A 57,671-nucleotide genomic window follows, 5' to 3' on the forward strand; every position below is an offset into this window, starting at 1 on the left:
TTGGATCGTTTGCTATAAACGTAAATTGGGTTCTGAGATTGAGATCATATTTTAATTGCATGGGAATTTGATTAGAAGCCTCCATTTCCTCACATCCTTAATTTTTTTCATGGTAAAATATGTAAATGAAGAGGAATGGATTGGGTTTAAAAGATCACAGGAGAACAATGCGCTGAGAACTTGTGAACGTGGTCACTTTTAAAAAATTATAAGGAGTGCAGCCTAATATGCTTGCACTTCTTTTCTCATCACTATTTATGTAACTCGTAATACGTCCTCTGAACGCAAGATTTACTTCACCTCAGAAATATTTAATAAAATAAGACCTTTGATAAATAAACGACAAGCGTAACCGTAAGACTGCTGAAAAGCGTTGATAACAAGACGGTTTGAGCTGCGTAGGACGGATGGTTTCCATGTTCCAAAGCAAACAGGGCGCTGTTTCTTGAAGATGGAAATGAACTTGCGATGAACAGCGCTTGTGCCGTTGTACCATCAAGTTTCAGTGATAAAATGAGGGCCAAGGCGATCATTGGTGATATAATCAGGCGCCCGATAAGACTCAGCAGGAGTGGAAGAGAGAACTGATTAATCCTTAAATATGCACTCTGAGCACCAAGCGTAATGAGGGCAACCGCAATAAAAGCACTGGAAATATTATCAATGGGAGTCCAAAGAAAAGAGGGTAATTTTATTGCTGTCATTTGAAACGCGAGTCCGAGCAGCAGGGCAAAGAAAATGGGGTTCTTAAGGAACGATTTTATAGCCGTGGAACGTTTTGTATGAACCGAGGCAGAGTTCATTAAACCATAAGTATATGTAATAAAGTTCTGAAAAATAGTAACGATGACCTGAATGGAGGCCCCTAACGGGTTGTGCTGAAACACAAGCTGGCTGACCGGAAGTCCAAAGTTGCCAGAGTTGTTGAGCACCACACTGTTTTTAAAAGTCGCAGAAAGACTGCGGTCAAAACGGGATATTTTTGCAACGGTGCTGCTTAGGAGAATGAGACATCCATTTTGCAGCAGCAGAAAACCGATGATTGTAAGCAGTGCCTCTCCCCGGATTTCACTTTGATAGATATTCACAAAACTGACGGCTGGCATGAGCAGATAGTTATTTATCTTAGATAAGGTATTCAAATCGAGTTTATATTTGCGGTGAATAAACGCTCCGATGCCGATTAGAATAAAGACGGGGAGAATGACATTTACGATAATCATCAAAAATATTTTCATAAGATGTTCCTTTCTTCCTGAATTAGTAAGGTTCATAGATTTGGATAAACAGTTGATAGGAGTTGACGTATGTTACGGTGAATGCGATGTCATATTCACCGCAGCTTTCATCAAGTATATTTTCAACTCCCCAGAGAGGAAGGCTGAAATAATTCGCAGTTTTTGGCTCGCTGACTATCATCTTTTTATTGACAGCTCGAACGATCCCGTTTTTTATAGTGTTCATAAAGCCGAAGCCTATATTGCCCTCATGTTCATTCTGCAGGATCGCATCAAAATTTTTGCCTTCATTATCCTTAAAGCGTGCATAAAGCTGTTTTGATTGAATCTCCATTCACGTTTCTCTCCCTTCCATATTTCCATCATAGAGAGAAAGCACGGATGATTAAAATATCAATAACGAATCGACAGCGATATAAAAATGGAATGATAATCAGCCTCGAAATGGTGATCTGCAAAAAAAACCACAGGCTCAGAGCCTGTGGTTTTCAAAGATCATGGATAAAATCCAAACCTTGAACAAAACGGACAAATTCGGAAATTAGTTTCATCTCCATTGATTTCTCATGATAGAACATCCATGTTTCTCGAACAATCGGTTCTTGCTTTTCGTCCATAAGAGTAATTTTGAAAAGGTCTGTATTCTGATCCACTAGAACACTGGGAAGTATTCCATAACCTAAACCGTTCATGACCATCTCCTTGGCCGTTTCCCCCTTGTCCACCTCCATACCGACTATCCCCGGGCGGGAAAAGGTCCTGCTCCACCAATTATCGATGATTGTCTTTAAGGCTGGGTCTGTTCCATAATCAATCCTCGGAGTGGATGGTAAATCACTCAGCTTAATCTCCTCCCTGGATGTGATGCAGAGATTTTCTTCAAAAAGCCGTAGCTTTGCATCAGACCACTGATAATTTCCTCGCACAATACCAATATGTACATCATGATTATAGACAAGATTAAACACTTCTCTACTCCAGCCGGTCGTAACTTTAAAGTCTACCTGAGGAAATTTCTCACGGAAAAGCATTAACAGTTTGGGAAGTTTGTGCAAGGTTATATAATTGGAAACAGCGAGCCTCAGTGTCCCTGCAACTTCTTCACTCATATTGATGACGGTCTCCCTGATATTCTGGAACCGGCTGAGCACTTCATCCGCACACGTGGCGAGATATTCACCCTGGGGTGTAAATTGAACTCCCCTTTTTCCGCGTTCGATAATGACCAGCTTGAACTCCTTCTCGATGTGCTGAATTCTTTTCGTAAGGGCTGGCTGTGAAATATACAATTGCAGCGCCGTCTTCGTAATATTCTTTTTTTCATATAGAACCTTTAGTATAAGCCAATCCCGTTCATCCATCTCGACTTCCTCCATCGTTGCCATTTCAGATTGATATAATTAAAATTTACCACAGATCGAAGACATGTTCGCAGCAAAAAAGCTGTCCGCAATTGAGCAGACAGCCATATGTTAGGGGTTATTTGTCAATCAGCTGTTTAACTTCAGTATTCCTCTTCTATAAAAACCCGGCTGCTTGCATGCCGGGTTTTTCACTTTGTTTTTATTTGTCACCGACTTTCAATTTCTTGAAAGGTCAACCACGGGTGCAATTCTGACAGCACACACTTTGAACCCAGGCATCTTGCAAACCGGATCCAGTGCGTGATATGTAACTTTATTGATATTCTGCTCGTCCCCCCAATGAAAGGGGACGAATACCGTATCCTCACGTATGGACTCGTCATAAAGTCCCCGGGCTTGTATACTTCCCCGCGCAGATTCAACCTTAACCAACGAATGGTTTTGAACATGAAAGGCTCTGGCTGTACTCGGGTGAATCCTGATGAACGACTCGATCTCCCTCGCAGCGAGGGCAGGGCTTCTTCTGGTCTGTGCTCCCGTTAAATAATGGCTCATTACACGCCCTGTCGTTAAATACAGGGGGAATTGCCTGTTCGGTTGTTCCTTTGGTTTATGGTTGGCTACCGTTAAAAATTTCGCTTTCCCATCCTCGTGTGCAAAGGATTCGGTAAACAGCCTTCCTTCTCCTGGATGGCCAGGAGCGGGACATGGCCAAAATACTCTTTCTTTTTCCAGTCTTTTGTAAGTGATGCCGTAGTAATCGGCCTTTCCTCCCTTACTGGCCACTCTAAGTTCATTAAAGATCTCCTCTGCTGATTGAAAAGGAAAATATGTCTTCTTACCCAGCTGGACGGCTACATCACAAAGAATTTGCCAGTCATGTCTGACTTCGCCTGGACAGCTCCGCGCAGCTTTTCTTAACGTCACACGTCCTTCCATGTTGGTCATCGTTCCTTCGTCCTCCAGGTAGGACGAGCTCGGCAGCACTAAATCAGCGTGCTTTGCGGTTTCAGATAAAAACATATCAACCACGACTAAAAACTTTAGCTTTTTTAACGCGGATTCTGCCAGATTCGCATTTGGTGTTGAAACGAGCGGATTGGAGCCCATTATAAATAAAGCCTTGATTTCTTCGGCATCCATTTTCTCGATCATCTCATAGGCGGAAACACCTTTACCGGGCAGTTCTTCTTCGGTAATCCCCCAAACCTTGGAGATATATTTTCGATGTTCTGGATGCTCGATACTCCTGTATCCCGGAAGCTGATCTGCCTTCTGCCCGTGTTCCCTGCCTCCCTGCCCATTCCCCTGACCGGTTACAGCCCCGTATCCTGATCCCAGCTTACCGATGTTACCCGTCACTAAGATCAAATTTAAGAAGTTCCGTACTGTCGCATGACCATGTGTTTGCTGTTCGACACCTCTTGCTGTAAACACCATACCTGTGGAGCCTGTTGCAAAATGAACGGCTGCCCGCTCCATTTGTTCACGCTGGATCCCTGTTGACGCGGCAATTTCATTTAGATCAAGAGACTCGATATGCTCTTTTAACTCTTCAAAACCGTTCGTCCTCTCCTCAATAAACGAAAGATCATAGAGATTTTGGTCGAGTATGACTTTCAGCATGCCGTTGACGAGTGCTGCGTCCATGCCTGGTTTTACTTTAAGGTGCATATCCGCCAGTTTCGTTGTCAGTGTCTCTCTGGGATCCAGCGCGATAATAAAGGCTCCGTTCTCTTTTGCTTTTTGAAAATAGGGAAGCAAGGTTGGCTGGCATTCAGCAATATTGGTTCCCGCCAGGATGATACATCGTGAATAGGGGATCTCCTGCACCAAATTTGTTATGCCCCTGTCCAAACCAAATGCTTCATTCATCGCAGAGGCAGCTGCCGACATACAATAGCGCCCATTGTAATCGATGTGTTTTGTCTTTAAGGCAACCCTTGCAAACTTTCCTAATAAATAGGCTTCTTCGTTCGTTAGCGAGCCTCCCCCGTATACACCTACTGCATCATTGCCGTTCTGTTCCTGAATGCTCGTGAACTGCTCTTTAATAAAGTGTAATGCGTCATCCCATGATATTTGTTCGAAGTGACGACCCACTCTTTTCATCGGATGCAGAATACGCTCTCTATGAAGCGCATGCTGATGGGCGTTTCTTCCTTTTATACACAATCTGGCCTCTGACACCGTCTCTTTCAAGGGCAGTACTTTATATTTCTTTCGACCGCCTTCCCGTTGTTCCAGCAGCTGCATCGTGCATTGAACACTGCAGAACGGGCACTGGGTATCCATGGCTTTTTCATAGGCTGCTTCCTGCTGCTGGTGACGAAAATGCTGGAGAAAATTATTGGACATATGGCCTCACCTTCTTCGTTCTCTCTTCTCCCTATAAGCACAGATAGACTTTCTCATCCTGCACTTCTACTTTATACGTTTTGACGCAGCCGGTATCCGGGCCTTGGGCCTCTCCACTCGTCGTGCAGATCTTCCAATCATGCATCGGACAAAATACATAATCACCGCTGACTATTCCCTGGGAAAGAACACCACCCTTATGAGGGCAGCGGTTTTCAACTGCTTTGATCTTTCCGTTAGAAAGTCTGAAGAGTGCAATGTCATGCTCTGCGATTTTTAGCGTCACCCCTAGTTTTTCCGGCAAATTATGGAGCTGTGCGACTTCGATCCTGTTCATTTTGTCCTGCCTCCCTTTTCATTGTTCTGGTTAAACTTTCAAACTCTCAAACAATTTTTCTCGTGTTTCTTTGCTTCCAATAATTTCCTTCCAAGGATCCTGAGTATAAACGAGTGCTTCCTCGATCCGCTCGACTAACTGGCTGCGGCTTTCTTCGTCAAAAAGGACTTCACGTACATGCTCCAAGCCTACTCGTTCAATCCATTTCGATGTTCTCTCAAGATAGTTGGCTGTCTCTCTGTAGTACTGTAAAAACGCTGCAGCCATTGTGATTACTTCTTCTTTTGTCTGGACCGTACATAGCAGATCGCCGGCTCTCAAATGTGTGCCCCCGTTACCGCCGACATACAGTTCCCATCCACCGTCCACACCAACGATACCCAGATCTTTAATTCCGGATTCGGCACAGTTCCGCGGACATGCTGATACGCTCATCTTAACTTTATGCGGAGTATTCAGCCGTTCGAATTTCTTCTCAAGGTCGATCCCCATCTGGGTGGAATCCTGCGTGCCAAACCGGCAGAACTGTTCACCTACACACGTTTTTACGGTTCGCAAGGATTTAGCATAGGCATACCCTGATGGCATATCGAGATCGGCCCAGACATTAGGAAGATCTTCTTTTTTTATGCCCAATAGATCAATCCGCTGCCCCCCCGTTAACTTGATCATCGGAACATTATACGCTTCCGCTACGTTTGCAATTTTCCGCAGATCTTCTGCCGTTGTGACTCCGCCGTACATTCTCGGCACTACGGAATAAGTTCCATCCTTCTGGATGTTGGCATGGAGCCGTTCATTAACAAACCTGGATGCTGATTCATCCTCATATTGTGCGGGATTGATCATACCCAAATAATAATTTAATGCCGGTCTGCATTTCGAACATCCCTCTTTTTCTTTCCAATCAAGGACATGCATCACTTCCTTCACGAATTTCAAATCCTTTGTTCTGATTTCTTCAATGACTTCTTCCCGGCTTAATGTTGTACAGCTGCAGATCGCTTCCTTTTGCTCACTGTAATCGAAGTCATCACCAAGTGTATATTCCAGAAGTTCAGCAACGACGGGCTTGCAGCCGCCGCACGACCGCGAGGCATTTGTACAATCTCTTACCTGATCCACTGTTTTAAGATCCTGAGTAACGATGGCCTCACAAATCTCACCTTTGGTAACACCATTGCACCCGCAAACGACTTCACTCGCGGGCATGGAAACTACAGCGCTCTCTGCGGTATCCTCTGAAGGAGTGGCCAGAACTGCAATTTTTGGAAGGCCTGAAACATCAACCTTCTCAAGGATCATTTTTAGGAGGCGCGGACCGTCCTGAATATCCCCAAAAAGCACAGCTCCAATCACTTTGTTGTTCTGAAAAACAATTTTTTTATATATTCCTTCCACATCATCATGAATTTTAATAGCTTTCGTATGTTCACTTTCCATGAATTGCCCTGCTGAGAAGACATCAACACCCGACACTTTTAATTGTGTTGAGATGACGGACCCTTCATACTTCCTGTTCTTAAGCCCGGTTATTCGTTCTGCTAGTATCTTTCCTTGTTCATAGAGCGGAGCTACCAATCCATACACCATTTCACGATGCTCGGCGCATTCTCCCACTGCATAAACGTTTGGGATCTCGGTCTGCAAATAATCATCTACAACAATTCCGCGATTAACAGGAATGCCGCTGTCCTTTGCCAGCTGGACGTTAGGCTTTATTCCTACAGCCATTACGACTAAATCGGCATCCACAGTTGAACCATCCTTAAACCGTAATCCCTCTGCCCGTTTTCCTCCGAATATCTCTTCTGTTTGCTTTTCGAGCAGAAAATTCATCCCCTGGCTTTCCAGCTCTTTTTTCAGAAGATCTGATGCGACGAGGTCCAGCTGTCTGTCCATCAACTGGCCTGTAAGATGGACAACATCGACCTTCATTCCAAGGTTAATCAGGCCCCGTGCTGCTTCTAACCCCAGTAACCCGCCACCGATCACCACTGCTTTTTTATAATTTTGTGCAGCAGCAATCATGGTTTCACAATCTTTAATGTCCCGGAAAGCAGTAACTCCCTCTTTAACCGCACCAGGAATCGGCAGCATAAAAGGCTGTGATCCGGTTGCGAGGATCAATTGGTCGTAAAAGACCTCCTTGCCGAGGTCGGTAAAGAGGAGCTGTTGATCAGGATCAATCTTAATCACGGTTTCCCCTGTATATAGCTTGATATTATTTTCTGCATACCATGACATTTCATTTAACGTAATATCTTGAATCGACGTATCACCCTGAAGCACTGTGGATAAAAGAATCCGGTTGTAATTGGGATGAGGTTCACTGCCAAACACTGTAATATCAAAGGCTTCAGCGTCAATTTTCAAGATCTCCTCTATACACCTGACGCCGGCCATACCATTTCCAACTAGGACAAGCTTCTTTCTTTCCATAAGAACCTCCTAAGCAGTATTTGATGCTTTCTTGTTAACACCATACCAAAAGCAGACGAAGAAGACTTCACGTATGTCAGAAAACCTCACATTGTTTTTTATAAATTTGTCTGTTACCTTTTCTTCCATTAAAACTGCAAATCAATTTTAACCGGCGTAGACTAAGAGAAACCTTAGATTGGAGTGATATGAATGAAGTTAAAGGACTTAAGAAATAACGGACATGCCCCCTCGTTGATTGGATCCTTCCTGTATTTTGATGTGAGCTTCATGATTTGGGTACTGCTTGGAGCATTAGGGGTTTATATCACGAAGGACTTTGGTCTCTCCCCTTCTCAAAAAGGGCTTATCGTTGCGATACCCATACTCAGCGGATCATTATTCAGACTATTATTCGGCGTTTTAACCGATCGAATCGGACCAAGGAAAACAGCGATAGGGGGGATGATTGTCACTATGCTGCCGCTCTTGTGGGGTTGGCTGTCAGGTACTCATCTCGCTGAACTCTATGGAATCGGATTATTATTAGGGGTAGCGGGAGCAAGTTTTTCCGCCGCGCTGCCTCTGGCAAGCCGCTGGTATCCGCCCCATCTGCAGGGTGCTGCGATGGGAATTGCAGGTGCAGGCAACAGCGGAACCTTATTGGCTACCCTTTTTGGCCCGCGGCTCGCAGAACAGTTTGGGTGGAACGGTGTGATGGGGCTCGCACTAATCCCGCTCCTGGCCACGTTCACCCTTTATATATTGATCACCAAGGATGCCCCTTCACAGCCTCCTGCAAAGCCAGTAAAGGACTATTTAACTGTCTTAAAGATAAGAGATACCTGGTATTTTTGCCTTCTTTACTGTGTGACCTTCGGGGGATTTGTAGGATTGACCAGCTTCCTAAGTATCTTTTTCGTGGATCAGTACCACTTGTCCAGTATCGCTGCAGGAAACTTTGTTACCTTCTGTGTTGCTGCCGGCAGTTTTGTTCGTCCGATCGGAGGAATGATTGCAGATAAAATCGGCGGGGTACGGTTATTAAGCTATTTATTGATCGGTGTAACGCTATGCATGCTGGGAGTTAGCCAGCTGCCGTCCTTATTCCTTGTGACCGTTCTATTGTTTGCAGGAATGTCGTGTCTAGGTATGGGGAACGGCGCTGTCTTCCAGCTTGTTCCTCAGCGATTTAAAGAAGAAATCGGGGTCATCACCGGTATTGTAGGAGCGGCCGGAGGAGTTGGCGGTTTTTTCGTTCCGATTATTTTAGGTACACTAAAAGAGTTTTCTGGAAGCTACGCGGCCGGTTTTAACGTATACTCTTTGATTGGGATCCTCGCCTTTTTCATGTTAATGACTGCTCAGAACTCCTGGAAGAAAACATGGGCGATGAACAAAAGCTCTATTAAAATATAAATCCATAATAAAAAGATGGCGGAAAGGTGGGCTCCTCTATTGGCCTGCCTGCCGTCATCTTCTTTTTTTGCCTATAAACCGGAGCCTGCCACACTCGCCGGAAGCTGTTTGTTATCTGGATTGAACCAATTTATCTTGTCGTTAAACGTAACTACATCTCCAACTAGAAGAATACCAGGAAAATGCACCTTCTCATCCCCTGCGATCTTTTGCGTGGAGTTCAATAGACTTCTGCAGCAATATTGATCAGCTGTTGTTGCTTCCTGTATGTAGGCAACGGGAGTGTCGGCAGCCCAGCCTGCCTGCAACAGCTTGTCCTGAACCGTCGAAAGCCAGTTCCGGTCCATCTGGATGACTAGAGTATTGAAGCTTGCCGCAATCGAACGTAAGGAATCCGGATGATCATCAAGCTTCGATGCCGAGAGGAAGACAAAAGAGCATGCATACTCCCTGTGGGTGACGGGTACTCCGATATAGGCAGCAGCTCCAAGACCCTCTGAAATACCAGGAACTACTTCAAAAACAATTCCTTTTTCCGCAAGGTCATATGCCGTTTCTTCACAACCGCTGAACAAAAAGGGATCCCCCTTCGTTAAATAAACGACCGTCTTACTATCCTCTGTATGCCGAAAGAGTTCCATTCTTATTCCACCAGTTTCCATCCCATCTTTATCATAAGGGATACAGACCCCTCGTTTTGCATTCGAATGGATGTATGTAATCATCTCGCTATTTATCAGCTGATCGTAATAGATGAAATCTGCCGTTTTAATGCACTTTAATCCCTTCATTGTCAGTAGCTCCGGATCCCCCGGTCCAGCCCCTATTAAATAAACCTTCCCCATCATGATCCCTCCCGCTTTATATTTTCATCCACGAATTATCTCATTTTTTGAAGGTGCTTAACATTCTTTCGGAAGATAATCTCACAAACTATTATACTCTTGGAAAATGGTATATATGGAAGAAGACCGAGTACCTGATCAATCACAAAGAGAAAATTTAGAGCGCTGGATTAAATAAGGCTCTAATGATAAAGGCAGCCCTCCTTATCTACAGGAATTGGTTGCCCTTTTAACATGGCTAAATGCTATCTTGTTTCTCCAGCATGCTAAGAAGCTGCTTCCCAGCCTTGGAAATATACCTATCCTTAAGCCAGACCGCTGCAGGGTTTGGTCAGTGGAAACGATTTCTTAATGGCATGGTTTTAAACTTCCCCGATTTCTGATTTAGGAATGATCGTAATTCCCATGCCGGCGGATACAAGCGTAAGAATCGTAGAGATGTCGGGACAGTCCAGAATGACATTAGGGTGATGTCCATTTTTTTCAAATTGTTCCAGGATCATGTCATACATCCCCTGGCCGGAAATACGCCTTGTCAGCAATAAATCATGCTGTGCGATTTCTTTCAGCGTTACAAGCTCCAGTTGAAACAAATGCTCCCATTTTCTTGGCACCACGCAGACCATTCTTGCCGACTATTCGCTAAAAAAGGACCAGCATGCATTGTTATATCAGATGGTCTTTAACACTTATTGTTATATTTTATTGCTCTTACTCATAAAGAATAAGAAAAAATAGAAGGGGTTATCGAATGAGAACAAATTACAGAAGATGGTCAGAACATCCTTACTTTGGAGAGCAAACCCCGCCTCAACAGAATCCTGAACCAGCATATTTTCCAATGTTTTTTATTTTAAGGCAAACCAACAATGGGTTCCTGGATCCCTTTCAACAGCGTATCCTTTGGCAAATTAAAAATCCTAATGAAATTGATTGGGGATTTGAGTTAACGATTGTAGAACGAACTTTATTATCCATAACGCCTGAGCAAAGACAACTCGCACAATACTGGGGTATGGTCGAAGCCACGCAGAACATGACGCCTATGATTTACAATTACGCCCAAAAATACCAGCTGGGTTCCCCGTTTATTGCCAGAGTACTCGCATATTTTCACGCTGCGGTTAATGATGCCTTTGTCATGTCGTGGTATTTTAAGTATCTTTGGGATGTGGCACGTCCCAATCAATATGGCACAAACCTATCTCCATTGCTGTCTACACCTCGGTTCCCATCGTACCCTTCTGCTCACGCCACTGTTGCAGGATGTGCAGAAACGGTCTTAAGTTATTTCTTTCCGCAGGAAGCATCCGGAATAAAAAACACAATGGGGGAATGCGCTTTATCCCGTTTGTACGCCGGCGTTCATTTTAACGTAGATAATGATGAAGGGTTGAAATTAGGAAGGCAAATCGGGGGCATGGCTGTAAGTTTATTAAGGGCACAAAATCAATGATCAATTAGTGCTGAAGATTAATCCAATCATGGTCGGTGAAGGTATTTCTCTATTCGGCAGTGTAAAGCCATGTTTTCAATTAAAGTTAGTGGACACGAAAAAGTATGCAAAAGGAGTTGTAAAACCCACTTACAATATTATTTATAGATAAGATTTTTCTTGTGAACGTATGTTAATAAGAAAAGCCGCCTAAATGGCAGCTCGATCTTAGTGTTTTCGCTTTTTTACGTCAAACCGTTTGATTGAGGAAGTAATATAAGGCTGGCTTCGACAAAAACGTCAAAAACAGCGCAACACTCTGGTACAACCGCGGTACAATCTTGTCGGCTCGATGATGAATACTGCTTTACTTATTCAATGAAATACATCTTGCCATTCACTTCAAGGGAAACGGACGATTGTTTCATCTCTTCTTTTAAAGTTTTTGCATAAGCTACTACTTCGTTAATTTTCTTCTTGTTCAACTTTTTAGCAAAGCTATACACAATGGTGACTTTTTCTTTAATTAGCTGATCGTTATCACCTATCCAGGCCCCTGTTCCCTCAATAGCTGTTGCCCCTCCAAACATCTTAGAGAATGTTTCCAGAGACCGATTCACGAACGGGGTATTATCGATGGGCTGATCTACATCATAGGTAGATGGGACATAAATTTTCACAACATCATCAAGGTGGAATTGTCCCTTCAATGCGTTCGTTTCTTGAGCTTTTAATGTTCCTTGTTGGCCTGTGTCATATACCGTATGGCCCAAGAACCCAACTAATACCAAAGACAGAACCCAATACAAAATCTTTTTCCCTTTCAAACCTGCCACTCCTTTTACTTGGATTATTAAACTATTTAGACGATGTTGAGTGCTGCTTCTGCTCTATTTAAACTGTAAAAGGATTGAAAGATTTTGGAAATAGATAGGGAGTCGTTACTTTTTTAATAGATTTCGCTGTATTTCAAGACTTTCATCTTGAGCCATAAAGACCGATACAGCCAAAAAGCACGCCGGCAGCGTGCTTTTAAAAACATGTTCCTCTTCTTTAATTACAAGATTAACTGTCTACACAGACAGCTGGTCATTTTCAGCGTTCAGCTCGGCCTCGATTTGGGAGACCTTCGAAGATTCACCCATTCGCCAGTAGGTGATAAAGCTTATTGCGATACAAGCAGCTACATAGAAATAGAAAAGCGACTCGGCTCCGATGCTCTTCAGCCATAATGCGATGAACTCCGCCGTCCCGCCGAACACTGCGACTGTGAGTGCATAAGGGAAACCCACGCCTAGGGCTCGGATTTCAGTCGGGAAAAGCTCGGCTTTCACGATCGCATTGATGGATGTGTAACCGGTGACAATGATCAGTCCTGCCATCATGAGCAAGAAAGCAATAATAGGACTCTTCATCTGCTCCATAATCATGAACAGCGGCACTGTCAGCAATGTTCCAAGAATACCGAAACTAATCAATAGAGGGCGCCGTCCGATACGGTCAGACAGCATGCCGGCGAGCGGTTGAAGCACGACGAATACTAGCAGAGCAATAAAGTTGATCCAGCTGACGACCTCCTTTTGGAGGCCCACAGTATTCACCATGAATTTCTGTAAATATGTCGTGTAGGTATAGAACGCGACCGTTCCGCCAAGCGTGAGTCCCACCACTGTCAGCACCGCTTTGGGGTGTTTCATTAGAACCCTGATGGTCCCTGCGTTTTCTCGGTTTTCAGAGTCCATTTTTTCGAACTGCTCCGATTCGTCCATCGTGCGTCGCAGCCACAGTACAGCCAAGGCTCCCATTGCTCCAATGACGAATGGGATACGCCAGCCCCAGGACATCATATCGGATTCGCTGAGCACTTGCTGCAGGATAATCTGCACACCAAGAGCCACTAGCTGTCCGGCAACAAGTGTCACGTACTGGAAGCTTGAGTAGAATCCGCGGCGGCCAGTGCTGGCCATCTCTGACAGATAAGTTGCCGAGGTTCCATACTCTCCACCTAATGACAACCCTTGAAGCAGGCGGGCGAGAACCAGAATAATAGGTGCTATTATACCAATGGTGCTATAACCTGGAGTACAGGCTATGATCAGAGACCCACCGGCCATGATAGTAATGGAAAGCGTCAGTGCGGCACGCCGGCCATGACGATCGGCGTAGCGGCCCATCAGCAGGCTTCCAATCGGCCGCATCAGAAATCCTACGGCGAAGATCGCCGCCGTGTTAAGCAATTGGCTGGTCGGGTCTCCCTTCGGGAAGAACTCTGCAGAAAAATACACAGCGAAAGCAGAATAGACATACCAGTCGTACCATTCGATCAGATTTCCAACCGAACCTTTGAAGATGTTACCCGTAATGCGTCGCGTCTTTGCGCGATCAATGGATTGAGACATGGTTAAATCCTCCTCATGATGTACTAGTGTTAGACGCTCCTTTTTTGGCTTCGTCATCACTTTCAGGCTTTGAAACTACTGGAAACCGCTTTCTTTTTTAAACTATACCACTTATCACTCGACAGCAACAGACAAAAAATTGTAAGAAAAGTAATAGGGCTTCATTTTAAGCTTGGTCATATAATACAGTTCAAGTTGATGGATTTTTGCGGTCTCAGCAAGAACTCTCACGTTGATACAAACTCATAAACTAGCAAGCACCGCTCCCAAAATGGTAACGATTCCGCCTAAAAGTGTGACGAAGGATATTTGTTCTTGCAGCAAAAGAACACCCAGCAAAACAGTCCAGACCGGGAGTAAGTTAATATAGGGCGCTGCTCGCCCTGCTCCTACAATTTTCACTCCGGCATTCCAAGAAAAATAAGCAATAACTGAAGCAAATGTACTCACGTAGAAAATACAAATCCATGCATTAGTTGTCATATGGATCATATTAGGATGGACCGTTCCCATACAGCTTATGGCACTAAAAATCGTCCCATAAAAAGCGGCTCCCGCAGTCATTGTAAGAGGGTCTATCGTTCTGCCATATTTCTTGCCCAGAACAGTATACATTCCCCAAGCGAAGCATGATAACAGAATTTCAATTTCTCCAACAATTGAACCGGGAGAAGAGTCTGCATGTTTTCCCTGAACCAAAAGAATCACGCCGATAATTGAGACCGCCGCTCCAATCCATGCCTTTGATTTGATTTTTTCTTTAAGAAATATGGGAGTGAATAGCAGGATGGTAATCGGAATACCTGCTGAGATCATCCCGGCTTGTGATGCGCTAATCGATTTAAGACCTAAATAGTTTAATGTAGAAAAGGCGAATATGCCAAGAAACCCTTGTATTACAAATTCTCTCCATTTAGAAATGATCGGTAGTGGTTTTTTGTTAAGCATCAGTAATCCCCACAGGAGCCCCGTTGAAATGGCCCAACGGATAGTGTTTAATAAAGTTGCTGGCATGGCCGGTGCTAAATACCGGCCGCATATGTAATTACCTGCCCAAAGAAGGGTTGCCGCCACCAATAGTAAAATCCCTTTTTTCATGATGTTGATCCTCTCTTGTCTCTGATTCTTGGCTAAACCATTTACGCAGTTGGTTAATATGAGCCTGATGATATCTGTTATGGTCTGCGATATGCCAAATACCCCATTGGATTGTGGCTTTGTAGCCATTTTCATATTCAACGGTTTGATGTAACTGTTTGTCTGTTAACTGATAACACATTGATTTAATCATCTGTACAACATGATCATAATCCGTCATGAGCACATCCAGAGAAATCCCTTTCAGCTGCGGCTATTGGTCGTTTTTATCTAAACTAGGGCCAAATTTCTCTTCAAGTTCCCTCGGCACCGCCTCACCCTTGATTCTAAATATCCATTTGAGGTCCACGTATGCTAAGTGCCTTACTAACTGCGCGTACTGTTATATTTTTGGTTCGGACCTTTATAATCTAATTCCTCATGTGACATAGCTTCAACAATTGTTTTTAACCGTTTGTAATTTCCGTCTACCATTGAGTAGAGCATTCCAACTACAGGTTCCATTCCCGGCTCTCCAATTAAATCTGAAATCATCCAATCACTCCCCAGTACTTGTTAAGGTCTCAAGTCAATTATACTCCAGAAATGGGCAGTTTTTTGCGTTTCGTATCGTCAAAAGAGAAAACCGACAGAAAGACCCAAATAAAAAAGCAGACGGATGGTCTGCTTTTGATGCACTGCCTATACTTTAAACGATTGAACTGGACATGTTTATCGGATACAGCTTTCCATCCACAGCGAACGAAACCCTGCCCGTTTCTTCAGATACCACGAGTACCAGTGCATCACTGATCTCGGTCAATCCTATTGCTGCTCGATGACGGGTTCCCAGTTTTTTTGAACTTGAATGGATTTTGGATAAGGGAAGTACGTTTGCAGCCGAAATAATAAGGTCACCTCGAATTAACACCGCTCCATCATGAAGAGGATTTCCTGGATAAAAAATGGACTCTAATAACGGAAACGTTAATGTTGCTCCGATCGAATTGCCCGCACTGATCATCGTCTCCAAGGGCTGTTCCCGTTCGATGGCGATCAGCGCTCCATGTTTTTGACTGGAAAGATGCTGGATACAAGTTGAAATTTCAAGGTATTTTTCTGTATAGGGAGACAAATAACAGTTTAAATAAAATGATGCTGCTGCGGTTTGTGTTTGTTCGATTTGTCCTTTTAATTGTTCGAGATTGCCTAAAAGACAATAACTCTCCCTCTCCAAAGAGATTATAAATTGATTAATCTCAAGGTTAATATGCTGGAGGATATCGACAATCTGTTGTTTTAGTGATGAAACATCACAATCTTTCCTCATGGTTTAACTCCATTCCGCTCACTCCACCAAAAGAGTGCAGTTTTCCTTGCTTCCCCTATTCTGTGCTTCTTGATTTTATTTTATGAGAGTAAAAAATCCGTTTGAACTTAAAAAACACTCCGAACTAGCCCCCCATCAATCCGGTAGGCAGCTCCATTTATGGCTGATGAGAGCGGACTGCTTAAAAAAGCCGCCAGGTGGGCAATTTCTTCGGGGCGAATAAGCCTCTGAATAATGGAAGTGGGCCGATTCTCCATCATGAATTTTCTTTCGGCCTCTTCCAAAGTCAAATTTTGATCAGGATAAAGGCTTTGTAACATGGCCTCGACCCCTTCCGTTAAAGTGGAACCAGGCATAATCGTATTGACCGTTACCTTCGTTCCGTATGTAAGTTCTGCCAAGCTTCTGGATAGGGAAAGCTGCATCGTCTTGGTAGCACTATAATGAGCCATTTCCTGAGACGGCATAATGGCTGCCTCACTAGCTATAAAGATCACTCTTCCCTCTTTTTTTTCAATCATTTGTTTCAGATACCTGCGCGTTAGCCGGACACCGCTCATGATATTGACTTCAAAAAACTTAAACCAGTCTTCGTCCTGTATATTAAAGTATTCCTTCGGTTCAAAAATGCCCAGGTTGTTGATCAATATGTCAATATCATTGAATTCCTTCATCATTTTTTCGCATCCTTCCTCTTTTCCGAGATCGGCTGCGGCTGAATATAATACAGCGTCGGGATGCAACTCTTTAATTTCCGCTATCGTTTCTTGCACCTTTTCCTCACGGCGTCCGTTGATGATAACATGGGCTCCTTCCTCTGCCAGAGACATCGCAATGGCCTTGCCAATTCCGGATGTAGAACCTGTGACAAGTGCAATTTTTCCCATCAGATCTAAATGCATGAACAATCCTCCTTAAAGTACGCATCAATTTTTGTAAATGAAAAGTTTATAATAAAAAGCTGCTGGGAGTTAGCATTCCTCTTCCCGTTGACTTATTAACGTAACGGTAGAGACAAAAGACCAGCTGTCATTGATCAGCTGGTCAAGGAATCCTTCCTGAAAGTTTACGATGCATAATCCTGTTGCCATGCTCAAGATGCTCTGAGTTTACCCCTGATGATGTTTCGTTTAGGTACTCCTGAATGTCCATATTTGCGTATCCCGGAATGGAAATTCGTTTATACTGCATCGGTTCACTGTTAAGTGGAACTGTACAGTCAAATCCCGTTTTCGATCCGAACCCGTCATTTGTGGACGGATCGAGTTTTGAGCCTTGCGCCCCCTCTACTACCACTAAATCCTTGTCCACCTGGAAACGAGTAGCGATTGCCCATTCTACTTCCTCCATGTTAAATATATCTACATCTTCATCGACGACAACCACGTGCTTTATATCAAAACTGTTTGCGAAGGCAGCGAGGATGGCATTCTTAGCTTCACCTTTGTTTCGCTTTTTTATGGATACGACCGCATGATAACGGCATGTCCCGCCTGGACTCATGTGAACCGCAACGGCAGAAGGCACAGTCTGGCGGACACTTTGAATGAGGCTAGCCTCACGTGGAATGCCCCCGAGCAGGAGATGCTCGTATCCAGCCGGGATAATCGTATAAAAGATCGGGTCTTTTCGGTGTGACACGGCGGTTAGCTGAACAATTTCCTTGTCACTCCGCGGGCCGTAATATTTAGGGAACTCCCCAAACGGTCCTTCCGGCTGATTTTACCTTCTAAAACGATCTCCGCATAGGCAGGCACATCAATGTCCACCGTTTCACAACGAACGGTCTCAAGCGGTTCTGATCGCAGAGCACTGGCGATTTCCAGCTCATCTATCCCGAATGGGGTGCTCGCCTGTGAAGCAAGAAGTGTCACAGGATCCACTCCTACAACTATGGCACATTCGAGCGCCCTTCCTTCCTCCTCTGCCTGTTTGTACAAATGAAAGGTGTGCCTCGGCAGCAAAAGTACTCCCAGTTTATCCTTTCCAGAAATCTGCAGGCGATGAATGGATACATTTTGTTTTCGGGTCACAGGATCACGGGTAATGAACAGGCCTGCGGTAATGTAATTTCCAGAATCCATCTCATGGTGGACGGGAATGGGAAAGGTCTTAAGCAAATCGATGTTCTCGGTGATGATATTTTCCTTTACCGGGGCATCTTGGTTGCTCACTTTTCTGCATGCTTTTGGTGAAGTCACCGCTTCAGTGAATTTTGGAATGATTCCATATTGGTCTGTTTCCAATGCTTCAGCAAAGTCATCTCTTGTAGAACATATCCCCGAAACGACAGGCATCCCATAGTTCTCAACATTTGAAAAATATACCGCTTTTTTACCGTCCAGTTTCTTTGCGACAGCAGCGATCTCATACTCCAGACTCACTTTTTTATCGATGGCCACCAGCCTCCCTGTCGATTCAAGGTGAGCTAGCCATGTACGAAATGTTCTTGCCTTCATTACACCTTTCCCCCTTATCTCTATTGCACCTTGTATTGGTGGCCGTTATTTTCTTTTGAACCTTCCTCATGAACCACAGTTTTGTTTTTTCGCCAAAAATGATCGATTCCCATTACGATAAGAGGTGCAAAAGCAGCGATATAAATGTTATCGATACCGAACGGGTTTCCTGCAAGAAACCAAAATGTTGTTGTAATTACAGCGAATATCATTCCAAGGGCAGCCCCTATTCCGCTGCTGAAACGGGGAAAATAAAACATCAAAACCACGATAACGGCGATGGTTGTACGGAGTGCCCTGGCAAAAAAGATCGTGTTTAGTATTTCCGGGGTAAAAATGGCGAAAGGAATAGGTAAAAGACCCATCACAATGGTCGCCACTCTTGAAAACCTGAGTGATTTTTTGTCTGATCCTTCTTTATTAAAGAGCGGACTATAAAAGTCTTTTAACAATAGGGCAGCTGCTCCAATAGTTGAGGCTGCCACTGTTCCAAAAACCGCGGCGATTAATCCGGAGATCACAAGACCCGCAAGGAAAGGGTTCATAAGGGTAGTCAACATCGGAAAAGCCTCGGAAGAAACGATATTCGGAAACAATATAGAGGCTGTCATCCCAATGAGAGCGGCCATGATTCCTACAGGAATTACGAACAGCCCAGCGTAAATACTTGCTTTTTTTGCGTTGGCATCATCATTGGTCGAGCAAACCGCCTGAATGATGTATTGAGTAGAAAAAATAGAGCCAATGTTGGCGATGGTCCATGCAATAATGGTTGGCCATGAAATGCCTGTCCAGTCAAACATCGCTGGCTTTAGCTGCAGCGACAGACCTGAAAAACCGCCTGCTGCAGTTAAACCGAACGAGACTGCCAGAATTAATCCCAAATATTTAAAAAACGCATGAATAAGGTTGGTATAAGCAACCGCAAACATTCCGCCCAAGGTAACGTAAACAACTGTGACTGCACCAACCACAATTGCTGCCATCGCATGGGGGACGTGCATAATCCCAGATAAGGTCGCCGCCCCTCCCGCGTACATTGATACGTTAACCACGCTTAGGGCATAAATCATAATGACTGAGGTAATCGTTCTCGCACCATTTCCGTAAGTTTTTGATATAGCCCCAGAAATGGTATACTCTCCACGCTCATGGAACTTTTTTGCCAGTGTGTAGGCAAACAAAGCGAAAGCAAACGCGAGTGTGATTAAGTTCCAGGAAGCCGAGATTCCTTGAGAAAAAGCGGTTTGCGCGGTACCGATCGTAGAGCCTGTGCCTATGAATTCAGACATCATCAAGACCCCGATAATAAAAGGGCCGAAAGCTTTTCCTCCTGTCATGTATTTGTCCGAGCTTTTTGAGAATTTCTTCGTATATAGTCCAAGAAAAGCAGTGGCTAGCACATACAAAATGACCATTCCTATGATTATGGCACTGGCTGTCACCAAGCGATTCCCTCCTTATTTAACTCATGGATGGCACTCCGAATATGTCCTTCAGGCGCCTTTCAAAAAGCTTCGTCACCCGCTGCCGGCCGTTCACCTCCACCGGGGTTGGAACCTCGCGTCCGTTAACCACTACCGGCTGATCGTAACGAATCAAAATGTAGGGAAGATATTCACTATAAATCTCTCGTATTCTATTGGCGTGCTTTTCATTTCTTGCGAGCAGCTTTAACATGCGAAGCCCAAAGCCGACGTGGCGGCCTTCATCCTCTTTTATACGTTTGAAGCCTTCTTTCAACCCGGGCAGGAGGCCTTTACTTCCATAAACCTCCTCAAATACATCGTACCCCGCCATGGCTTGTACACCTTCAATGATTCCCTGGTAGTGAGTCAATCCTTCAACGAGGGCAGCTTCGCGTTCCTCTATACTGCCTTCCAGTGCATTGAGCATCATTTTGCCCCGCTCATCCAGCTTTTGCTGAACGAGATTTTGCACTCCATGTATACGTTTGATGCCGAGTACCTCTTCAAAGTACCGAAGGAAAAATTCGGTATGCTTGAATTCCTCCAACAACTGAGTACTGAGGAAGGCTTGTTGCTGGGTGGATGCCCCAAGCATGATCCAGGGACAAAATTTTAAGGCAACATTCTCTTCTGCATCAAGAAATCCGGTGCAAAAGTGAATGAGATAATCTTTCAGGTCTTGATCAAGTGCTTCAAAATCATCTCTGTCATGGGTTAAATCGATCTCAGCAGGATCCCACGTTCCAAACCGTATCGCTTTCCGGTATAAATTCCAGGCTACCTCGTCTGTACTTTTTTCCAAACTAAGAATCAAATCATCGCTCATTAAAAACCGCCTCCGTTTTATTTGTGAATTCTAGTAAACTCGTTTTAACAGATCCAGAACGTCAGCCTCTGCTGGCTGACGGGGATTAAACCTCATCATCCCGCTTTGAAAAGAGTCCCTTGCAATTGCAGCGAGCCTGTCCTCAGGGACGTTTAATTCCTTCAACCGGGTAGGCAGTCCAATTTCCCGCACCAGGAAAGCCACTGCTTTAGCCGCCTGACCGGCCAACTGTGTTTCGTCTTCTCCCTCAACCCCCAACAACTGCGCAATCTTAGCCGCTTTAAGTGGGCACACCTGAGCATTGAACTCAACGACGCGGGGGAGGAGCAAGCCGATGGCTATTCCGTGAGGAACATGGCAATGACCGGAAAGAGCACTTCCAATGGCGTGGGCAAGCCCAAGGAAGCCGTTGTTAAACGCCATCCCTGCCAGTAAGCTTCCGTGCGACATTCCAATTCGTGCTTCCTTATCTTTTCCGTCCACAACGGCCTGTCTAAGGTGTGAACCGACAGTGGTAATCGCTTCAGTGGCCAGTGCATCGGATGCAGGGCACGACCGTAAGGAAAAGTAGGTTTCGATTCCATGGGCCAGAGCATCAATTCCGGAGGCTGCAGTCATATTTTGTGGTAACCCCATGGTCAGTTCAGGATCAACAATAGTAAGAGTCGGAGCCATATGCTGGCTGGTGACGGTCACTTTTACATTGTTCTTCCAGTCTGAGTAAACACCGAAGATAGTCACCTCACTCCCTGTCCCGGATGTGGTTGGTATCGTAAGCAGCGGAATAGCTGAGGAGCTTACGATCTTATCGACTCCTGCATAATCGCGGATGCTGCCGCCCTGGCTTGCTACAATCCTAATCCCTTTTGCAGTGTCTATGACACTTCCGCCTCCTACTGCAACGAGACAATCATAGTGCCCCGATAGAAAATACTCGGCTCCACGATCAATCGTTTCAAGACTCGGATCAGGCTCTACCTCTAGATAGAGCTCGCTGACAATCTTTGAATCTTGCAGCGATGAAATGATTCCGCTCAATAATCCGGCGGATTCCACCCCTTTATCACTGACGATAAAAACCCTGTTCACACCAAGAGTTACGAGGTTCTCCGCAAGGCGGGAGGATTTTCCATACCCGAACTCTATCCGCGTAGGCAAATGAAAGGAGAAGTCCTGCCTTGTCTGTTTTACTAGAGAACTCATGTTCATAGAGGAGCCCCCTCACAAGGGTCCATTTCAATATGCACATGCTTCGTCTCGCAATATTCCATCAGGCCATCCACTCCCCTTGTCCTTCCTAAACCGCTCTGCTTGTAACCCCCAAATTCTGTTTCAGGAAAGTTTTTGTTGTACGTATTGATCCAGACGGTTCCCGCTTTGATCCCTTTGGACATCCGTACCGCTCGGTTGAGATCCGATGTCCATACACCGGCGGACAAGCCAAAATCACTGTCATTCGCAATGTGAAGCGCTTCTTTTTCCGTTGAGAATGTCTGAACAGCGAGAACAGGCCCGAAAATTTCTTCTTTGACCACGCGGCTGCCGGCCATGAGCCCATCAATGATGGTAGGAGTGAAATAAAAGCCCTGATCATATGTTTCGCCTGTCTTTCGGTAGCCGCCAGTAATGATTCTTCCTTCTTTCCGGCCGATTTCACAATACTCTTCAACAAGGTCCAATTGGCTTTGTGAGACCAACGGCCCCATATCAGCCGTTTCCAGAAGCCCGTTTTCCACCCGCAGCTGCTCGGCGTATTCTTTTAGACGTTTGACCACTTCGTCTTTAATGGATTCATGAATGACCACCCTGGAACCGGCCATGCAGATTTGGCCTGCGGAAATAAAAATGGAACGGCCGATGACCGGAACAGCTTTATCAAGATTTGCATCCTCAAAGACGACGTTCGGAGATTTCCCGCCAAGTTCGAGTGCTACTTTTTTGACATTTCCTGCTCCCATTTCAATGATGGACTTGCCAGTAGAGGTGTCCCCCGTAAAGCTGATCATGTCGATCTTGTCACTGGCTGCCATGGCTGCTCCAATGGACTTTCCTGGACCGGTCACGATGCTGACGATCCCTTTTGGAAAATGAGGAATTTCAGCAATGAGCTTAAAGATCTCTACGGATATTGAAGGAGTAAGGCTTGCTGGCTTGACGAGGACTCCATTACCGGCAGCAAGAGCAGGTGCGAGTTCACGAATCATGAGCAACGCGGGCCAGTTCCAAGGTGATATGATTCCCACCACGCCTACCGGCTCTTTTACAACCACACCAAAATTATCGGGTTCAAGCTGCATGGAACGGCCAAAGACAGAACGTGCGGCTCCTGCAAAATACTTCAGTGTATCAATACAGCCTGACAGCTCGATCCGCGACTCGCGAATGGTCTTTCCCTGATCCATCGTGAGGATGAGAGCCAGGTGCTCCAGCTTTTCTGTCATTTTTTCGGCCAACGAATGCAACGCTTCATAACGGCGCTTAGGATTCATTGACCAATCACTTGTCAGGAAGGAATGCTGTACAGACTCTATAATCTGGGATACATCTTGAATAGTCGATTTTTGCGAATAGCTGACCAGTTCTCCGGTCGCCGGATTAAACGATTCTATCAGCTCCTTAGAAGTCGATTCTGACCACTCTCCGCCTGCAAAATTATAATAAGTGGGTATCTTTTTATGAATGATGGTTGACATCAATTAAAGCTCCCTTCGTTTCCAAAGTCTTGGTTTCTGCTAGTGGAGTCTGCCTCTCGTTTCTGGAATGATAACGCTTCCGATGATGTAAACCAGATAGATCACAATCGCAAAATACATTAAAGTATGGGGAATGTTTTCAACGGAGCCACTCGCCAGGGTAACAAAGGTAGGCATCATTCCACCGACAGCGAAGCCCATATTCCATGAAAGGCCAGTGCCTGTCGACCGGATGGAAGTCGGAAAGCGCTCGTTCAAAAAAATCAAGACGGGTGCATATGCCGCATTTCCTAATACCACAAGGCATACGACATAAAAGTAGATGGAAGAAACCGACGCTGCATTAGCCAGCGATAGATAAAAATAAGGCAATCCGATCACATTCAATACACCGATGACAAGGAATACCTTTTTTCTGCCAAAGATTTCACTCAGATGGCCGGCAATCAGTGCAGATATGATGGTAGCTATGCTGGCCGCAATAAGCACACCGGACAACGTTGTAGCGGATACTTTATTCACAACATTCAGGAAAGTTGGTATAAACCCGGCAGTGAGATAATATCCCGAACCGCCACCGATGACGATCATTAAATTCACCAGAAGTACACGGGAGTATGTCGTAAACAGCGATTTAACCGGTTTTTGTTCGTCGATATTTTGTTTTGAGTCTTTTTTCGTTTTCATTTCGGCCCATAACGGAGATTCCTCCAGCGTCCGAAACACAAAAAGGCCGGCAACGGCTCCTAAAATACCTGTAAAGAACATCACTCTCCAGCCCCAGCTATCAAAGGCTTCACCGGGAAACAGAGCTGAAACGATTGTAAAAGCAATGGAAGCAAACAATGCACCAAGTCCAGCGCCTCCACCGCCGATAAGGCCAGACATTAATCCTCTCCATTTAGGAGCCGCCGATTCTGTTCCAATGGTATGGGTGGAGGCGACCACCCCTCCCACAAAGACCCCCTGGACGAGCCGCAGCAATAAAAACAGGAGGGCTGCAAAAAAACCGATTTGCGGTACTGTAGGGAGTAAACCAAAAATTGCTGTACTAATACCAACACCGATGATCGCCACCGTCATGGCATTCTTTCTGCCATGCTTGTCGGCATACGATCCGAATATGGCGGATCCAAGCGGCCGCATGAGAAGCGTGACGGCGAAAGAAGCGTAAACGGCTGCCAGGGACAGTGTTGGATTAGCTGTAGGAAAAAATAGCTTTCCAATCGTTGGTGTAACATACAGAAGAATAAAAAGATCATATAAATCAAAGGACCAGCCCAATAAGGAAGCTGCTGTTGCAGAAACCATTTGCCTGTTTTTCACTTTAGGCTGTTCTGACTTCTGAACAACCTCAGAAGGTATTGCACTTGACATGTTTTTTCCTCCAATACTAAAGTTTTTTAACATGACTTAGCTTGGATGAGCCTTTTTAAGACTGAATTTTCAGTCTATTAAAAGTATAGAAAGTACATGAAAAAGCATAGTAATCCCGTGGGACACGGGATTACTTGCACCTTGTTCACTTACTTTCCGGTAAAATTCGGTTTTCTTTTCTCTACAAATGCATCCACACCTTCTTTAAAGTCATCGGTGCATCTGAGCATGCCATACGCTCTTCCCTCGATTTCTAACCCGGTGCTTAACGGGCCTTCCTCAGCCGCATTCAATACTTCCTTACAAACACGCTGAGCAAGTGGTGAAAACCGTACGAGCTCAGCCGCCAGTTGATCCACTTCATTGTCAAGCTCCTCTTTCGCCACAACCTTAGTAATCAATCCCCATTGGTACGCCTCTTCAGCAGGTATCCTTCTTGCCCTCATGATCATATCCTTTGCTCTTGTAAGGCCTACAGCCCGTGCCACACGCTGCGTCCCTCCGCTTCCGGGAATCATGCCCAAATTCATTTCCGGCAACCCGAGGAGGGTGTCGTCAGCAGCGATTCTGAAATCACACGCCATGGCAATCTCAAAGCCTACCCCAAATGTATATCCTTGAAGCTGTGCGATGACGGGCTTCGGGGAACGCTCTGGTGCGGCAACGTTCACTCTTAAACGGGACAATTCTTCAGGATGAGTTTCCATGAACTGAGGAATACTTCCGCCAGCACTAAAACACTTGTCGCCTTCACCCTTTACAATGATGACACGTACGCCTTCGTCATCGTTCAATTCTTCAAAGATCTCAGCAAATTGTTTCCTGGCGAGCATACTGATATAATTCATTTTTTCCGGGCGGTCGAATAAAATGGTCGCTGTGTGTGTTTCCCTGTTCTTTTCTACACGGATGTGATCATATTGAGTAGTGGTTGTCATTTTGTTTTCCCCTTTCGATTTCAAGAAATTAAACTACTTTTTCTGTTTTGAACAATTCAAATTCCCCATCCCGCAATTTCCGCCTCAACACTTTTCCGACAGGACTTTTCGGAATTTCCTTAACAAATACATACTTTCGCGGCCTTTTGTAGTTGGAGAGCTGCGGATGGTTTTTGCAGAACTCGTCCAGCTCTTGAATCGAGACAGTATGGCTGGCGGGAACGACGAACGCTGATACAATCTGTCCCCATCTATCGTCTTCTTCTCCGACGATGGCGACTTCGATTACATTCTCATGCTCGGAGATGACGTCTTCGACTTCCAGAGGGTGGATGTTTTCGCCGCCTGAGATGATCATGTCGTCCACTCTGCCGACGACATGCAGATCGCCGTCTTCATCCAGCACACCAAGATCTCCTGTAAAATACCAGCCGTCACGAATCGCTTTTTGGGTCGCATCTGGCCGGTTCCAATATCCCTTGAACGCTTCAACTGATTGTAAATTGACAATGATCTCACCGATTTCATCTTTTCCTACGATCTCTTCGCAGGTTGAAAGTCCGTCCGGGTCTGCTCTTACCAGCCTGATGTTTTGATGAAACCCTGGTTTGCCTGCACAACATGGTTTTTCGAAGACATTTGAATTGATGGTAAAGGTGTACACCTCAGTACTTCCGTAGTGATTTACGAACACCTCAGGCTTCAGCTGCTCAATACATTTTTCTGTAAGGGAAGAAGTCATCGAAGCCCCGGCATATCCAATTTTTTTAAGGGCCGAAAGATCATAATCACTAAATTTCGGATGTTTTAATATGTCATGGTACAAAGTTGGCACAAGATACAAACAGGTAACAGCTTCCTTCGTGAGCAATTCCAGCGCATCCTTCGCGTCAAAATCAGGAAGTATGACAAGCTTCCCATTTAAGAAGGTTATCGAAAGCAGCGACCTCATTCCCATGGTGTGGTAGAGAGGCATCGTTCCGAGCGTGCTTTCCCCTTCTGTATAATGATTTTGTATAATATGGGCAAGCGCTGCAGAGTACTCATTTTTATGGCTTCTTGGAACACCCTTTGGTTTTCCGGTAGTTCCCGAAGTATAGAGCATTAGGGCGATATCTTCATCCGATATGACTGGTCTGTCATACGTCCCAGGACTCCGTTCTATCAGCTCGGAAAAATAAATATCAGCCCCTTGTACACCCTCGAGCCCAATATAGACTGGCCTTTCATTAAACCTTGCTTTTAACACCGCCTCCTGGCTGGCATCCTCATACACGATTGCGGTCGCTTCCGCATCGTTAAAGCAATACTCTACTTCCTTTGCTGAAAGCCTGAAGTTTATCGGTGTATAAATGGCACCCATTTTCTGCAGCGCCCAATAGAGAATCACATTTTCGCTACGGTTTTTTAACAAAACCATCACACGATCCTGTTGTTTTATTCCGATGCGCTGAAGGGAGGCTGCCAGCCTATCAACCTGGCTGTTCAGCCTCGCATAGGATAAACGCTGATCTTGCTGAACGACAGCATCCTTGTTCGGGAAGCGCTCAACTGCAAATTCCAGCAACGTTCCGAGGTTCATGGATTCAACTCCTTTGCAAGACTTCTTTATTGTTGTCTTGAACCGTTTTCTCTACAGCCTTCACTATCCCTTCATAGCCTGTGCACCGGCACAAATGTCCTGAAAGGGTTTCTTTGATTTCTTTAACCGATGGCTGCGGGTTCTTTTCCAAAAAATCAGTGATGGACATTAAGATGCCAGCGGTGCAAAAACCACATTGCAGACCATGGCATTCTATGAAATTTTTTTGAAGCGCTGTCAGCTCTCCGCTGCAGGCAAGACCCTCGACGGTTGTTATTTCGCAGTTATCCGCCTGTACCGCAAAAATCAAGCAGGACCTTACCGCCAAACCGTCCATGTTGATCGTACAGGCCCCGCAAACACCATGCTCGCAGCCTACATGAGTCCCCGTCAGTCCACACGTTTCACGTATAAAATCACTCAACAGCATCCTTGGTTCTACCCACTCTGAATACGACTTGCCGTTGATCGTTACATTTACTTCAGTTAAGGACATGCTGCTCACCCCTTTGCTCTCTCGTATGCTTGATACAAAACTCGGGCCGTTAAGACCTTCGCTAATTGTGTACGGTACGTGGCCGACGCATGCAGGTCCGATTCGGGCTCTACACTACTGCCCACGAGCTCGGCTATTTTTTGTACGGCTTGGTCCGTTATCTTTTCGCCCGCAAGAAGTTCCTTTGCATCCTCGATCAATAACGGTATAGCCTCGACCCCGCCAAGCGCCAGCCGGATATCCGAAATTTTGTCATGCGCGTCAAGTTCAAGCTGACAGGCGGCAGCTACGAGTGCAAAGTCACCATGGCGCCTCGCGACTTCCTGAAAAGAAGAGCCCACTCGTCCCTTCCATATGGGCAGATGAATTTCAGTAAGCATTTCATTTGGCATCATGTCTGTCGTTAGAAACGTAAGGAAGAAGTCCTCCGCTTTTACAGTTCTCGTTTCTTCCTCTGAAGAAATGTGAAGTGTGCCATTGAGCGCCATCAAAACGAGGGGAAGTTCTGCACTCGGATCTGCATGGACGATGCTGCCACCTATCGTTCCCCGGTTTCTCGTTTGAAGGTGTCCAATATGTGCGACCGCTTCCGTTACCAATCCGCATTGGCTTTTCACGAGTTCAGAGGTTTCCACCGTATTTTGCCGTGTCATCGTCCCGATTTTTAATGTTTGATCATCGCTATCGATAAAATTCAAATCATGCAAGCTGTTAATGTCAATTAAACACTGAGGGGTGGCCAGTCTCATGTTCATGATGGGAACGAGACTCTGTCCTCCCGCTATGATCTTGCCGTCAAAACCGCTGGATTCCAGCAAAGAAAGGGCTTCTGAAACATCTTTAGGTCGATAGTAATCAAATTTTGCCGGTTTCATAATCAGCACGGCCCCTTTCGTTAAGCGCTTTGTTCAATTCGTTTTAATTCCTTGCCCAGTTTTTTGAAAAAATCCTGTATGACCATCTTCGCTACTCCACCCAGCATCCGCTGCCCTACCATCGCTACCTTTCCTCCTACTTCAGCCTCATAGGAGTAGTTTAATAGAGTGGAACTTTCACCATCCGGGGTCAGGTCCACAACCCCAACTGCTTCAACCGTTCCAGGAGATCCTTCCCCCTTCACAGCTAGCTTATAGTGGTTTGGCTCCTGCAAATCAAGAATTTCGATCATAGAAGAATAGTTCCCTTTTATTGCCGCGATTCCAATAGACAGCTCGGCCTGATACTTGTTGTCCTCCACCAGTACGAGTTTTTTGCAGCCCATAATACATTTTTCAAGAACACTGGGATCGAGAAGTACTTCATACGCTCTCTCCACTCCTGCATCTAAAACAAGCTTTCCTTTGCCTTCCATCAGATGGTCACCTCTTTATGATTATTTTCTTTCGCTTCATTCAGCAAAGTCCATATTCGGTTGGGACTCAGCGGCAGGGTATCAATCGCCACATTATACGGAGAAAGGGCATCACTGACTGCATTGGCGACTGCAACTGGAGCACTCATTGTGTTACCTTCTCCAAGTCCTTTAGCTCCGAGTGGAGTCATAGGTGATGGCGTTTCAATATGCTTGATCGTGACGTTTGGAATTTCAGGAGCCGTCGGACACAAATAGTCCATAAATGAACCAGTAAGCAGCTGTCCTTTATTGTCATACACGAGCTCTTCAAAGAGCGCTCCTCCCAAGCCGTGTGCGAGTCCGCCAAATATCTGTCCATCCACGATAAGAGGATTGAGCAGTTTCCCGGCATCATGGATCGTGATATAGTCCAGAATGTTTATCTCCCCTGTTTCAGGGTCAATTTCAACCGTTACTAAATCGGCCACAAAACCATAGGTTACTGATGAGTTGATGAGGTCATTCTCATCAGGGGGCTCAGCCGCTTTGATAGAATAGTAGTAAGTTTCATAGATTCCAGGCTCCATTCCCTCCGGAAGGGATAAGGGATTCCAGTGTGCGGACCCTGCCGCCCTCTTCAGCGCATATTTTTTTGCAGGGTCGCTCTTTACATAAAAAGCACCATTCCTTAGCTCAAGCTCACTCTCATCCACATTCAGCTGGTGAGAAGCAATCTTCATCAACTTTTCCTTTACCTTGTTCGCTGCATAAAACACAGCACTTGATCCTAATGAGGCAAAGCGGCTGGAATAGCTGCCGGATGCAATGGACCATGCGCTTGTGGAAGTATCCAGCTCTGCGACAACCTTGATTTTGTCCGATGGTATGCTTAAAACCTCCGAAACAATCTGTGCTGCCACGGTCTCATGCCCCTGGCCTGAGGGAGTCGTACTGATCCTAACGTTAACGCTTCCCATCGGATCCATGGAAACGGTCGCTGCTTCTGAACATCCTGATTTCGGCAGTGATTTCGCACGTTCTTCAGGAGTTAAAGCAACGGTGATATACCCCATATTGGAACCAGACGGCTCTACGATACAGGCAAGTCCGACACCGAATATTTTTCCGTCCTTTCTTGCTTCCTCTTGTTTTTTGCGGAACTCCTCATATTTTCCGGTCTCCAGCGCAAGCTCGAACCCCTTGATATAATCGCCGCTGTCATATAGACCTCCCGAAGCCGTCTTGTAAGGAAACTGATCCTTTTGAATAAGATTCCTGCGTATCACATCAGCTGGATCTAAATTCAGCTCGAACGCAATCTTCTGCATGATCCGCTCCAGCGGAAAATACAGCTCCTGGCCCCCATAGCCTCTGATTAAACCGGTTGGAAGCTTGTTGGTCATGATCGCGTACGCATCAATATGAAGATTTGGAATATCATAGGCACCTGTTGAATTGGCATGCGTACGATACAAACAGGCCGGTTCCGGAGCCCGGATGTAGGCACCGACATTGTCAATCATTTTCATTCGTAAACCGGTAACTTTTCCATCCTTTTTCACCGCTGCTTCAATGTAGGTGACCCTGTCCGTTCCACTGGAGCTTGCCGACAAATGCTCCTGCCGATCTTCAATCCACTTTACCGGACAACCGGCAATTCGGCTCGCTACGGACAGTAGAACCATATACGGAAATGTTCCAGCTTTTATTCCATAGCTTCCGCCGATATCTTTTGGAACAATGATTCTCAGCTTGTTGCTTGGAATTTTCAGCGCTTGAGCCATAATGGCCTGAATAACAAAAGGTCCGTGAAAGTTAGCGTGAACTGTATATTGTTTTTCACTTGATTCATAATGAGCGATAATACCGTAGGTCTCCACAGGCGTCGCCGTATATTTCGGAAAAAGATATTTATGTTTAATGATGGCATCCGCTTCTTCAAACGCCTGATCCACTTCACCGTAATTAAACGTACGGTGATTGGCTATGTTGGAGCCGACATTTTCATGAAGGACTGGTGCATCCTTCTCCAGAGATCCTTCAATGTCAACAACAGGAGGAAGGGTTTCGTATTTTACTTTAATAAGTTCCATTGCATCCTCTGCAATATAGCGGCTTTTCGCAATCACGACCGCCACAGGCTCACCAACATACCTGACTTTATCGATAGCAATGGGATAGTATTGCACCGGAGCGCTGACACCTACACTAAATGGCTCGAGATACTCTTTCACTTGTTCACCGGTAATCACCGCTTTTACTCCTGCCATTTTCTCAGCCTCAGCCGTATCAATCGACACAATTTTTGCATGCGGACTCGAACTCCTTAAAATGGCGGCCTGAAACGTCTGAGAGGGTGTACCGATGTCATCGATATATTTGCCCTGTCCGGTTAAAAGTCTCATGTCCTCTACCCTCGTGACCGCTTTCCCAATAACCTTGTCCATTTAAGAGACCTCCCTTCTCAAAAGCTTTTTAAAGTCTGCCATTGTATCAATATCAAAAGGATAGTTTCTTCCCATTTCAACGATCTTTACTTCATCCGTATACTTTTTCACTAAATCCCGTCCGCCTTTGTCACCTTTGATTTCTAGCAGCCTGTTAAACATTTTCCGGTGAAACAGGACAGGGTGTCCTCTTTTGCCAAAATAAGAGGATTGATACACAGAATGACTGTGGTCAGCATGGGATTCTTCCAACAGCAGGTTGATCTCCCGGGAGGAAATCAGGGGCTGATCTCCTAACAGAAAAATGGCCGCTTCCGCCTCAGCAGGCAAAACATAAAGGCCTGATTTTACAGAAGCTGATAACCCTTGGTTTGATTGATAATTCAAAAAAATTTTATTCACTCCTGCCATCGTCGCCTCGGCGAGTAGACCATCCACATCTGGGTTAATCACGACTGCAACACCATCGACGTCGGAGTCTACTGCCGCTTCTATCACATGCTGTATCAGTGTTTTCCCTTGATGGCGCAGCATCATTTTAGGCGTACCCATCCGCTCAGAGCTGCCGGCTCCCAGTATGATTGCCCACGTTTCCCTCTTTTCAGCTAAAATGCCAGTTCACCTACTTTCGTTTGCAGGTACTTTGTAAAACTTGTCTTTTTCATAACCTGAAGGGATTGTCCGCTCCCCTTCCCTCGATGTACCATTACCATTTCAGCAAGGATACTGAGTGCGATTTCTTCAGGTGTTTTTGCTCCAATGTCAAGCCCTATTGGACTATAAAGCCTGGAGAGCCGGTCCTCATGAAACTTCTTGCCAAGCCTGTCCATCAGCTCGTACGTTCGTTTGTTTGGTCCAAGGACTCCAATATACGCAGCATCTGTTTCAAGGATGTGCTCAAGCAACAGAAGGTCCTGATCAAAATGATGAGTCATGGTCACCACAAAAGAATGGTTTCCTATTTCTGGATCTTGCCATTTTCCTTTTGGAACGCATAGCAGTTGATCCGCCTGGGGAAAATTCTGTGTGTTCACAAAAGACGGACGGTGATCAATGATGGTGATGTGCCAATTCAATTGCTTTGCACCGTTCACGAGTGGTACTGCATCTGGCCCTGCTCCGAATAACGTCAACCTCGGGGAAGGTGTGATTTTTTCTGTAAAAACGAGGACCTTTTCATTCTCATAAGCAACTGTGTCAAGCCCTGATTTCACGTGATCCATATTAGGTGCTACCACCCATTTTTTCCCTTTTAAAGAGGGCGTTTCTGCTTCGATGATTGTCCTCAAGATGGTTTCATGGTTAAGGGCGCTTTCATAGAGTTCTAGAGTGCGTTCTGTGTTTTCTCTAAGCTTTACGGGGTCAAACGGTTCCAAAAGAATATCGATCGATCCGTTGCAGCCAAGGCCAAGCCCCCAAAGATCATCGCCTTTGTCTCGAAAATCATAGGCCAGCGTTTTGCAGGAAGAGTGATCCAGAACTTCCCGGGCGTGTTCCGCCAAATCGCCTTCCACACATCCTCCGCTCAATAAGCCTGTCAGCTTTCCGTCTTCTGCCCAAAAACATTTGGTGCCTTCCTTTTGATAGGTCGACCCTTCAGTACGAATAATCGTACCGAGAACTCCCCGAATGCCATTTTCAGCACATCGATTCATTTCGCGATAGATAGGAAGCATTTAAGCACCTCCTGCTGATATAGTGAAGCCCGGTTCTGCTTCTAAATGAAATTGCTCACGGTATTCGCTCGGTGTAATTCCCAGCTGCTTTTTAAATGTGGTGGCAAAGTATCCTGAATTAGCAAACCCAGAATTATTGGCGATGACTTCGATAGGCAGTGAAGACATTCGCAATAGTGCTTTTGCCTTTTGTACTCTGACAAAAGACAGGTATTCAACAAAGGTCATTCCAGTATCTTCTTTAAACATTTTGCTGAAATAAGAGGGGCTCAAATAAACTTTGTCCGCGAGACCCTTTAGGGTCAGCGGCTCACTGTAATAGAGTTGCATATATTGGATAGCGCTCCCGATCGGATTTTTTAGGTCTGCTGTGAAATAATCTTCACCTGTTTTCATCACACGGTTCACACTTTTTCCAAGGACCGGGATCAGAACTCTGTCCAGCGTTTCAATCAATTCATTTTTAGAAAGCGGTTTCAATAGATACCCTAAAAATCCAGCATTAATAGATGACTGAACAAGTTCAAACATCTTTAACTGGGTAATCACGATGATGGGGAGATCAGGATACAGTTGAAGGGCTGTTTTGCCAAAGGCCATACCATCCATGTCGGGCAAAGAAAGATCAATCATCAGTGCACTTGGCTTACTTTGTTTCAGAAGCAGCATCCCCCGGTTAGCCGTGCTCGATTCATAGATAGATAGGAAGCTGTATTTGCTTTCTGTTATTAACGAGCAGACTTCCTTGCGGCTTTGTTTATCATTATCGACAATGAGTAACTCAGACACTTGTGCCCCCCCTCACATATTTAGGTTAACGCGATAGAGTAAAAAGCAGTTTTAAAATCTGACAATCATTTTTATAAAATTTAATTTTCTGATCATTCTCATACTAATGGACATGGTAAACGCCTGGTTCTAATTTCTTGCTTTGGATCTTTTAAAATCTTCTTTAGTATGAAATATACAATAAATGTTTATTTCTCGGCTGCACTTGAAAAAAAGTATCCCAGGTCTTTTCCAGGATACTTTGAACGAATTTCCAGTATGATGAACTGGACCTGTTCTTATATGTTTTTCATCGTTTTACTGGACTTGGCTTCGGCAGAATTCTTTAAGTTCTGCCAATTCATCATCTTCTAATTCAAAATCTAAAGGATTGTTTGTGATTTCTTCGTATACGTGGTATTGGACAATTCGGGACTCTTGAGGCAGCTCAGCATAAATCAGTTTAATATATACGCCATTTTCCATATACAATTCATCATCTTCTTCTACTTCAATATGTATGATAAATTCGTATCGGTTCCCCTCGAGGATATTGGTAGGATCCTGCAGCTTTTCAAGTGTATGTCTAATCACATTCATAACAACATGTACCTCCTTATGGTGTATACCTTATTATACCCTTGGAAAGCCAAAGAACAACAAACGAAGAATTTTGTGTTCCTCTTACTCTCGTATTTGTCCCTTTCCTTTAATGATATATTTACTTGAGCTTAAGGCGGGTAACCCCATAGGCCCCCGTGCGTGAAGCTTTTGTGTACTGATGCCGATCTCAGCGCCAAATCCGAATTCGAAACCATCCGTGAATCTGGTTGAGGCGTTATGATAAAGAGCAGCAGCATCAACCAATTGAAAAAAGGATCTTACATTCTCTTCGGATTCTGTGATAATGGCTTCGGAATGCTTGGAACCGTATTGGTTGATATGCTCAATGGCTTCCGTTGTGCCTCGAACGGTTTTTATCGCTAAAATATAATTTAAGTATTCGGTTTGCCAGTCTTCCTCAGTCGCAAGGAACAGAGATGGAAAGAGCTCGTGAATGTTCTGGTCCACTCGCAGCTCGACCCCTCTCTCAATGAGGATTTCCACCAGCTCCTTGATGTGTTCTTTTGCCCAGGCTTCTTCCACAAGTACCGTTTCTATTGAATTGCAAACCGAAGGGCGCTGTGTTTTGGCGTTGAGAACAATGTCGATCGCCATTTGTGGATCTGCACTTTCATCGATAAACACGTGGCAGTTCCCTGCACCTGTTTCTAGAACAGGGACAGAAGCATGCTCCACGACCGCTTGGATTAATGCCTTGCCGCCCCGGGGAATCAAAACATCAAGATACTCATTCAGTTTAAACAACTGTGCCGCTGTGTCGCGGCTCGTATCTTCGATTAATTGAACAGAATCCGTTGGGAGGTCACTTTTCTCCAGTGCCTTGTGGATAACAGAGACTAACGCTTTGTTTGAATGGATAGCGGATGAACTCCCTCTAAGCAGGACTGCGTTTCCCGTCTTTAAGCAAAGACTGGAGGCATCGACTGTTACATTGGGCCTTGCTTCATAAATCATCCCGATGACTCCTAGAGGTACAGTTACCTTTTCAATCATGAGTCCATTGGGACGTTTCAATGTTTCCAGCACGTTTCCTGTTGGATCCGGTAAAAAGGTTAGTTGTTCGAGTGCTTCAGCCATGTCTTTAATCCTTTGTTCATTAAGTATCAGACGGTCAACTAAGGAATCGTGTAAACCGGCAGCCTGGGCATGCTCGATATCTCTTTTATTTTCCTGCAAGATATAAGGTGTGTCTTGGATCAACTGGTCCGCAATAAACTGTAACGCCTGATTTTTTTGTGAAATACTCTTCGTGATGAGATCAGTGACCGCTCTTTTTGCTTTTTTCGCTTTGGTTATTAATTCACTCATACCATTCTCTCCTTTATCATGGACAACCATCTGTTGCGATGAACAACTTCAGGATGCATATTATTTGTCTTTTCCATTGCTTCCTGACTCGTTAATCCCTTAACCATTTGTAAGTCTTCAGAAGAGTATTGAACTTGGCCTTTACCAATGACCTCCTGAGCGGAATTGATGATCTCTACAACATCGCCGGAAGAAAAAACGCCTTTGATATCCAGGATTCCTGCAGGAAGCAAACTTTTTCCTTCATGCTGGATGGCCGTAGCTGCTCCTTCGTCAATTTCTATCACTCCGCTGATGGGAGAATGAAAAGCCATCCATTGTTTTTGTGTTTTTAATGCGGTTGCAGGGGAGTTACCGATATACGTGCCGTCCCCATTCCCATCTAAAATATCAAGCAGTTTTTCCTTGTTTGATCCTGTACCCACAAAGATGTTTACCCCTAAAGACAGAGCGGTTCTTGCAGCCAGGAGTTTTGATTTCATGCCTCCTGTACCAAATTTAGATGCTGATGCCATGTTCGTCATCCGGATATGGTCATCTGTGATCTCGGATAGAAAATCATATCGATGCGCTGTTGGAACGGTTCGCGGATCTTGATCATACAGTCCATTGATATCCGTTAATATCATCAAAAAATCTGCATGTACGAGGCCGCTCACAAGGGCAGAGAGCATATCATTGTCTCCAAAGGTCAATTCATCGATTGCGACGGAATCGTTCTCGTTGATGATTGGCAATACGGACCGTTTCAACAGTTCGGATAACGTGGCATAGGCGTTGCTGTACTGCGCTTTTTTATAAAAATCACTTCGGGTTAAGAGCAGTTGGGCCACTATGATCCCATGCTTTTTAAATCCTTCACTGTAGGCTTGAATCAGCAAACCCTGTCCCACAGCGGCGGCGGCTTGTTTGCCTGCGGTTGTCACCGGACGAGTGGGATAGCCTAAATCGGTAAACCCGGCTGACACCGCTCCAGAGGAAATCAAAATCACTTCATGACCCCTTTTTCTTAATTCTGCGATTGCGGTGACATGTTCGGTAAGTTTACTCTTGCTCAGCCCTCCGTTCTTGTTTGTGAGTGAACTGCTTCCTATTTTAACTACAATCCTTTTCTTGCTCATGCATCCACCGCTCCTTCCGATTCATTAAAAAAGACCCTTCCCATCCTTCGAAAAGGACGGAAAGAGTCTGTTATCCGCGGTACCACCTTTATTAGCATCATTATAAACAATGAAGCTCTCTTAACTCCCATAACGCGGGAAACGGTTAGGTTATTCGCCTAACAGCTCAAGGGGTAGGTTCAATCATTTTAGTACGGTGGAATCTTTCAGCCTGATGAATTCCACTCTCTTTCGCCTAGTTACAGATTTACTGGCCCCTATTAACGCACTCATTAATTTTTAAGAATTATTATGCAGTATTATATTCAAAAATGTCAAGAAAATTCAGCTTTTTTATCATCAATCATCCTCATTTTGATGAAGATAATCACTTTCGTACCTGATGAACTCCTGCTCTTGAAAAGCAGCTACCATACCATGGTAACTAATATCTAATCCAACCGTTTCCTCTTCTTCAGTTGAACGAACAGGTATCCATAATTGAATGAATTTCAGGCCGACCCATGTTAGAACAAAACCCCAAGCGCACAAGACAAGAAGTCCTAAAAGCTGAACGCCTAATAAATGCCAGCTCCCAGTCGTGATCAGTCCTTTATCAGCAGCAAATAATCCTACTGCCAGGGTTCCCCATATGCCAGAAACGGCATGGACGGGAAACGCGCCTACGGGATCATCGATTCTTTTTACCTCTAACCAGTAAGTGGCGAACAGCATCAATAACCCGGATACCGCTCCAATAAGGATAGCGAAGGGATCACTGACAAAAGCGCACCCTGCTGTGATGCCGACCAAACCGGCTAATGATCCATTAATGACCGAAGGCGCATCAGAGCGCTTATAACGAAATAGTGTATAAAGCATGGTCGCGGCACCGCCTGAGGCTGCAGACAGCATTGTTACAATGGCGATATGGCCAATTCTTGCGTCAGTGGCACTTAATGTACTTCCTGCATTAAAACCAAACCACCCAAACCAAAGTAAGAAGGCACCTACAGATGCTAAAGGAAGATTACTCGGCAGGGAGACGGTACTTACTCCTTGAGGAGTGAATTTCCCTTTTCGAGGACCGATAAATATAGCTGCTGCCAAAGCAGAAAATCCACCCAATGCATGAATTACTGCGGAACCGGCAAAATCCTGCATTCCGAGTTTTCCTAGCCATCCTCCGCCCCATACCCAATGTCCTGCAACAGGGTAAATAAAAATGGTCATGATGACGGCATAAAGGATATAGGCACGAAAATTAATTCGCTCAGCTACAGCGCCAGATACGATCGAAATGACGGCAATAACAAAGGCAGCTTGGAATAGCCAAAAGGTATCTATAGAAATTAAAAATTTCAAATGTGATAGGTCGCCTTGTATCAAGAAACCATTCGTACCGATCAATCCCAAGAAATCTTTTCCATACATTAAGCCAAACCCGATGAGATAAAAGCAAAGGGTACCGATTGTTATATCTGCAAATACCTTCATAATGATATTCACATTATTCTTATGTCTTACAAAACCCGCTTCTAATAAAGCAAAACCGCCCTCCATGAGAATAATCATAGCTGCAGTTAAAACAACCCATATGGTATCGACTCCAGTATTAAGTGTGTGAATGGTCATGTGGCATTCCCCATTTTCCTGTACATATTGATTTCTCTGATCATCTCACCAGATAAGGTAATTTCATTTCTTGATGTTTCTTCGTTAAGGATGTGAATGGAATGATCCAGCTCAAAAATGCTTTGTTTTATCTTGTCTATTTGATGAAGCGGCTCTTTTACATGTGCAATGTATTCAACGGCTTGATGATGGCTTGGTGAACGGCCAGTAAATAATTTTCGAAATGGGGATAGTGATTGATAGAACGTTTCTTCGGCGTTTTTCTTTTGGATGTATTTATTTATCTTATTTTTAATACGCTCGATTTCTTGTTGTTTTTTCGTTCTAATGAATTGCAGCATCTTTAACAGTTCTGCAGGTGAAATATGAATGCTAATATTTTGATGGACTTCATCGCGAACTAACATGTAAATACCCCTTACAATTCAATGTTATATTTTCTGACATTATATCGATAAGTTTTCTATACGTCAATCCTAGAACGGAAAAATTCATTAGATGATTCTTAAAATTATTATTATTTTTAATACGGTACGTGAAATTTTCGCTTCAGCCTGTGCCCTTGAAAAAAGAGCATTCGATTTTACTCGAAAGCTCCAGCTTACCCTATTAATCTCCAACTCCAAGTACATCGGTGTTTGCTGGTTCGTAACCCATCTGTCTGGCCATCGACATGATCTGGCCTTTATGATGAAACTCATGGGTTACCACATGGAGCAGCAGCTGTGCCGCTGTAATGGAAATCGTGTCTCCGTTTTCCCGCCAAGGGATTCTGCGTATGATGGGATCGTTCATTTGCTTCTCTTGCCTTTTCAAAACTTCATCAACATAGGCATCAGCCAGTACAAATCTCTGTTTGATCTCTTTCAAACTCACCTTGGAAATGTTTTCTTTTCGTGTCAGCGGTGTTTTTGTAAGCAATAAAACATAGGACCCGATCCAGGCATGATAGCAGTCTGCCGCATGAATCAGGGTGTCACGTATGCTTTGGAACCCGAACCCATCTATATTTCTTGTGAGATCGTCTGGGTGAAGCTCTTTACAAAAGTTCAAGACGATTTCTCTCGTCTCTTTAACCCATTCATATTCAATTTTATTCATATTTCTATCCTCCTTCATTAACATTAAAAAAGAGCTGCGGAAACAGCTCTTTTTTAATATTCTAATTCGCATCTCCATTTACCTTTTCTGCCTGCCAATAGTAGCTGCTGAATACATCTGCAAAAGCATCGGCAGTTCTGTATAGTTCGCGGAAATCGTTATCAATTCCACCCATTTCAATCAGCATGGCGTTGTTCGAGAGATCCTGATTATAGATGCCGTTGCCTTGGGATTTATTTTTAATAATGACCCCCCTGCTGAGATGAGGATATTGTTTGTTCACCAGCCTGTTCAGTTCTTCTGCGATCTGCAGGTTCTTCTCAAAAGACGGATGTTCTCTTCCCACGATAAAACATAACCGCGCATAGGGCTGGTTCTTAATAGTGATCGTGGTCATTTTCCTCGGCTGGGAGTCGCGATGGATGTCGATCAGGTAGGAGAGATTCCGGTCTTGTGAGATGGCATGCTGGACCGTTTCTCTGGAAAGTGCATACGCTCGATTCGTGCTCCACTTTCGGGCGTTCAGCCTTTCCCCTACGTTTGTCGTGTCATGGTCTACACCAATTCCTCTGCTCTCCAGATCCTGTTTTAACCGGTCGCCTACCGCAATGATATTGGTCTTCGGATTGGAACTAGTGAATTTTCCTCCTTGCAGAATCGGCCGGAATGATTCATAGCTGTGTGAATGGTAGATATAAACGACTTCGCCTTTCGTTTTTAGTTTCGGCGGTGGAATATTCTCCTGTGGCTTATCGATATCGACATTCTTTTTATTCGGTTCGTTCGGTTTTAAAATCTCTTGAAGCGGCAATGTTGGTTCGATCGGAAGGGTAGAATAGGTTGTCCCTTTTCCGGCGATATAAATTTCCGAATCATAGATCGCAAAGCCCGGCAGTTCTGTTCCGATCAGACTTCGAGGGTCCCCTGGCCTCAGGTTGGTCATGAGCTGCAGCATAATGGAAGAAGCAGCGGGGGGCTTGCTTTCTTTTGGCAGGACTTGAGTATAATAAGGGTTTTCTGAACCAATGGCATAAACTAGCGCCTCAGTCGTAAAGTTATTGAACCACTTCTTGACCAGTGAGGATGAAACATCGAATTTAATCTCTGAAGATGAGATAAATCCTGCAACAAAGAAAAGCAGGATGCTCAGGAGAGAAACTTTGATCCCCGTTGAGAACAATCTATTATTGCTGTCTCTCATCCCATTCCTCCTCCTCTTTAAGATCAACCGCAATATAAGCTAAACAAACCATGATGAGTCCGGTTATCAAGAAGCCGACTGTATATAGCGAGGGCAGATAAAGATAACTGAACCCTGTCGTGGAGATCATGATAAGAAGCCAGAAGTACACCGCTTGAAGTCTCATAGAATTCACCTTCTTCCGTCCGTTTCTAGTAAACAATATTCAATCTGAGAGATTTTATTCTAAAAAAGATGGAAGAAAGTACAAAAAACAGCTCTTTTGACAGAGCTGTTTTTGTAAAGTCTGTTTTCGTAGACCAAATGCCAATTGTGTTTTTGAGGTTTGGTTTCTCACAAAAATTACTCATGGGCGGCAATTTAAAGTGTTGCAGGTAAGAAACCCGAGCTTAGCTGTGGCAGGAGGTGATCCTTGCGACAGAAAAGAATCAAGCGATATTGAAATCTGTTTGCTCATACAAAAGAGAGTGGAAAGGCAGCCAGATTAAAGCAGGACAAAAAATTTCCAAAAGAATTAAAGGTTAACTTTGATATATTTTTACAACGTTACCTTGTCTCGCAAGGAAAAGCATTCCAGGAATGGCCAGAGTTAACGTTTACGAAACAAAAGAAGACGAAACGGAATAAAAAGAAGTGTGTGCAACTAAGGCTTCTCTACCTTTATCACAGGTGGTTTTGGAGGCGGTAACAATTTAGGTATAGGTGCTGGCTTATCGTTCTTTACTTCCTTCTTTGCCACGTTAGAACCTTGTTTTTCTTCAGCATTCTTGTTTACCATAGAATTTCCACAGCCAGCCAATAACACTGTTAAAACACTAGGACAATGAATCCCTTACGCACAATAGAACCTCCCTTCTCCTACGAGACATCTTTTCCTTTTGTCGTTAATGATTTAATCATTGCTTTAATCCAATCAATAAATGAGTACGATAATTATAAATCTTTTATATTTTGTTTTAAGCAATGTCTTTTTGAAATTAATTCTGTTCAAAAAAAAGAACTCAATTATGAGTTCTTTAAGCATCTTCTTTTAATTAATATCTGTAGCCATTTATGTTCTGTTACGTACGAAATGAGGTTCGATGAGATCCGTATCCGGCGGGGTATAGCCAAGTTGTCTGCCTATTTTTACGATCTGTCCTTTATGGTGAAACTCATGGGTGATGGTGTGCGTAAATAGCCATAAAGGGGTTGTTTCCATGCTGCCGACCTTCAAGGAAACTTCAATGGGGTGATCCCACTTGCCATGAAATTCATTCAGAAATTCATGAACTATGGCGTCGGTTTTCCTAAAAACCTCGCGCATTTCCTGTACATCGTTAACGGACTCCGGTTGTAAGTGATGAATTGGCTTTCCGAGAGCACGAATCCCCAACCATGTCCAATAACAATCCGCTACATGAGCATGCAGACTGCGAATTGAATCACCGCCAAAGGAATCAAGATCTTTAACATAATCTGCAGGTAATAACGCTTCACAGTAATTAAATAATGATTCCCTCGTTCGTTGTATGCAATCATACTGGCTTACGAATACATCCATGCTTACTCTCCTCCCTTTTTCTGCCTCCTTTATTTTTTTCGATACTTTATTCTCTAAATGCAGATGAAATCCTTTGAAATTTAATTATTGCGATGCCGATCAAGGATGAAATCTCTTTCAGCTGAAAGAGCTGCTGAGCGGCTATGGTGTCAACGATGGGAACCCCGGATAAATCAATAAACAACTGGGTGATTTTCATCCATACATTTTTCCGGACAGAAATATCACTTCTTTGACTGGTTCTTTTTAACTGCAACTTTTTACAGGAATAAAACTATTTTCACATTGACCGGGGTCGGATCGAATGTGATAATGATAATCGTTATCATTTAAAGTGAAGGAGGAACTTCATGTTCATTCAATGGTTAAGAGAAAATCGTATAGCCTCTTTTTTGCTTACCGTGATTCGATTGTATCTGGGAGTTAAGTGGATTCAGGCAGGATGGGAAAAAATCAGCAGCGGCCATTTTGATGCCAGTGGTTTTATGATGGGAGCTATTAAACAGGTCTCTGGTGCCCATCCAGCTGTTCAGCCTTGGTGGGGTGATTTTTTACGAGAATTCGCTTTGCCGAATGCCGGGATCTTTAATGTCCTGATACCATGGGGCGAATTTTTGGTAGGACTTGGGCTGTTGTTAGGCATGTTTACGAGCTTGGCTGTATTCATGGGCCTAACGATGAACTTTGCATATCTCTTCTCAGGCACCACCTCTGTCAACCCGCAGATGGTCTTAGTCGGTATGATTGTTCTCGCTTCAGGCGCCAATGCCGGGAGAATCGGTCTTGATCACTGGGTAAGGACTTATCTGGAAATCAAATTCAGGAAGAAGGAAGCTTCTGCTGCTCCATTATCCCACAGTGCGTAATAGAATAAAAAATACATGATAAAAAGCAGACCATCGAATTCGAAGGTCTGCATTCTCTGTTTATTCACTGAGATCTACGTTATGGTATACCTGCTGTACGTCTTCCAAGTCTTCAATCGCATCGATCATCTTTTCAAATTGAGCCTTTGCATCCTCAGGAAGTGACAGATCGTTTTGTGCAAGCATTGTTAGTTCAGCAACTGTAAAATCAGTGATGCCGGCGTTCTTGAACGCCTCTTGGACGGCGTGAAATTGGTCAGGCTCCGCATACACGATAACAGAACCATCTTCTTCAATGATATCGCGAGCGTCTACATCCGCTTCCATAAGAATTTCCAGTACTTCGTCCTCTGTTTTGTCCTCGATGCCGAATACTGCTGTGGCATCAAACATGTATGCTACTGAACCGGACACACCCATGTTTCCGCCGTTTTTAGTAAAAGCTGCACGGACATCTGCAGCGGTGCGGTTCACGTTATTGGTCAATGCATCTACTATCACCATTGATCCGTTCGGTCCGAATCCTTCGTAACGGAGTTCATCGTACGTTTCGTCCGATCCGCCCTTTGCTTTCTCTATTGCCCGGTCGATGATGGTTTTTGGAACACTGTATGTTTTCGCCCGTTCAAGAACGACCTTCAATGCCTGGTTCGATTCAGGATCGGGTTCCCCCTGCTTTGCAGCCACGTAAATCTCGCGTCCGAATTTAGCGTAGATCCGGCTCGTGTTGGCATCTTTTGACGCTTTTTTCTCTTTAATATTGTTCCACTTACGTCCCATTATGTTTCCACTCTCTTTCAACATCATTTTCATTTCTTATTATACATAAAAAGGACTTATTTCTCTATTCTGCGATTCGGTTATAATAGATGAGGACGATGAAGTAAAGGATGCTGAAAAAATGCAAAGATATATTATTATTGGAGCGGGGATCCTCGGCGCTTCTGCTGCTTATCTTTTAAGTAAAAGGGGTGCCGATGTCATTCTTGCCGACCGGAAAGATCAAGGGCAAGCCACCGATGCAGCAGCAGGCATTATTTGTCCCTGGCTGTCACAGCGCAGGAATAAAGCATGGTATGCCCTGGCGAAAAATGGCGCAGCTTTTTATCCGAGTTTAATCGAGCAATTAGAAGCTGATGGCGAAACTGAAACAGGTTATGCCCGGGTAGGTGCCCTCAGCCTGCATCATGAACCTGAAAAGCTGAAAAAAATGGAAGAGCGGGCATTAAAGCGAAAAAAAGAAGCCCCCGAAATGGGAGAAATTAAAATCCTCAGCCCTGAGGAAACACGCGCCCGGTTTCCTGCTCTAAAAGATGATGTTGGAGCCGTTCATGTAAGCGGCGCCGCACGTGTCGATGGTCGTGCTCTTCGTGATGCTTTACTAAGAGGAGCCAAAAAAAACGGAGCGGTCTTGCTGCAAGAAGATGCCTCCCTCTTATTCAGCGAAAAAAAGGTGACGGGGATAAAAGCAGGCAGTGAAACCTTTGATGCCGATAAGGTTATCGTATGTGCGGGGGCTTGGGCGAACGAACTGTTCGCGCCCTTAAATATCCGTATGAACGTAACTTATCAAAAAGCGCAGATCGTACATCTTCAGCTTCCTGACGCCGATACCCGCTCGTGGCCGGTGGTTATGCCGCCAAGTGATCAGTACGTTCTGGCGTTCAAAAGCGGCCGGATCGTAATTGGAGCCACTCATGAAAACGATCCGGACGGCTATGATCACCGCATAACTGCAGGAGGCCTGCAGGAAGTGTTTGCTAAAGGACTCAATACGGCCCCTGGTCTTTCCGGAGCTTCTTTTACCGAAGCTAGGGCTGGTTTCCGTCCTTTCACTCCTGGCTTTCTCCCGGTGATCGGCAAATTGCCGGACTGGGAAGGCCTGCTGTTTGCCAATGGGCTCGGTGCTTCCGGATTAACGATGGGTCCGTTTATCGGAGAGCAGCTTGCTAAACTGGCCTTGGGAATGGAACTGGATATAGATCTATCCCTCTATCCGGTTGAGGAAGCCATCCAATCCTAACAAAAAAAGCAGCGGATATCCGCTGCTTTTTGCATGCTCAAGAGTTGACTTTCGCGGCCATACCGCTGAAAAGACCTTGGGCATTCTTATTAAACATCTTTTCCAATTGCTGGCCGGTTACTCCTCTTTCCTTTAAAGCCGGCAGGATGTTGAGAAAAAGGTGAGACGGTGTCCAGTTCTCAATGATCGCGGCAAGCTGGTCCGGCAACACCGGCGGTCTCCCTAGCCAAATATTCACCGTATCATGAGACAGCAAAATCTGATTTTCATAGCCGTCATCGAGCAAGGCGATTAGCGTATCGATCCGTTCCTGATCAAATGGGGCTCCTACCAGCCCTTGCAGTCCGAATCGGTCAAAGCCAATGCGCACTCCTTGGTCCAAGACTTTCTTATGATAAGACGGGTCCGTATTGCCGCACATGTGTCCGATAATAATATTTGCGGGATCAGCACCATGGTCAAGAAGAAGCTTTGCCTGCTCAGGGCCCATCGTTCCTTCTTGTGTATGCGTTAGGATGACGATCCCTGTTTTTTGCTGAACGCTGGCTGCTGCCCGGAAAAACATGGCTTCATAATCGGTGATCTCGTCCTTGCTGGATGCCACTTTAATAATCCCTGGTTTTATACCCGTTCCCGCAATGCCTTCTGTGATCTCGGCCAGAAACATTTCATAAATGTCCTGTTCAGCACTTCCGAGTGCCTGTCTGAATTTATAATAAGGGGTTGCTCCTTCTCCTTCATAATAAAACCCTGTGGCGCAAATGATCTGAAGTCCGGTGGCTTCTGAGACCTTTTTTAAAAAAAGAGGGTTCCGTCCGCATTCATTCGGGGTGGGATCTACGACGGTATCTACTCCATGGGATGCCATCACCTGGGCAATCTCTACAGCTTCCTTAAGCGCTGCTTCCTCATTAAAGCTTCCAAGCGTAACATCGCCTTGAAAGCCGGGATAGCCGAATATAAAATGCTCATGGATCAGTGTCTTACCAAGCTGATTTGCAGAGATAGGGCCAGTTACTGTTTCTACAATTGAACTCATCGCCCGGACACCGCCTCATTTTTCAATTTTTCTTCTTCCTGAAGCTTTCTCCACAATATTTTTCCGCTTGCCGTCGTAGGGAACGACTCTCTGAATTCAATTTGCCTCGGGTATTTATATGCCGCCATCCGCTCTTTCGCCCATTCGATGATCTCTTTTTCTGATACCCTGCCGCGATCGGTATCATTTAAAATAATAAAAGCTTTAACTGATTCACCCCGTTTTGGATCGGGAATGCCGACGACACAGGCCTGTTGTACAGCCGGGTGGCTGTAGAGAAGCGATTCAATTTCAGTCGGCCAAACTTTAAAGCCTGAAGCATTGATCATCCGCTTGACGCGGTCGACCATAAAATAATAACCGTCATCGTCAAATCTGCCGATATCCCCTGTCCGAAAAAAGGCTTTGCCGTCCCTTTCAAAGAAAGACTGCTGTGTTTCTTCTGGACGGTTGTAGTAGCCCTGGAACACTTGCGGTCCGGAAACGACAATTTCACCGGCTTCTCCCACTCCCAGTTCCTTTAGGGTGACGGGATCCACTATTCTTGCATCAACATCAAAGGAAGGTATACCGAGGCATTGCAGCTTTGGCCGGTCTGGCGGGTTAAAATGGGTATGAGAGATCGTCTCTGAAAGGCCGTATCCTTCGACAAACTTTAACCCAAGCACTTGGTAAAGCTTTTCCCCGACTGCTTCCGGCAATGCCGCTCCGCCTCCAGCTATGCTTGTTAAGGACGAAAGATCATAATCACAGAGGTGAGGATTGGCCAGGAAATCGATGACCATCGTACTGATATTCACCCAATGAGTGACCTGATAAGACTGGATCGCTTCAGCTGCCGCGTTCCGATTCCAACGCGTCAGCATCACCATCGCAGAACCGGAAAAAATCGGTGCATGCATGCTATGGAGCATGCCGGTCACATGGAAAAGAGGGAGCGTGGTGAGATGAACGCTGTCGGAAGTAGCATTCATCCAGTTCACCGCGCTGACAACATTCGCCTGAATCGTCCTGTTCGTATGAACGCAGCCCTTTGGCAGACCGGTCGTGCCGGAAGTATACGGCAAGCAAACAATATCTCCAGCTTCTCCTCTGTAGGCAGAGGGCTGATAGCCTGCCTTGAGAGCATTCCTCCACAAATGATGGTGTTCTCCTTCAAACCGTTCGCTTTCCTCTTTTACCGTCTCTGGAAGATTCTTGCCGGTTCCTTCTGAAGGAAGGTAGTCAGAATACGCAGCGATGAGAAGGTTTTTCAGACAGGCTGCCGTTAGAAGCGGGCTGATTGAATCATATAACTCCTGCCCGATCACGGCTGATTCAATTTCACAATCTTTAATATAAAATTCCAGGTCATGTTCCGTGTTCATAGGATTAATGGGTACGACAACTGCCCTTGCTCTCATGATGGCATAGAAGGCAATAAAATACTGAGGTGAATTTTGCATAAAAAGCATCACGCGGTCACCGGCTTTTACCTTCAGCTCACTTTCCATATAGCCTGATAGAAGATCGACTTCACGGAGGAGCTCCTCATATGTATAAGAAGCCCCGTAGTAGATCAGCGCTGTTTTTTGGGGATACCTTCTCGCGGAAACAAGGAGATTATCGTAGAGTGTTGTGTCTGGTACCGTCAGTGTTTTACTGACCCGCTTTGGCCAAAAAGGATAATGGCGAGTATTCACAGCTTTCCCCTCCTGATAGTTGATCGAAAATGGGATCTGCATGCTATTTTGTGATTATGGCTTTAAGAGCAGCTTACCTTTAGTTTTTCTTGATTGCAGCAGGTCGTGAACCTGTGCCGCTTCTTGTAATGGGAATACATCACCAATGGTCAGCTTCAGGCTTCCTTGAGACAGATAGGTGAACAGTTCTTGCAGGCTCGGCTTTAACAAGTCCGGTCTTCTCATGATCTGCGGAAGGAAGAAACCGATAACCGACTGATTTTTCCCCATGAGATTTGAAGGATAAAACTTGCTTGGCTCACCGCTTGCGACGCCATAGATCACGAGTCTGCCGAAAACAGCGAGACATTTCATCGTTTTATGAAAGACTTCTCCCCCAGCCATCTCAAGAGCGACATCCACTCCTTTTCCGTCTGTCGCTTCAAGGACCTGTTTTTCCCAGTCTTCTTCCGTATAATTGACGGCAACATCAGCACCCAGCTGCCGTGCGAGCTCGAGTTTGTCCTCGGAACTTGCTGTGGCAATAACCTTTCCGGCTCCAAAAAGCCTTGCAAGCTGGACAGCGATTGTTCCGACTCCTCCGCCTGCTGCATGGACAAGAACGGTTTCTCCTTCCTGCATTCGCCCCATCGTCTTCAGGATATGGTAGGCGCTTAACCCTTGCAGGGGCAAGGCGGCTGCCTGCTGGAAATCAAGATGATCCTCAAGAGGAATAATCAATCTTCCGTCGGCCAATGCGTATTCTGCGTAGCCTCCCGACTCGATCAAGGTAACTACCCTTGTACCAGGTTTTATATGAGAGGCTTTTTCACCGGTTTCAACGACGGTTCCTGCCACTTCTGCACCAGGAACAAAGGGCAAAGGAGTGGGAACGACATATCGGCCTTCTCTGCGTGCAGTATCTGCATAGTTCACGCCAACCGCATGAATTTCAATCAGCACTTCATGGCCTTTTGGAACCGGTTTGTCGATTTCTACATTTTCAAGGACCTGCGGGCCTCCGTATTCTTTAAATCGTACAGCTCTCATTTATTATCCTCCTATTTGCCGGTAAACACGGGCAGTCTTTTTTCTTTAAAAGCGGAAATGCCTTCTTGGTGATCTTCAGTCGAAATCATGAGTGCCTGGTTTAGACGTTCCTGCTCAAGCATCTCTTCAAGAGTAGATTGATAGGAAGCATCGATGAGCTTTTTCATTTGTCCAAACGCTGCAACGGGACCGTTAGCGAGTTTCGCAGCGAGACTGTACACTTCATCCTCTAGCCTCTCAAGTGGCGTCAAATAATTGATGACTCCTAATTGGTAAAGTCTTTCTGCTGAGATCGGCTCGGCGCTGAAAAAGAACTGCTTTGCAAGGTGAGGGCCGATAAGCTTCGGAAGGAAATAGGAGCCTCCGCCATCGGAGATCAGGCCGACCTGAGAAAAACTTAGGGCAAACTTGCTGTCTTCCGCTGCAACGATAAGATCACACGCCATCGCAAGGTTAAAGCCGGCGCCTGCAGCAAACCCATGGACGGCTGCTATAATCGGAATCTCCGTTTCCTTCATCGCGAGGATACATCGGTTAAGTTTCCCGATATGCTCATATACATCGTTGGGACTGGCCTGCCCCATCGTCTTCACATCGCCGCCTGCACTGAAGGAGCGGCCGGCTCCTTTGAGCACGATGACTTTAATGTCGTCCCTTGTCTGAGCTTCCAGGCACGCTTCTGCCAAACCGTTAATCATTTCTTGGCTGAAGGAATTTAAACTTTCTGGACGGTTCAAGGTTAGAATCATAATAGGACCCTCGAATTCTACTAAAAGATGATCTTGATTCATTTTTTCTCCTCCTTCATTGATTACATGATTAGCCAGCCGCCATCTGCCAGCACATCAGATCCTGTCATATAAGAGGCGTCGCTGGATGCCAGAAAAGCAATAATATTCGCGATCTCCTCCGGTTTGCCCACTCTTTTCAATGCCGTGTTCTTCTCGATAGCTTTGACAAATTGTTCATTCTCAAGGCCTGCTTGGGTAAGAGGTGTTTCGATAAAACCGGGAGAAACAGAGTTTGCCCGGATGCCAAATGGAGACAGTTCAAGCGCAAGCGCTCTTGTAAAATTAATGACCCCCGCCTTAGCGGCACTGTAATGCGGGATAAGCGCACCTGCCTGATGCCCGGACAGTGAAGCCACATTGACAATAGCTCTGTTCTTCCGATTTGGGTTTGCGGCTTCTTTTTTAGAGCCGTCTGCCATAATGTTTCCAAGAATGCGGGAAACGAGAAACACGCTCTTTAAATTTGCGCTCTGAACCTGATCCCATTCACTGGCTGCTGTCTCCATGATTCTCGTCTGGGAGCTGCCTCCCGCATTATTGATCAGAACATGCAGATCACCGAATTGCTGATGGACATGTTCTGCCAACTGTTCAACTTCTTTTTCACTTGTTACGTCTGCAGCAAAGGTTTCGGGTCGAGGAGCGCCTGTTATCCTGCTGATCTCGACGGCCGTGTTTTCAAGCTTGGATCGGGTTCGTCCTACCAAGATGACCTGTGCCCCTTCTTTAGCCAGTTTTATGGCAGCAGCTTGTCCGATTCCGCTTCCGGCTCCAGTAATCATTGCAATCGATTGTGAGAATTTCATGATCCTTCTCCTTTAGCAAACAAAGGCATTTGCTTCATATTGTTTCTCTGCGATCATCCGGTTTCTTGAAGCCCTCCTGCCAAATTGATGACAGCGGTTACAAGATTGATGGATTAGCATGTTGAGCTGATTTCTTTTCTCTCCCCCTGTCAGCTCATGTACAAGCTTTCGTGACAGCATTTCAGCTTCCCACAGGCTGTCTTCTAATACTGTATGGGTAAGGGCTGTTTTGAGAGTTGCCTTTTCCATCCCGTATTTCTTGACAGCTTTTATAGTACGGAAAACAGCAGATTCAGCTGCATAAAGCGTGATGGCTAAATCCGCGAGAGCCATCAGTGCCTCCTGTTCCTGAATCAGTCCTTCACCAAATGCTTCATAGGCCAAGCCCGCAGAGAAAAGAAACAGATGGCGTATGGTTTCTACTGCGTGTAATTCTGCACCCATAAGAGATGTGCCTTGTTCAGCCTCCTGCTGCAAGGATTGTATCGCACCATGGATGGATGATTGAAGGTCGATCTCACCTTTTATTGCTTTCCTGAAAAGGTGGGTTGGTATGAGCAGCCGGTTAATTTCGTTCGTACCTTCAAAAATACGGTTGATCCTTGAGTCTCGGTACATCTGTTCTATCCCGTATTCTTTTATGAATCCTGCGCCTCCATGCAGCTGAAGCGCTTCATCCGCGACATAATCCAACGTTTCCGATCCATAGACTTTACAGATCGCACATTCTGCAGAGTATTCACTCATGCGTTTTCCGACGGTTTGTAAATCTGAAGACTCATCAAGATCATGAAGAGCATCTTCAAGCAGGCTCGCGGTCCGGTATTGCAGCGATTCTGCCGCATACAGGCGGGCAGCCATTCTGGCGATTTTCTCTTTCGTTGCGGGGAAGTCTGCGATCCGCTGCTTGAATTGCATGCGATCCTGAATGAACTGCACTGCTTTCTGATGTCCGAATTTAGCAGCTCCCATCGTGGCCGATCCAAGATTAAACCGTCCCAGGTTCAGAACATTAAGGGCAATCACATGTCCTTTACCGATTTCTCCAAGAAGGTTTTCTGCCGGGACAAGGCAATCTTCTAATATGACCGATCGGGTCGACGAACCTTTGATTCCCATTTTGTTCTCTTCGGGTCCGAGGGACAAGCCGGGAAAATCCTTTTCGACGATGAACGCTGTAAACTTGGTGCCGTCCACTTTGGCATACACAATAAAAGTGTCGGAGAATACGGCGTTTGTAATATAGATCTTTGTGCCGTTTAAGATATAATGGGTTCCTTCTTCGTTTAGCACTGCAGTTGTTTGGGCTGCCAGTGCATCCGAACCGGCGTTCGGTTCCGTAAGACAATACGCGCCGATGTAATCACCAGAAGCCATTTTTGGAAGATACCTCTTCTTTTGATCAGGCGTGCCGAAATACGTGATGGGAAGTGTAGCGATGCATGTGTGATTGGAGTGCGCCACTCCGTATCCGCTCGAAGGGCCAATCATCTCCCCAACGATTCCCTTGCTGATCTTATCAAGGCCAAGCCCGCCGTATCGTTCTGGAATGCTGTGAGCCAAAAGGCCAAGATCCCCCGCTTTTTTTAATAGGGCAACAATGCAGTCAAAATCCTGGTTTTCGATGCTTTCACGAAAAGGGTAGACTTCCTTTTCAATAAATTGGCGTGCCGTTGTCTTAATCATGACGTGTTCCTCAGTAAAATCCTCAGGGGTAAACAAGTGTTCCTCATCCAGGTTTGAGAATAAAAATTCAGAGCCTTTCACTCTCGTTCCGGTATTTTCCACGCAATGCCCCTCCATTCTGGTTATGTTTGTTTCTGCATATGATCTCGTGCAATCGTAGCTTTCCCGTCTTCCAACACGGCAACAACGGGAGCAGCATCTTCCGTTGAGGCATATTGCAAATCGCTGTACAAGCCGTGTCTGGCAAATAAATGACCAACATAGGATGACTCAAGAAGCTCACGTCCCATTTGCTGGTTGCCTTTGTACAAATAATAGGCCGTTCGGGCAGCATCACTCAGCTGCAGAGACACATCAGCCAGTTCGATTAAAGAAGTGATAAGATGCCCCGCTCCATATACATCTTCCAGGCTGACTTCTCCAGAATTACCGGAGCAGATGATAACGATTGTGCTTCCCTGCTGGTGCTTCAGCAGAGCCTTGGCCGTTTCTTTATTGTTAAGCAAGGAAGAAATATATACTTTTTGTGCACCTTCCGTATTTCGGAGGGCCACTGTGCCGTTCGTCGTGGATAAGATGAGTGTTTTTCCCTGGACTTGGCCGCTCAGCAATAAAGGGCTCGGATATAGAAATCCGGTAATAGGCTTCGCGTGGAGCTCTCCCGCCAGTATGCAACCTCCCTTTTGATACATTTTTGATAACTCCCGCGCCTCGTTGTGGTCTTTCACAGGAATAACACCTTTTGCTCCTTGATACAACGCAGATACGATGGCCGTGGTGGCCAGCAAGACATCAAGCACGACGGCAACCTTGCTATTTTCAGCCATCTTTTCCGGTAGAATCTCTTCCTTCTTCAAAAGCAAATGGACTTTCATCTATTCACCTCATCGTCCGAAAGCGGTATGCGAGGCGTGCACAATTAAGCTTTTGACAAAGCTGTTGAACTGAGAAAAACGAGGATCCTGAGTTTGTCCTTTTTTATACCGGTAATAGATCTGTTGGCAGATCACCGCCAGTTTGAAATAGGCAAATGTTAAATAAAAGTTGATCAAGCTGACGTCTCTTCCGCTTTTTTTGGCGTATTCCTCTATAAATTGGTTTCTTGTATAAAAGCCTTCCATCGTGGTAACTGGCGGTTTTCCCAATCCCGTTTTCAAAAGATCGGGGTCATCGGCTTCAATCCAGTACCCCATCGCAACCCCGAGATCGGCCAGCGGGTCCCCGACCGTACTCATCTCCCAGTCAAACAGACCGGTCATGGTGTTTAAGCGGTGGTCAAACATGCTGTTATTCAGCTTGTAATCGTAATGAATCATGGAGGCGGTTTCATTTTTAGGGATATGGACGGAAAGCCATGTGGTCAAATGCTTTACTTCCGCAATATCGTCGGTTTTCGAACGATCATATCTCGAAATCCATCCCTGAACTTGCCGTTCCATGAACCCATCAGGCCTGCTGATTTCGGATAATCCCGTTTTTTTGTAGTCAATTGCATGCAGCCTGACGAGCTGATTCACCATCTCGCTGGAAATCTGGCGGCATAAATCCTGAGTAACCTCGGTTCCTTCTGGAAAAGAGGTATCAACAACGATTCCATGTTTCCTCTCCATTAAAAAGAACGGACTTCCAACCACTTCTTCCCCTTTAGAAAAAAGGAGAGGCTTTGGAGCCGGCGGGAACATTTCATGAATCTCAGACAGAATACGGAATTCCCGCTCCATATCGTGGGCTTTAGGCGCTACGGGTCCAAGCGGAGGCTTTCGCAGAACAGCTTCCCATTCCCCTATTTTGACTTGATACGTCAAATTGGAATGTCCGCCTGAAAACTGCAGGACTTCAAGCGGCTCTTCCGGCAATTCATGAATGGAATGCCTGAGGAAACGCTCCAGCGCATCAAGGTCAAGTTCTTCTCCCTGGCGAACGGCTATCGTATCCTTACTCATATCTTCCTCCTCCCCACTCAATTAATCTCAAGTTTCTGACTCTTGAGGCTGCAATATTTGATTTCTTTCCAAAGCGTCCCGCAGAAAGTCTGGAATATTCGCGGTTTGCTGTTTTTTAAAATCAAAATATACAATAACAGCATTTCCTCTCGCAACTAATTCTTCTGTTTCTTCTTTATAGATTTCATGCACTAACGTAAAGCTTTTGGTGCCTATTTTACATACACCGGTACGCACCAGCAGTCTATCGTTAAAATATCCTTGTGCCATAAAGTCACATTTTGTGGAAGCTAGAATAAAGCTCCATTCGTTCGTGTTCATATCCAGTCCAAGCGATTCAAAGCACCGGATCCTCGCTTCCTCAAGATAAATAAAATAACTCGTGTTGTTGATGTGGCCCAGGGCATCCGTTTCACAGAAGCGGACGGTCAGTTCAATTTCATGCATATTTACTCTCCCTTTCTGCCTCTTACCGATCAACGGTGCTGAAAGGCCGGTTTTCTTTTTTCGAAAAATGCCTGAACGCCTTCTTTGATATCTTCCGTTTGGAACACTTCCTGAAACAGGGACGCTTCTACTTCAATGCCTTCGTTTAATGATTTGTTCAGGCCTTCATCCACAGATTGTTTGATTCTGGAAAGCGCCTGAAGCGAATGGCGGGTGATCTTACTGGCCAGCAGTTTGGCGCTTGCCAGTCCTTCTCCGGTTGGGACCACTTGGTTGACCAGTCCGATTCGTTCGGCGGCAGCGGCTGTAATCGGCTCACCGGTAAACATCATTTCTTTTGCTTTCGCTTCCCCTATTAAGCGAGGAAGACGCTGTGTCCCGCCCCCTCCAGGAAACAATCCGAGAGTGACTTCAGGCAGTCCGATCCGGCTCTGTTCCTCTGCTATCCTCAAATCGCATGAAAGGGCAAGCTCACAGCCGCCTCCAAGAGTCAAACCGTTCAATACAGCGATGGTCGGTTTTGGAAAGGAATCAATGCGGTTCAGGATATAGTGAACCTCCATCACTTGCGCTTTCATGTCAGGGTTTCCCATCATCTCCGGAAACTCCTTAATGTCAGCCCCGGCGACGAATGCTTTTTTTCCCGCTCCTGTTAGGACGACGGCTACGGTATCTCGGTCATTCTCGAGCTCCATGAACGTATCATCCAGCTCCTGGAATACAGACCTGCTCAATACGTTCAGCGGCGGATTGTTAATCGTAATAACAGCGAGCTGATTTTGTTTGACCACTTCAAGATATTTTCCCATTTATTGTTTCACTCCTTCAGTTTCATAGTTGTACCAGCCTTTGCCCGTCTTTCTCCCTAGATGCCCTTGCTTTACCTTCTCTTCAATACAAGCAAACGGTTTGTCTTCTGGATCACCGGTCTCTTTATAGCGCTGTTCCATAACAAAGTAGCCGACATCAATACCGGATAAATCCATCAGTTCAAACGGGCCGATCGGGTGGTTCAATGCTTTTCGGCAGATGATATCAATATCTCTAAAGTCAGCGATGCCCTGTTCATACAGGTAAACAGCTTCTTTTTGAAGTGCGCCTAATATGCGGTTGGCAATGAACCCGGATATCTCTTTTTTGAGCAGAACGGCAGTACGATTGATCCGTTTGGAGATCTCCATGGTCAGACGCGCCGTTTCTTCAGAGGTCTTGTCGCTCATCACTACTTCCACACAATCCATCACGAGCGGGGGGAAGAAGAAATGCATGTTGACTACCTTATCCGCACGGCTTGTCTCTGAAGCAACTAAACTATTGACGATGGTGGAGCTGTTTGTCGCAAAAATGGTGTGCTCTGGCGCTAGCTGATCAAGCTTCGAAAATACTTCCCGCTTTACATCCAATTTTTCTACAACAGCCTCAATGACAAAATCAGTATTTCTGACCGCATCCTCAAAGCTGGTCGTAAAACGCAGCTTTTGAAATGCTGCTTCTTTCTCATCGGCAGAAAGCCTTCCTTTAGACACCCATTTGTCCATAATTGCATGGAGTTTGTCCTGCGCAGCAGCAAGGGCCTGTTCCTGGACGTCCTGTATGATGGTTCCAAATCCGCCAAGCGCACAAAGCATGGCGATCTGGTGTCCCATCTGCCCTGCACCTAGTACTGTAATCTGCCGTACCTCTTCTGCTTTCATCTTATTGCCTCCTTTTTTCGTTTGAATCTTTCTGTCCAAGGCCATTGAGGATCATCTCTACAAAAGATTCAGCAACTTCACGTTCAGACATACGTCCTTCAGGATTGAACCACTGATAGCTCCAGTTCGCTGCACCAAGGATCCCAAATGTTACAATGGACGCGTCCAGATCTGAACGGAGTTCACCGTTTTCCATACCGTCACGGATCAGGTTCTCCAGGTTGATGCGGAAGCGGTCTCTTTTAGGGATGATCTGTGAGAGGCGCTCTTCGTTCAGGTTCTTGATTTCTCTGAAAAACACTTTGGCGCTTGCCCCGGCCTGTCTGATGTTGCCGATCAGCGCATAAACGATCTCAAACAGCTTCTCTTTGCTGGATTTCATCTCGTCAGCAATGATACGTTCCTGCTGGTTCAACAGCTCATCAATATATCCGTTGTGGATGTTCATCAACAGCTCTTCTTTGCTTGAAAAATAATAATAGAATGTCCCCTTTGTCACCCCGAGCGCATCTACGATATCCTGGATGGATGTTTCACTGAATCCTTTCTTCTCAAACAGACGGATGCTGCATTCCGTAATTTTTTCCTTCATGTCAGTGTCCTCGCATTCTTTTATCAATCTCAGGAAAAATTATATCATTCCATTCCTCTCCTTTTAATTTCCGATCTATAAATCTATAAAAAATGCTGCTATGTTGTCTTTACTCTTGCTTCATCGCGCAAAGCCCTTCTTAGAATCTTGCCGACATTCGTTTTGGGCAGATGGCCGCGGAACTCGATGACGTGCGGAATCTTATATGCCGAAAGGTTTTGCTTGCAGTAATGGATGATCTCATCTACCGTCGCTGTTTTTCCTTCTTTTAGTA

At 45.2% G+C, this 57,671-nt stretch carries 57 protein-coding genes, 3 pseudogenes and 1 other annotated feature (2 of these 61 running past the window's edge); of the genes and pseudogenes, 5 read left to right on the top strand and 55 right to left on the bottom strand.

Going from position 1 to position 57,671, the window contains the following annotated elements:
- The 7 genes from QYF49_RS08675 to nirB form a co-directional block, all read right to left on the bottom strand.
- On the bottom strand, window positions 1–85 hold the 5' end (the start) of the coding sequence (locus QYF49_RS08675; RefSeq protein WP_290399229.1) for a hypothetical protein. Its footprint begins 278 nt before the window's first position; only the first 85 of its 363 coding nucleotides appear in the window; the start codon lies at window positions 83–85; its stop codon lies off the left edge, out of view.
- Between the two features lie 226 nt (window positions 86–311).
- Complete coding sequence (locus QYF49_RS08680) at window positions 312–1,238, bottom strand: AEC family transporter (protein ID WP_290399230.1); 927 nt, start codon at window positions 1,236–1,238, stop codon at window positions 312–314.
- Window positions 1,239–1,260: 22 nt separating this feature from the next.
- The gene (locus QYF49_RS08685; RefSeq protein WP_290399231.1) at window positions 1,261–1,572 is read right to left on the bottom strand and encodes a hypothetical protein; all 312 of its coding nucleotides are present in this window, start codon (window positions 1,570–1,572) and stop codon (window positions 1,261–1,263) included.
- A gap of 154 nt (window positions 1,573–1,726) precedes the next feature.
- Window positions 1,727–2,599 carry a LysR family transcriptional regulator gene (locus tag QYF49_RS08690; RefSeq protein WP_290399232.1) on the bottom strand — a complete coding sequence of 291 codons (873 nt, stop codon included), beginning with the start codon at window positions 2,597–2,599 and terminating at the stop codon, window positions 1,727–1,729.
- Window positions 2,600–2,818: 219 nt separating this feature from the next.
- The gene (nasC, locus tag QYF49_RS08695; protein ID WP_290399233.1) at window positions 2,819–4,960 is read right to left on the bottom strand and encodes an assimilatory nitrate reductase catalytic subunit NasC; all 2,142 of its coding nucleotides are present in this window, start codon (window positions 4,958–4,960) and stop codon (window positions 2,819–2,821) included.
- A 31-nt stretch (window positions 4,961–4,991) separates the two neighbouring features.
- Window positions 4,992–5,297, bottom strand: a complete 306-nt coding sequence (nirD, locus tag QYF49_RS08700) for a nitrite reductase small subunit NirD (RefSeq protein ID WP_290399234.1) — start codon at window positions 5,295–5,297, stop codon at window positions 4,992–4,994.
- 30 nt (window positions 5,298–5,327) lie between these two features.
- Window positions 5,328–7,739, bottom strand: coding sequence for a nitrite reductase large subunit NirB (nirB, locus tag QYF49_RS08705; RefSeq protein WP_290399235.1), 2,412 nt, complete (start codon window positions 7,737–7,739; stop codon window positions 5,328–5,330).
- 192 nt (window positions 7,740–7,931) lie between these two features.
- Here nirB and QYF49_RS08710 point away from each other — a divergent pair, with 192 nt between their 5' ends.
- Window positions 7,932–9,137 (top strand): nitrate/nitrite transporter, encoded by a 1,206-nt coding sequence (locus QYF49_RS08710; protein WP_290399236.1) that lies wholly within the window; start codon window positions 7,932–7,934, stop codon window positions 9,135–9,137.
- A gap of 71 nt (window positions 9,138–9,208) precedes the next feature.
- On the opposite strand, the gene cobA is transcribed toward QYF49_RS08710, so the two are convergent.
- Window positions 9,209–9,985, bottom strand: coding sequence for a uroporphyrinogen-III C-methyltransferase (gene cobA, locus QYF49_RS08715; RefSeq protein WP_290399237.1), 777 nt, complete (start codon window positions 9,983–9,985; stop codon window positions 9,209–9,211).
- Window positions 9,986–10,344: 359 nt separating this feature from the next.
- On the bottom strand, window positions 10,345–10,608 hold the full coding sequence (locus tag QYF49_RS08720) for a LysR substrate-binding domain-containing protein (protein WP_290399238.1): 264 nt from the start codon (window positions 10,606–10,608) through the stop codon (window positions 10,345–10,347).
- 125 nt (window positions 10,609–10,733) lie between these two features.
- Between QYF49_RS08720 and QYF49_RS25990 the strand changes: the two genes are divergently transcribed.
- The gene (locus tag QYF49_RS25990) at window positions 10,734–11,438 is read left to right on the top strand and encodes a vanadium-dependent haloperoxidase (RefSeq protein WP_425589559.1); all 705 of its coding nucleotides are present in this window, start codon (window positions 10,734–10,736) and stop codon (window positions 11,436–11,438) included.
- Window positions 11,425–11,589 (top strand): annotated as a pseudogene (locus QYF49_RS08730) (dihydrofolate reductase family protein); the annotation flags it as partial. The gene QYF49_RS25990 and the pseudogene QYF49_RS08730, both read left to right, overlap by 14 nt.
- A 199-nt stretch (window positions 11,590–11,788) precedes the next feature.
- Here the strand turns inward: QYF49_RS08730 and QYF49_RS08735 are convergent.
- From QYF49_RS08735 to QYF49_RS08885, 32 genes and pseudogenes are all read right to left on the bottom strand, one after another.
- Entirely contained in the window at window positions 11,789–12,244 is a 456-nt protein-coding gene (locus tag QYF49_RS08735) for a DUF3574 domain-containing protein (protein WP_290399239.1), read from the bottom strand.
- 246 nt (window positions 12,245–12,490) lie between these two features.
- On the bottom strand, window positions 12,491–13,816 hold the full coding sequence (locus QYF49_RS08740) for an MFS transporter (RefSeq protein ID WP_290399240.1): 1,326 nt from the start codon (window positions 13,814–13,816) through the stop codon (window positions 12,491–12,493).
- 243 nt (window positions 13,817–14,059) lie between these two features.
- Window positions 14,060–14,914 (bottom strand): DMT family transporter, encoded by an 855-nt coding sequence (locus tag QYF49_RS08745; protein ID WP_290399241.1) that lies wholly within the window; start codon window positions 14,912–14,914, stop codon window positions 14,060–14,062.
- Window positions 14,862–15,448, bottom strand: a pseudogene (locus QYF49_RS08750) (DinB family protein). The gene QYF49_RS08745 and the pseudogene QYF49_RS08750 overlap by 53 nt, the downstream one beginning before the upstream one ends.
- Before the next feature lie 154 nt (window positions 15,449–15,602).
- A complete protein-coding gene (gene cdaS / locus QYF49_RS08755; protein WP_290399242.1) occupies window positions 15,603–16,223 on the bottom strand; it encodes a sporulation-specific diadenylate cyclase CdaS in 621 nt (206 codons plus the stop codon).
- Window positions 16,224–16,330: 107 nt separating this feature from the next.
- Window positions 16,331–17,125, bottom strand: coding sequence for an SDR family NAD(P)-dependent oxidoreductase (locus tag QYF49_RS08760; protein WP_290399243.1), 795 nt, complete (start codon window positions 17,123–17,125; stop codon window positions 16,331–16,333).
- Window positions 17,126–17,267: 142 nt separating this feature from the next.
- The gene (locus QYF49_RS25735) at window positions 17,268–17,864 is read right to left on the bottom strand and encodes a hypothetical protein (protein WP_354005831.1); all 597 of its coding nucleotides are present in this window, start codon (window positions 17,862–17,864) and stop codon (window positions 17,268–17,270) included.
- 15 nt (window positions 17,865–17,879) lie between these two features.
- A pseudogene (locus QYF49_RS25740) lies at window positions 17,880–18,682 on the bottom strand (UbiD family decarboxylase domain-containing protein); the annotation flags it as partial.
- Window positions 18,683–18,702: 20 nt separating this feature from the next.
- The gene (locus QYF49_RS08770; RefSeq protein WP_290400403.1) at window positions 18,703–20,127 is read right to left on the bottom strand and encodes a sodium:solute symporter family protein; all 1,425 of its coding nucleotides are present in this window, start codon (window positions 20,125–20,127) and stop codon (window positions 18,703–18,705) included.
- Between the two features lie 19 nt (window positions 20,128–20,146).
- Complete coding sequence (locus QYF49_RS08775) at window positions 20,147–20,977, bottom strand: R2-like ligand-binding oxidase (protein ID WP_290399244.1); 831 nt, start codon at window positions 20,975–20,977, stop codon at window positions 20,147–20,149.
- Between the two features lie 30 nt (window positions 20,978–21,007).
- Window positions 21,008–22,186: an iron-containing alcohol dehydrogenase gene (locus QYF49_RS08780; protein WP_290399245.1), complete on the bottom strand. Its 1,179-nt coding sequence runs from the start codon at window positions 22,184–22,186 to the stop codon at window positions 21,008–21,010.
- On the bottom strand, window positions 22,183–23,670 hold the full coding sequence (locus QYF49_RS08785; RefSeq protein WP_290399246.1) for an aldehyde dehydrogenase family protein: 1,488 nt from the start codon (window positions 23,668–23,670) through the stop codon (window positions 22,183–22,185). Before QYF49_RS08785 ends, QYF49_RS08780 begins: the two co-directional genes overlap by 4 nt.
- Before the next feature lie 39 nt (window positions 23,671–23,709).
- Window positions 23,710–25,047 carry an MFS transporter gene (locus QYF49_RS08790; protein ID WP_290399247.1) on the bottom strand — a complete coding sequence of 446 codons (1,338 nt, stop codon included), beginning with the start codon at window positions 25,045–25,047 and terminating at the stop codon, window positions 23,710–23,712.
- A gap of 149 nt (window positions 25,048–25,196) precedes the next feature.
- A complete protein-coding gene (locus QYF49_RS08795; protein WP_290399248.1) occupies window positions 25,197–25,985 on the bottom strand; it encodes an enoyl-CoA hydratase/isomerase family protein in 789 nt (262 codons plus the stop codon).
- A gap of 28 nt (window positions 25,986–26,013) precedes the next feature.
- Window positions 26,014–27,567 carry a class I adenylate-forming enzyme family protein gene (locus QYF49_RS08800; RefSeq protein ID WP_290399249.1) on the bottom strand — a complete coding sequence of 518 codons (1,554 nt, stop codon included), beginning with the start codon at window positions 27,565–27,567 and terminating at the stop codon, window positions 26,014–26,016.
- Window positions 27,568–27,571: 4 nt separating this feature from the next.
- Window positions 27,572–28,063 (bottom strand): (2Fe-2S)-binding protein, encoded by a 492-nt coding sequence (locus tag QYF49_RS08805; protein ID WP_290399250.1) that lies wholly within the window; start codon window positions 28,061–28,063, stop codon window positions 27,572–27,574.
- Window positions 28,064–28,068: 5 nt separating this feature from the next.
- The gene (locus QYF49_RS08810; RefSeq protein ID WP_290399251.1) at window positions 28,069–28,938 is read right to left on the bottom strand and encodes an FAD binding domain-containing protein; all 870 of its coding nucleotides are present in this window, start codon (window positions 28,936–28,938) and stop codon (window positions 28,069–28,071) included.
- A gap of 20 nt (window positions 28,939–28,958) precedes the next feature.
- Window positions 28,959–29,414, bottom strand: a complete 456-nt coding sequence (locus QYF49_RS08815) for an SRPBCC family protein (RefSeq protein WP_290399252.1) — start codon at window positions 29,412–29,414, stop codon at window positions 28,959–28,961.
- Window positions 29,414–31,843, bottom strand: a complete 2,430-nt coding sequence (locus QYF49_RS08820) for a xanthine dehydrogenase family protein molybdopterin-binding subunit (RefSeq protein WP_290399253.1) — start codon at window positions 31,841–31,843, stop codon at window positions 29,414–29,416. Before QYF49_RS08820 ends, QYF49_RS08815 begins: the two co-directional genes overlap by 1 nt.
- Complete coding sequence (locus tag QYF49_RS08825; protein ID WP_354005832.1) at window positions 31,844–32,455, bottom strand: nucleotidyltransferase family protein; 612 nt, start codon at window positions 32,453–32,455, stop codon at window positions 31,844–31,846.
- The gene (locus QYF49_RS08830) at window positions 32,449–33,519 is read right to left on the bottom strand and encodes an XdhC family protein (protein WP_290399254.1); all 1,071 of its coding nucleotides are present in this window, start codon (window positions 33,517–33,519) and stop codon (window positions 32,449–32,451) included. Before QYF49_RS08830 ends, QYF49_RS08825 begins: the two co-directional genes overlap by 7 nt.
- Window positions 33,520–34,308, bottom strand: coding sequence for a response regulator transcription factor (locus QYF49_RS08835; RefSeq protein ID WP_290399255.1), 789 nt, complete (start codon window positions 34,306–34,308; stop codon window positions 33,520–33,522).
- A gap of 297 nt (window positions 34,309–34,605) precedes the next feature.
- Window positions 34,606–34,887: a DUF6509 family protein gene (locus QYF49_RS08840; protein WP_290399256.1), complete on the bottom strand. Its 282-nt coding sequence runs from the start codon at window positions 34,885–34,887 to the stop codon at window positions 34,606–34,608.
- Between the two features lie 84 nt (window positions 34,888–34,971).
- Window positions 34,972–36,219, bottom strand: coding sequence for a glutamate-5-semialdehyde dehydrogenase (locus tag QYF49_RS08845; RefSeq protein ID WP_290399257.1), 1,248 nt, complete (start codon window positions 36,217–36,219; stop codon window positions 34,972–34,974).
- A complete protein-coding gene (gene proB, locus QYF49_RS08850) occupies window positions 36,216–37,340 on the bottom strand; it encodes a glutamate 5-kinase (protein WP_290399258.1) in 1,125 nt (374 codons plus the stop codon). Before proB ends, QYF49_RS08845 begins: the two co-directional genes overlap by 4 nt.
- Window positions 37,341–37,389: 49 nt before the next feature.
- Window positions 37,390–37,613, bottom strand: a binding site (T-box leader).
- 66 nt (window positions 37,614–37,679) lie between these two features.
- Window positions 37,680–38,954 (bottom strand): ammonium transporter, encoded by a 1,275-nt coding sequence (locus QYF49_RS08855; protein ID WP_290399259.1) that lies wholly within the window; start codon window positions 38,952–38,954, stop codon window positions 37,680–37,682.
- Entirely contained in the window at window positions 38,951–39,361 is a 411-nt protein-coding gene (locus QYF49_RS08860; RefSeq protein ID WP_290399260.1) for a hypothetical protein, read from the bottom strand. The genes QYF49_RS08855 and QYF49_RS08860 overlap by 4 nt, the downstream gene beginning before the upstream one ends.
- A gap of 202 nt (window positions 39,362–39,563) precedes the next feature.
- Window positions 39,564–40,055 carry a DinB family protein gene (locus QYF49_RS08865; protein WP_290399261.1) on the bottom strand — a complete coding sequence of 164 codons (492 nt, stop codon included), beginning with the start codon at window positions 40,053–40,055 and terminating at the stop codon, window positions 39,564–39,566.
- Between the two features lie 61 nt (window positions 40,056–40,116).
- Window positions 40,117–41,256: a stage II sporulation protein P gene (locus QYF49_RS08870; protein WP_290399262.1), complete on the bottom strand. Its 1,140-nt coding sequence runs from the start codon at window positions 41,254–41,256 to the stop codon at window positions 40,117–40,119.
- Window positions 41,240–41,422, bottom strand: coding sequence for a hypothetical protein (locus QYF49_RS08875; RefSeq protein ID WP_290399263.1), 183 nt, complete (start codon window positions 41,420–41,422; stop codon window positions 41,240–41,242). Before QYF49_RS08875 ends, QYF49_RS08870 begins: the two co-directional genes overlap by 17 nt.
- A gap of 885 nt (window positions 41,423–42,307) precedes the next feature.
- Window positions 42,308–42,799, bottom strand: coding sequence for a DinB family protein (locus QYF49_RS08880; protein WP_290399264.1), 492 nt, complete (start codon window positions 42,797–42,799; stop codon window positions 42,308–42,310).
- A 46-nt stretch (window positions 42,800–42,845) separates the two neighbouring features.
- Window positions 42,846–42,998, bottom strand: a complete 153-nt coding sequence (locus QYF49_RS08885; protein ID WP_425589560.1) for an STAS domain-containing protein — start codon at window positions 42,996–42,998, stop codon at window positions 42,846–42,848.
- Window positions 42,999–43,149: 151 nt separating this feature from the next.
- On the opposite strand from QYF49_RS08885, the gene QYF49_RS08890 reads away from it, so the two are divergent.
- The gene (locus QYF49_RS08890; RefSeq protein WP_290399265.1) at window positions 43,150–43,665 is read left to right on the top strand and encodes a DoxX family membrane protein; all 516 of its coding nucleotides are present in this window, start codon (window positions 43,150–43,152) and stop codon (window positions 43,663–43,665) included.
- 60 nt (window positions 43,666–43,725) lie between these two features.
- Here the strand turns inward: QYF49_RS08890 and QYF49_RS08895 are convergent, their stop codons facing one another.
- Window positions 43,726–44,445: a YebC/PmpR family DNA-binding transcriptional regulator gene (locus QYF49_RS08895; protein ID WP_290399266.1), complete on the bottom strand. Its 720-nt coding sequence runs from the start codon at window positions 44,443–44,445 to the stop codon at window positions 43,726–43,728.
- A gap of 121 nt (window positions 44,446–44,566) precedes the next feature.
- Between QYF49_RS08895 and QYF49_RS08900 the strand changes: the two genes are divergently transcribed.
- On the top strand, window positions 44,567–45,688 hold the full coding sequence (locus QYF49_RS08900; RefSeq protein ID WP_290399267.1) for an NAD(P)/FAD-dependent oxidoreductase: 1,122 nt from the start codon (window positions 44,567–44,569) through the stop codon (window positions 45,686–45,688).
- A gap of 37 nt (window positions 45,689–45,725) precedes the next feature.
- Here QYF49_RS08900 and QYF49_RS08905 read toward each other — a convergent pair whose 3' ends face one another.
- From QYF49_RS08905 to QYF49_RS08965, 13 genes are all read right to left on the bottom strand, one after another.
- A complete protein-coding gene (locus QYF49_RS08905) occupies window positions 45,726–46,727 on the bottom strand; it encodes a phosphotriesterase family protein (protein ID WP_290399268.1) in 1,002 nt (333 codons plus the stop codon).
- Complete coding sequence (locus QYF49_RS08910) at window positions 46,724–48,409, bottom strand: long-chain fatty acid--CoA ligase (RefSeq protein ID WP_290399269.1); 1,686 nt, start codon at window positions 48,407–48,409, stop codon at window positions 46,724–46,726. Before QYF49_RS08910 ends, QYF49_RS08905 begins: the two co-directional genes overlap by 4 nt.
- Window positions 48,410–48,463: 54 nt before the next feature.
- Window positions 48,464–49,438: a quinone oxidoreductase family protein gene (locus tag QYF49_RS08915; RefSeq protein WP_290399270.1), complete on the bottom strand. Its 975-nt coding sequence runs from the start codon at window positions 49,436–49,438 to the stop codon at window positions 48,464–48,466.
- An 11-nt stretch (window positions 49,439–49,449) separates the two neighbouring features.
- On the bottom strand, window positions 49,450–50,229 hold the full coding sequence (locus QYF49_RS08920) for an enoyl-CoA hydratase/isomerase family protein (RefSeq protein WP_290399271.1): 780 nt from the start codon (window positions 50,227–50,229) through the stop codon (window positions 49,450–49,452).
- Window positions 50,230–50,249: 20 nt separating this feature from the next.
- On the bottom strand, window positions 50,250–51,035 hold the full coding sequence (locus QYF49_RS08925; protein ID WP_290399272.1) for an SDR family NAD(P)-dependent oxidoreductase: 786 nt from the start codon (window positions 51,033–51,035) through the stop codon (window positions 50,250–50,252).
- A gap of 12 nt (window positions 51,036–51,047) precedes the next feature.
- On the bottom strand, window positions 51,048–52,823 hold the full coding sequence (locus QYF49_RS08930; protein ID WP_290399273.1) for an acyl-CoA dehydrogenase family protein: 1,776 nt from the start codon (window positions 52,821–52,823) through the stop codon (window positions 51,048–51,050).
- A 20-nt stretch (window positions 52,824–52,843) separates the two neighbouring features.
- Window positions 52,844–53,596, bottom strand: a complete 753-nt coding sequence (locus tag QYF49_RS08935) for a 2-phosphosulfolactate phosphatase (protein ID WP_290399274.1) — start codon at window positions 53,594–53,596, stop codon at window positions 52,844–52,846.
- Window positions 53,597–53,605: 9 nt separating this feature from the next.
- Window positions 53,606–54,664, bottom strand: a complete 1,059-nt coding sequence (locus tag QYF49_RS08940; protein ID WP_290399275.1) for a phosphotransferase family protein — start codon at window positions 54,662–54,664, stop codon at window positions 53,606–53,608.
- Between the two features lie 27 nt (window positions 54,665–54,691).
- Entirely contained in the window at window positions 54,692–55,111 is a 420-nt protein-coding gene (locus QYF49_RS08945) for an acyl-CoA thioesterase (protein ID WP_290399276.1), read from the bottom strand.
- 29 nt (window positions 55,112–55,140) lie between these two features.
- Window positions 55,141–55,920, bottom strand: coding sequence for an enoyl-CoA hydratase (locus tag QYF49_RS08950; RefSeq protein ID WP_290399277.1), 780 nt, complete (start codon window positions 55,918–55,920; stop codon window positions 55,141–55,143).
- Window positions 55,921–56,805: a 3-hydroxyacyl-CoA dehydrogenase family protein gene (locus tag QYF49_RS08955; protein ID WP_290399278.1), complete on the bottom strand. Its 885-nt coding sequence runs from the start codon at window positions 56,803–56,805 to the stop codon at window positions 55,921–55,923. It lies immediately after the preceding gene.
- A 1-nt stretch (window position 56,806) separates the two neighbouring features.
- Window positions 56,807–57,397: a TetR/AcrR family transcriptional regulator gene (locus tag QYF49_RS08960; RefSeq protein WP_290399279.1), complete on the bottom strand. Its 591-nt coding sequence runs from the start codon at window positions 57,395–57,397 to the stop codon at window positions 56,807–56,809.
- Between the two features lie 98 nt (window positions 57,398–57,495).
- Window positions 57,496–57,671, bottom strand: the final stretch of a protein-coding gene (locus QYF49_RS08965) for a long-chain-fatty-acid--CoA ligase (RefSeq protein ID WP_290399280.1). It continues 1,450 nt past the right edge of the window; only the last 176 of its 1,626 coding nucleotides appear in the window; its start codon lies off the right edge, out of view; its stop codon occupies window positions 57,496–57,498.

Origin of the sequence: Fictibacillus terranigra (assembly GCF_030412265.1) — a bacterium.
GTDB lineage: Bacteria > Bacillota > Bacilli > Bacillales > Fictibacillaceae > Fictibacillus_C > Fictibacillus_C terrinigri.

What these genes read in the sequence shown, in the direction of transcription:
- QYF49_RS08895 (WP_290399266.1), bottom strand. Translation starts at nt 44,445, where the DNA reads ATGGGACGTAAGTGGAACAATATTAAAGAGAAAAAAGCGTCAAAAGAT.
- QYF49_RS08685 (WP_290399231.1), bottom strand. Translation starts at nt 1,572, where the DNA reads ATGGAGATTCAATCAAAACAGCTTTATGCACGCTTTAAGGATAATGAA.
- QYF49_RS08720 (WP_290399238.1), bottom strand. Translation starts at nt 10,608, where the DNA reads ATGGTCTGCGTGGTGCCAAGAAAATGGGAGCATTTGTTTCAACTGGAG.
- QYF49_RS08880 (WP_290399264.1), bottom strand. Translation starts at nt 42,799, where the DNA reads ATGGATGTATTCGTAAGCCAGTATGATTGCATACAACGAACGAGGGAA.
- QYF49_RS25990 (WP_425589559.1), top strand. Translation starts at nt 10,734, where the DNA reads ATGAGAACAAATTACAGAAGATGGTCAGAACATCCTTACTTTGGAGAG.
- QYF49_RS08775 (WP_290399244.1), bottom strand. Translation starts at nt 20,977, where the DNA reads ATGAGCGATGATTTGATTCTTAGTTTGGAAAAAAGTACAGACGAGGTA.
- nirD (WP_290399234.1), bottom strand. Translation starts at nt 5,297, where the DNA reads ATGAACAGGATCGAAGTCGCACAGCTCCATAATTTGCCGGAAAAACTA.
- QYF49_RS08870 (WP_290399262.1), bottom strand. Translation starts at nt 41,256, where the DNA reads ATGAGAGACAGCAATAATAGATTGTTCTCAACGGGGATCAAAGTTTCT.
- QYF49_RS08790 (WP_290399247.1), bottom strand. Translation starts at nt 25,047, where the DNA reads ATGTCAAGTGCAATACCTTCTGAGGTTGTTCAGAAGTCAGAACAGCCT.
- QYF49_RS08785 (WP_290399246.1), bottom strand. Translation starts at nt 23,670, where the DNA reads ATGTCAACCATCATTCATAAAAAGATACCCACTTATTATAATTTTGCA.
- QYF49_RS08845 (WP_290399257.1), bottom strand. Translation starts at nt 36,219, where the DNA reads ATGAGTGAATTAATAACCAAAGCGAAAAAAGCAAAAAGAGCGGTCACT.
- QYF49_RS08875 (WP_290399263.1), bottom strand. Translation starts at nt 41,422, where the DNA reads ATGAGACTTCAAGCGGTGTACTTCTGGCTTCTTATCATGATCTCCACG.
- QYF49_RS08710 (WP_290399236.1), top strand. Translation starts at nt 7,932, where the DNA reads ATGAAGTTAAAGGACTTAAGAAATAACGGACATGCCCCCTCGTTGATT.
- QYF49_RS08860 (WP_290399260.1), bottom strand. Translation starts at nt 39,361, where the DNA reads ATGTTAGTTCGCGATGAAGTCCATCAAAATATTAGCATTCATATTTCA.
- QYF49_RS08745 (WP_290399241.1), bottom strand. Translation starts at nt 14,914, where the DNA reads ATGAAAAAAGGGATTTTACTATTGGTGGCGGCAACCCTTCTTTGGGCA.
- nasC (WP_290399233.1), bottom strand. Translation starts at nt 4,960, where the DNA reads ATGTCCAATAATTTTCTCCAGCATTTTCGTCACCAGCAGCAGGAAGCA.
- QYF49_RS08815 (WP_290399252.1), bottom strand. Translation starts at nt 29,414, where the DNA reads ATGGAAGGCAAAGGAAAGCTTGTTTTAGATGCAGGAGTGGAGAGAGCG.
- QYF49_RS08890 (WP_290399265.1), top strand. Translation starts at nt 43,150, where the DNA reads ATGTTCATTCAATGGTTAAGAGAAAATCGTATAGCCTCTTTTTTGCTT.
- QYF49_RS08810 (WP_290399251.1), bottom strand. Translation starts at nt 28,938, where the DNA reads ATGAAACCGGCAAAATTTGATTACTATCGACCTAAAGATGTTTCAGAA.
- QYF49_RS08855 (WP_290399259.1), bottom strand. Translation starts at nt 38,954, where the DNA reads ATGACCATTCACACACTTAATACTGGAGTCGATACCATATGGGTTGTT.
- QYF49_RS08885 (WP_425589560.1), bottom strand. Translation starts at nt 42,998, where the DNA reads ATGAAAATCACCCAGTTGTTTATTGATTTATCCGGGGTTCCCATCGTT.
- QYF49_RS08915 (WP_290399270.1), bottom strand. Translation starts at nt 49,438, where the DNA reads ATGAGAGCTGTACGATTTAAAGAATACGGAGGCCCGCAGGTCCTTGAA.
- QYF49_RS08760 (WP_290399243.1), bottom strand. Translation starts at nt 17,125, where the DNA reads ATGCATTTAGATCTGATGGGAAAAATTGCACTTGTCACAGGTTCTACA.
- QYF49_RS08960 (WP_290399279.1), bottom strand. Translation starts at nt 57,397, where the DNA reads ATGAAGGAAAAAATTACGGAATGCAGCATCCGTCTGTTTGAGAAGAAA.
- QYF49_RS08905 (WP_290399268.1), bottom strand. Translation starts at nt 46,727, where the DNA reads ATGAGTTCAATTGTAGAAACAGTAACTGGCCCTATCTCTGCAAATCAG.
- proB (WP_290399258.1), bottom strand. Translation starts at nt 37,340, where the DNA reads ATGAGCAAGAAAAGGATTGTAGTTAAAATAGGAAGCAGTTCACTCACA.
- QYF49_RS08920 (WP_290399271.1), bottom strand. Translation starts at nt 50,229, where the DNA reads ATGAATCAAGATCATCTTTTAGTAGAATTCGAGGGTCCTATTATGATT.
- QYF49_RS08935 (WP_290399274.1), bottom strand. Translation starts at nt 53,596, where the DNA reads ATGAAAGTCCATTTGCTTTTGAAGAAGGAAGAGATTCTACCGGAAAAG.
- cobA (WP_290399237.1), bottom strand. Translation starts at nt 9,985, where the DNA reads ATGATGGGGAAGGTTTATTTAATAGGGGCTGGACCGGGGGATCCGGAG.
- QYF49_RS08805 (WP_290399250.1), bottom strand. Translation starts at nt 28,063, where the DNA reads ATGTCCTTAACTGAAGTAAATGTAACGATCAACGGCAAGTCGTATTCA.
- QYF49_RS08795 (WP_290399248.1), bottom strand. Translation starts at nt 25,985, where the DNA reads ATGACAACCACTACTCAATATGATCACATCCGTGTAGAAAAGAACAGG.
- QYF49_RS08740 (WP_290399240.1), bottom strand. Translation starts at nt 13,816, where the DNA reads ATGTCTCAATCCATTGATCGCGCAAAGACGCGACGCATTACGGGTAAC.
- cdaS (WP_290399242.1), bottom strand. Translation starts at nt 16,223, where the DNA reads ATGAGGAAAGATTGTGATGTTTCATCACTAAAACAACAGATTGTCGAT.
- QYF49_RS08780 (WP_290399245.1), bottom strand. Translation starts at nt 22,186, where the DNA reads ATGAACATGAGTTCTCTAGTAAAACAGACAAGGCAGGACTTCTCCTTT.
- QYF49_RS08680 (WP_290399230.1), bottom strand. Translation starts at nt 1,238, where the DNA reads ATGAAAATATTTTTGATGATTATCGTAAATGTCATTCTCCCCGTCTTT.
- QYF49_RS08925 (WP_290399272.1), bottom strand. Translation starts at nt 51,035, where the DNA reads ATGAAATTCTCACAATCGATTGCAATGATTACTGGAGCCGGAAGCGGA.
- QYF49_RS08820 (WP_290399253.1), bottom strand. Translation starts at nt 31,843, where the DNA reads ATGGACAAGGTTATTGGGAAAGCGGTCACGAGGGTAGAGGACATGAGA.
- QYF49_RS08955 (WP_290399278.1), bottom strand. Translation starts at nt 56,805, where the DNA reads ATGAAAGCAGAAGAGGTACGGCAGATTACAGTACTAGGTGCAGGGCAG.
- QYF49_RS08940 (WP_290399275.1), bottom strand. Translation starts at nt 54,664, where the DNA reads ATGAGTAAGGATACGATAGCCGTTCGCCAGGGAGAAGAACTTGACCTT.
- QYF49_RS08945 (WP_290399276.1), bottom strand. Translation starts at nt 55,111, where the DNA reads ATGCATGAAATTGAACTGACCGTCCGCTTCTGTGAAACGGATGCCCTG.
- QYF49_RS08840 (WP_290399256.1), bottom strand. Translation starts at nt 34,887, where the DNA reads ATGAATGTGATTAGACATACACTTGAAAAGCTGCAGGATCCTACCAAT.
- QYF49_RS08800 (WP_290399249.1), bottom strand. Translation starts at nt 27,567, where the DNA reads ATGAACCTCGGAACGTTGCTGGAATTTGCAGTTGAGCGCTTCCCGAAC.
- QYF49_RS08865 (WP_290399261.1), bottom strand. Translation starts at nt 40,055, where the DNA reads ATGAATAAAATTGAATATGAATGGGTTAAAGAGACGAGAGAAATCGTC.
- nirB (WP_290399235.1), bottom strand. Translation starts at nt 7,739, where the DNA reads ATGGAAAGAAAGAAGCTTGTCCTAGTTGGAAATGGTATGGCCGGCGTC.
- QYF49_RS08830 (WP_290399254.1), bottom strand. Translation starts at nt 33,519, where the DNA reads ATGCTTCCTATCTATCGCGAAATGAATCGATGTGCTGAAAATGGCATT.
- QYF49_RS08900 (WP_290399267.1), top strand. Translation starts at nt 44,567, where the DNA reads ATGCAAAGATATATTATTATTGGAGCGGGGATCCTCGGCGCTTCTGCT.
- QYF49_RS08690 (WP_290399232.1), bottom strand. Translation starts at nt 2,599, where the DNA reads ATGGATGAACGGGATTGGCTTATACTAAAGGTTCTATATGAAAAAAAG.
- QYF49_RS08950 (WP_290399277.1), bottom strand. Translation starts at nt 55,920, where the DNA reads ATGGGAAAATATCTTGAAGTGGTCAAACAAAATCAGCTCGCTGTTATT.